Genomic DNA, 57,671 nt, shown 5'->3' on the forward strand with positions numbered 1-57,671 from the left:
TCGCGCCGCGATTAAATAGCCCCTAGTTTGAACAAATTTTAATCCGTAAAGTTCAACAGACCCTGGTGCTTTTGTATAAATTTGTGTTTATCTATTGGCTTTAGCACACGGGTTGTTTAGAATCGAGGAAAACAAACAGGTCAGACCTGTCAGCGGGAGAGCATAAATGTCTGAGCAAAATATACTAAAAACACCAAAAGGCGACCGTATTGCCATCGTTAGCGGCTTACGTACTCCTTTTGCAAAACAAGCAACAGCGTTTCACCATGTACCGGCCCTTGATATGGGTAAGTTGGTGGTTAACGAAATGCTTGAACGATTAAATTTCGACAAGTCAGAAATCGATCAACTTGTATTTGGTCAAGTAGTGCAAATGCCAGAAGCACCAAACATTGCGCGTGAAATAGTATTAGGTACGGGTATGCCTGTAGGTGTAGATGCGTATTCTGTATCGCGTGCGTGTGCTACCAGCTTTCAGGCTATTGCCAATGTAGCTGAGTCTATTATGGCAGGCTCTGTAAATGTAGGTATTGCTGGTGGTGCTGACTCATCTTCAGTGCTGCCTATTGGCGTAAGTAAAAAATTGGCAGGTAGCTTAGTTGATTTAAACAAAGCGCGTACCTTAGGCCAGCGCTTGAAAATATTCTCAAAACTGCGTTTAAAAGATTTATTACCAGTACCGCCAGCGGTTGCTGAGTACTCGACAGGCCTTTCTATGGGGCAAACAGCTGAGCAAATGGCTAAAACACACAACATTAGCCGTGAAGATCAAGATGCACTCGCGCATCGCTCGCATTCGCTTGCAACCCAAGCATGGGCAGATGGCAAGTTAAAAGATGAAGTTATGACGGCGCACTTGCCGCCATATAAAAGCTTTATTGAAGAAGATAATAACATCCGTAAAAATTCTACCGTTGAAGGCTACGCTAAGCTTAAACCAGTATTTGACCGCCAACATGGCTCGGTTACCGCAGCAAACGCAACACCATTAACCGATGGTGCAGCTGCCGTACTGATGATGAGCGAAAGCAAAGCAAAAGCACTAGGCTACGAAATTTTAGGTTATGTGCGCAGTTTTGCGTTCTCGGCAATTGGTGTAGAGCAAGATATGCTAATGGGCCCAGCGCATTCAACGCCTATCGCACTTGATAGGGCAGGTATTACGCTTGCTGATTTAGATTTAATTGAAATGCATGAAGCATTTGCAGCACAAGCGCTGGCTAACATGAAAATGTTTGCATCAGATAAGTTTGCGCAAGAAAAACTTGGTCGTAGCAAAGCAATTGGCGAAATTAACATGGATAAGTTTAACGTTAACGGCGGCTCACTGGCATATGGTCACCCATTTGCAGCAACCGGTGCTCGCTTAATTACGCAAAGCTTACACGAGCTTAAACGTCGTGGTGGCGGTTTAGCATTAACAACAGCGTGTGCTGCTGGTGGTTTAGGTGCAGCCTTTGTATTGGAGAGCGCGTAATGACAGATTCAGTATTTAATTTAACGGTAGATGAAAACAAAATTGCCGTAGTAACCATTGATGTGCCGGGTGAAAAAATGAACACTCTGCGCGACTCATTCGCTGATGACTTAAAAGCTTTACTTGAAGAAGCCAAGCAAGAGTCAGTAAAGGGTATGGTATTTATTAGTGGTAAAAGCGATAACTTTATCGCGGGCGCTGATGTAAAAATGCTTGATAGCGTGCAAAAACGTGAAGATGCTTTAGCAATCAGTGAGCTGTGTCATCAAGCCTTTTTTGATATGACAAAGCTACCTTACACAACGGTTAGCGCAATTCATGGTGCGGCGCTTGGTGGTGGTTTAGAGTTTGCTTTAGCGTGTGATTACCGCGTAGGCACGGATAGCGATATTACTAAAGTAGGCCTGCCAGAAGTACAACTTGGTTTATTACCAGGTGGTGGCGGTACGCAGCGTTTAACTAAAATTGTAGGCATTCAAAAAGCGCTAGAGTGGATGCTAACAGGTAAGCAGATTCGCCCTAAGCAAGCTAAAAAAGCGGGTGTATTAGATGATGTAGTACCACAAAGTGTATTGTTAAAAGTTGCTAAAGAATTTTCAGCTAAGAAAAAGCCAGCAGATAAAGAGCCTAAGCTTGATAAAGTAAGCAAATTGCTAGAGTCAAACCCGTTTGGTCGTAACTTTATCTTTAAAAAAGCCAAAGAAAACGTCCTTAAAAAAACTGGCGGACATTATCCTGCACCGCTTGCAATTATTAAGGCTGTGCGTGCAAGTGTAGAGCTTGATAAATTAAAAGCATACAAAACAGAAGCTGAAAGCTTTGCAACACTTGTAATGAGTGACGAATCTAAAGCGCTGCGTAGTATTTTCTTTGCAACCACTGAAATGAAAAAAGAGTGGCGCAACGATGATGCGCCGGCTATTAGTAAAACAGCTGTTTTAGGTGGTGGCTTAATGGGTGCTGGTATTGCGCATGTAAGCGCAGTAAAAGCCAAAGTACCTGTGCGTATTAAAGATGTAGCAGAGCAGGGCATTAGTAATGCCATGAACTACACCTACAAAATTTTAGATAAGCGCCTTAAGCGCCGTATTATGTCTAAAGCTGATATGCAGTTAACCATGAACCGTATTACCGGTACTACTGACTACAGCGGCTTTAAACACATTGATTTAGTAGTGGAAGCTGTATTTGAAGACCTAGCCTTAAAGCAAGGTATGGTTGCTGATATAGAGCAGCAATGTCAAAGCAATACTATTTTTGCTAGTAACACGTCATCACTGCCTATCTCACAAATTGCAGCGCAGGCGCAGCGTCCAGAAAACGTGATTGGTCTGCATTACTTCTCGCCAGTTGAAAAAATGCCACTAGTGGAAATTATTCCACATGAAGGCACGTCACAAGAGACCATAGCACGTGTAGTTAACTTTGCTCGTAAGCAAGGTAAAACGCCCATTGTGGTAAAAGACATGGCTGGTTTTTACGTAAACCGTATTTTAGCGCCTTATGTAAATGAAGCGGCTAATTTAATGCTTGCCGGTGAGCCAATTGAAAAAATAGATGCAGCACTTGTAGAGTTTGGCTTCCCAGTGGGGCCGCTTGCTTTACTTGACGAAGTAGGGATCGATATAGGCTCTAAAATTGCCCCAATTCTTGAAAAAGAATTAGGCGAGCGATTTAAAGCGCCAGATGCATTTTCTCGTATGATTGATTCAAAACGCCTAGGCCGTAAAACGGGTCGTGGTTTTTATGAGTACGATAAAAAGAGCAAAAAAGTTGACGAGTCAGTGTATGAGCTATTAGGTGTGACACCTGCTCCGCGTTTAAATAAAAGCGAGATTGCTAAGCGTTGTGTATCACAAATGCTTAACGAAGCAGTACGTTGTTTAGACGATGGCATTATTGCCAGCCCACGTGATGGCGATATTGGCGCTATATTTGGCATTGGCTTCCCACCGTTTTTAGGTGGACCGTTTAGCTACATGGATAAATTGGGCGCAAGTAAGGTTAGCTCTGAAATGTCTACTTTGGCTAATAGCAATGCGAACTTTGCTCCGTGCGATACGTTAGTAAGTATGGCTGAATCAGACGCTAAGTTTTATCAAACGCAGCCTGTTACAACTGAGCTAAGCCCAGCACCTGTTGCTGAACAAGCAATAGAAGCAGAGCCTGCTGATGAGCAACCTCAAGAAGAGAGCGTTGACTCTCCAAAGCAAGACTCGTAAAACAGCTTGATTAAAAAAACCGCATTATATGCGGTTTTTTTATACCTGCTATTTGTAAATATAGAATACTAGGGCGCAATGATAAGCAATTGTTCTTTAGGGCTAACCTCAGTGCATACTGTGTTAAAAACGTGCATTTATAAACTTAGATTGCCAGTCTTTATTTAGTTATCGACAGGTTTTTACCCTCAAATAAGGCTTATAATTAAGTGGCTTGCTATAAAGTGTGTTAGCTTAATTTGCAGCTAAGCAGATAAGAGGTAAACCATTATGCAGTTGTTTACAGCGCGACTAGCAATGCGCCCACTTCAAAGCAGTGATTGGCCATTATTTTTGCAGTTACATCAAAATTCAACCGTGATCCGTTATTGCTACGATATGCCCAGTGAAGCGTTTGTACGCAGTCGATTTGAACAACGTTTAAAAAGCTGGGATAGCACTTCTACTCATCCGCTTTGCCTTGTCGTATTTGATAAGCGTTCAAATGAGCCCATGGGTGTTACGGGGTTTACGTACGAGCTTGAGCAAGCTGAGCTAGGCTATTTGTTTTTACCCGCGTATTTTAATCAAGGCTTTGCCAGTGAGTCACTGCGTGCCGTGATTGAGTGGGCATGGCAACAATGGGGTGTTACACAGTTTAAAGCCGTGGTTACAAAGGGGAATATAGGCTCTGAAAAAGTATTACAAAAGTGTGGATTAACGTTAACGGGCATTAATACGCAAGCGCATACTATTAATAATACACGTTATGATGATTTGATATACACATTAAAGTTGTAGCAAATAGGGCTAGCAAGCTAGCCCGTGATGGTGGTTTCTATAGATGTGCTTCAATTGCTTTACGGTCTTTTTCTGGCATATTCTCAACAACTAATTTGAACGAATTATCGATCATTCTTTCAATTTCGCCTTGTGGAATAGAGCCATCTAATATCACCGTATTCCAAAGCCGCTTGTTCATATGATAACCAGGGATCACCGCAGGAAAAATATCACGCAATTTAAGTGCTTCATCGGGATCGCACTTTAAATTAAGCCACCAAATAGGATCTCCATCATCATTAACGTCTCCATCATTACCTAAGGCAAGGGTGGCAAACATTTTATGATTTACTTTATAAACATCAACCTCTTGAGCAAATGGTTTTGTCACTTGCACCAAGGGCTTCTTTACTAAATACTCATGTACTGTGTTTTGGTCCATGATCCAATCCTTGAAGTCATACTCGGTAGAGATACCATAGCAGTTTTTTTTGCTTTTGATTATAGGTATTTAGTTTTAAATTAAAATTTTGCAAGTCTACATCAAATGAAGCCCCAAATTAACGTATTTTTAATTGAACAATACCCAGTTCGTGGTATGTTTCTGGCAATCAAAAAAATAATAGGAAAACCCCCATGCCAAAGGCGAGTGACGTTAAAAAAGGAACCGCGATTGAGTTTAATAATCGTGTGTTGGTAGTTAAAGATATTGTACGTTCAGTACCACAAGGTCGTGCAGGCGGTAGTTTGTACCGTATGCGTTTATACGATGTAGTAACAGGTGCAAAAGTAGACGAAACCTTCAAAGACAGCGACATGCTAACCCTAGCAGATTTAACTCGCCGCGAAGCAATGCTTTCATACATTGATGGCGATGAATACGTGTTTATGGATAATGAAGACTACACGCCATATAACTTAAATAAAGAGGCAATAGCAGAAGAAATTCAATTCGTTAACGAAGAAACGCAAGGCGTACATGTTATTGTGATTGATGGCTCGCCTGTAGGTTTAGATTTGCCATCGAGCGTAGAGTTGGTTGTTGAAGAGACTGACCCTTCAATCAAAGGTGCTTCTGCGAGTGCGCGCTCTAAGCCTGCACGTCTGAGCACGGGTTTAACCATTTCGGTGCCTGAGCATATCTCTACGGGCGACCGTATCCGTATTAATACGGCTGAGCACAAATTTATGGGCCGCGCTGAAAAGTAGCCCAAGCTATATGATAAAGCTGGCGTTATGCCGGCTTTTTTATGCCAAAATTTTATAAACTAAGTAATCACAATCTATATCAATACTTAATTTATATAAGCTGATAGCCAGACCCGCTACTAATTCGTCTGATTAAACGGGCCTATTTGCCCTAAAATACGTAGCTTTGCTTTTTAGTTTAATGGAGAAGATGTTTGCTTTTCCGTACACAGGTGCTTGCATACACAATGTAGAAGCCAATTTGTGTATTTGCCCCATGGCATTATCTTATTTGCGCTAAGTGTTTATTAGCACTAATAAGGCTTGGCGTAGAGTTACTTTGTTGCTGTTTCAAAAACGCGGTAAATTCATCTTTTGAAAGCGGTTTAGAATAGAAATAGCCTTGCACCGTTTCACAATTTAGCGTTTTAAGTATGTCAATTTGGCTTGCTTGCTCCACACCTTCAGCAACCACATGTAAATCGAGGTTTTGTGCAATCGTCACAATAGAGTCAACCATATTACGGCCTCGTTCGGTGGTCATGTCATCAATAAATGCTTTGTCTACTTTTAAGGTATTGAGCGGAAATTGTTTTAAGTACGCTAAAGATGAATAACCTGTGCCAAAATCGTCCATGGCTAAATGAATACCACGGGCACTTAGCGAGCGCATAATTGCAATGGCTTCTTGTGGGTCGTCCATTACGGTGCCTTCGGTAATTTCCAGCTCTAAAAAGTAAGAGGGAAGTTCGTTTTTTTGTAAGATCACGTCAATACGGGTTGTTAAATCTGGCAAGCTAAACTGCTTAGCCGACAAGTTAACTGCAACGCGGCCGCTAAATAGCCCATCGTCTAGCCACTGCTTTACATCGCGACACGCTTTGTTTAAAACCACCTCACCAATTTCTATAATTTGCCCGGTTTCCTCTGCAATAGGAATAAAAACGCCGGGGCTAATAACGCCTTTTTTGGGCGTTATAAAGCGCACTAATGCTTCCATTCCGGTCAGTTTACCTGTGCGAATATTCATTTTTGGTTGGTAATACACTTCAAAATGGTTTTCTTTTAGACCAAAGCGCATTAGGTTTTCTATTTGTAAGCGTTTAACCGCTTGGCGGTTCATGGTGTCGTTAAAAAACAGATAACTATTACCCTTCTTTTTAGCGTGATACATAGCGGTATCAGCGTTTTTTAACAGTAGTTCTGGCGTACTGCCATCTTCAGGGAATAACACTATGCCTACGCTTGAGGTAATCGCAAGCTCATGGCCTGCCATTTTAAATGGGGTCGCAATTGCAGCTAAAAATTGCTTTGCCATGCGAGTAATAACATGAATATCATTAGTATCAGCCATAACTAAGGCAAATTCATCCCCCCCTAGGCGGTAAAAAACATCATTCTCGCGGGTTAATTTATTTAATCGCATAGCCAGTTTTGCTAATAGGCTGTCGCCTAGCTGGTGGCCTAATGAATCATTTATCTTTTTAAAGTTATCTAAATCAAATACCAAAAGGGCGTGATGGGTGTTTTGTTTTACTAGCTTTTGTAGGTCGGTAAAAAATAAATTTCTGTTAGGCAAACTGGTCGTGCGGTCTCTATTTGATAAATTATGCAGTTGCGATTGTGCATTTTTACGTTCGGTTAAATCTGAATAAACCACGACATAGTTTGTTATTTGGTGTTGAGCGTTTTTTATCTCATCAATAGAAATTTCTATAGGTAGTAAAACTCGCTCACTATTGCGCAGTTTTACCTCTTGTTGAATTCGTTCACGCTCTCGTACTATATTTTTAATGTTTTCTACATAGCTTTTATCGTAACCAGGTAAGTTAAAAGGCTTTTTAAGGTACTGCTCTCTAACGCCACCAAACAGGGTTAAAAAGCTGGGGTTTATATCAACTAAGTTAAAGTTTTTATCATAGATAGCGAGTGCATCAGTAAGGGATTCAACACACTTAGCAAATAAATTGAGACGCTCTTGTGTTGATTTTAACACTGAAATATCGCGCACTGTGCCAGTCATCCTCAGTGGGGCTAAGTTAGCATCTTTTTCTATTATTTTTCCGCGGTCTAATACCCAGTGCCAGTGGCCAAAGGTGTCTTTAATGCGGTAAGTGGCTTCAAAAAAAGCAGACTTTTGAGCAAAGTGTTTTTTTAGTAAATGCTCTACTGAAGCAATGTCGTGTGGGTGAATTAAGCTTTTGTTTGGCGGAAAGCCCATTAACGTTGTTGAGTCCATCATGTATTTGTCGTTAATGCGAATAACTTCGCCTGTTTTTATATTCCAATCCCAAAGTGTATCACCACTGCCTTCAACGGTGCTTTTTAAGCGTTTTTCCGAGAGGCTATGCTGCAGTCGAGAGCGCTTTAATTTATAAATTACCAATAATAGATACGGCAAAGCCAGCGCGAGGAGGGCGCTGGAAACAGTTAAAACAGTGTGGGTATCTATATTAAAGGCATGTTCAAAGGCAACCGCTGCGGGTGATAGGCTTAGCAGCAACCAGCAAAAACTACATTTTATTATTGTTATTTTTATCATTTGTTTTATTACTACTAATTAACAAACAATAATTTAAATCATGCCTCCTTTAGAGTCAAAGAGATTGCGAGCAAAGCGGCATTTTTTGCGATTTATTTACTTTTGCGCTACTTAATAACTCATACCTTGGTCTATCGTCTGCAAAAGTAGCCATTGTATAGGCCTTTATTTGCTCAAGGGTAAGCGTATGGAGAGCCTCTAGCAGGCGTTTTTGCATATGAAAGTTATGATCTTTATTACCTATTGCAAGCCAAAAGCGCTGTGAACGTAACCGTAGGTTTTTATCCTTTTCAGCTATGTGAGTTGCTAACCCTTGTTTATGCTGCTGCCATGCTGTTTCATCTAGGGCGTCTAGGTTGGCAATAAATTGGCTTACAAAATGATTATGTCTGTGCAGCAGGGTTTGAGCTTCAAATTTTGGTGATTGTATATAAAAAGCGATACCGGCTCGGGTGTTAAAAGGGGCGTAACCTGTGCCAACTAAGTATCCTAGTTGCTGGGTTGTTCGCAGTTCATTAAAGTAATCTTGGTTTATTAGATGATTAAGCGCCATTAATTTTACTTTTTCATTTACATCAGAGGTTTGCGCCTGATAATAAATAACCATAGCGTGGTCGCTACAAGGCAGTTCAAGCTGACAGCGGGTTACTTGATCTATTTCATGCAGCGGGCGTGTTAAATCTTCAATAGCAGCGGCACTTTTTAGATGTTCAGCCACTTTTTTATGGAACACTTTTGCATCTGTATGCTGCCAATTACCATGTAAAAAGGACTCAACATGTAAAGCTTTAAAAAAGTCGACTCGAAATTCGTTAAATTGCTGAAAACACGTATTTTTAAGTGCTGTAGCTAATTCGTTAGGCTGCGGATTCCATGGCATTATTTTAGCCCCTAACACGCTAAATAGCTCACTTACGGGCTTATTTTGGTTACTGTTTCGCCAGTGTCTTACCAGTTGCTTTTTGTATTCAGCAAAGCGACGGGCGCAAATATCAACATTAAACAGTGCATCAAGTAATTGCTCCACTAACTCTAACTGACTCGTGGATAGCCCCGCGGTGTGAAGCGTAAGCCCGCCTTGATGTGAGGTTAAATGATAACTAAGCCCAGCTAGTTCTGCAGGGTAAAATTGCTCACCGACACTGTCCATAAATAAGTCGCTAAAAAGGCGAGTTAAGGCCATGTGTTTTACATCTTTTACTGCAAAGTGCGAGTCCATTGCTAAATAAAAATGACCTTTGGCTACTCTAAAGGTGTTGTCTTGTTTAAACCAAAAATCAAAACCAGGCTCTTTAACTAACAATACAGGCTTTGTTTGTGGTTTTTCGACTTCATATAACACCACTTCTTTTGTTAAATAAGGATTTGCTGTAGGCAGCAGCATGGTGTTTAAGGGTTTATTTATATGTGAAAGCGACTCCAGCCAATGCGGCGAAATTGCCTCAACTTTGTAAGGGGTGTTGTACCACGCGGTTGTGTGCTCTGCCTCAACGCCTGGGTGAATAAGTACCAAGCGCATATTCTGTGGGGTAAGCCATTGCATAGCCATTTCGTGAGCGGCTTTATTAAAACCCTCCATTAAGTAATCGCCTTGCACATAGTTAGCTTCGTCGTAGTGCTGCATATTAATACTCAGGTTACTTACCCAATCAATTAAGCGCGATTTTTCTTGGTTATCAAACGCAATTTGTAACAGGTTTTTTTTATCTTGATACAGGCGCGGTAGTTTGTCGGTGTTGTCGTTGATTAGGCAAATATACTCAAACACAATTTCTATTATGTCTTCAAAGTATTCAATGCCTTCATCGGTAAGGGCCATGCTAATGTTAAAATCTTTAAAGTTACTGCCATTTATACCGCCACCGGCAGAAAGGGCGTTAATCCACCCTTGTTCTTTTAAAATAGAGTACAGCGAGCCTGCGCCTTCGTAGCCTAGTAGGTGGGCTATAAAACTTACCGTTTTGTGTCGGTAAAAGTCATCAATATTTGGCATAGCAAAACTAACTATAAGCTTTTGCATGTGCTTATGTGGTTCTATATGCAGTATTTTGCCTATGTCTTGTGCGCGGTACAAAGGTTCATTGATAGCGGGCTTTACTTGGTCTTTATCCCCTTTGATAGGGCTAAAGTAATGTTGTACCCACTGTGCTAGTGTATCGAGCGGTTCATTCGCGCATATCACTAGTGTCATCCACTGTGCTTGATAGTGGTTAGTAAAAAAGTCTCTGAGCTCGTCACTTATACAGCGTTCTCTATCTGCAAGTGTTTGTAAATTGCCAACAGAAAACTTTGCAAAAGGGTGGGCTGGGTTTACGGTTTCTTTATGAGCCTGATAAATGCGCCGACCGTCGTCTTTTATTTTTAATTTAAACTCAGCGTCGATGGCATTACGCTCTTTTTCGGTTTCTGCTGGGTTTAATAATGGGGCTATAAAAAAACGGCTAAACTGTGCAAGTGCACCTTCAAGTGCTTGATTATTAATATCAAAGAAATAACAAGTGTGCTCAGTGCCGGTCCATGCGTTAGTATTGCCGCCAGCTTGTGAAACAAAATTATTAAAGCTTCCAGAATCAGGGTATTGGTCGGTACCTAAAAAAAGCATATGTTCTAAAAAGTGTGCTAGGCCTTGTCTATCAAGGGGATCATCAAAATGGCCAGCGTTTATGGCCATAGAAGCAGCGGCTTTAGTTGAATCTTTATCTTGCACTAATAATACTTTTAGCCCATTGTCGAGTGTAATGGCGCGGTATGCTCTGTTATCATTGCGGCTGATATTCAAATGATGCTCCTGAAACTAAACGTTTACTTGTTAACAACAGATGATAGCTTCAGGACAGCGAAAAATAGCGAAAAGATTTACCTGAATATCATGAGAGAATTATTCTTTGGAATAATAGTTAATATAGCGGACAAATGGGCAAACTGGCTACTGTTTTATATTCATTAATCGGTTGATTATTTATGAAAACAATCTTAATTATGCGCCACGGCGAAGCAACACCGATGCAAGCTAACGACGCAGCAAGAAATCTAACACCGAAAGGCCATGCAGAGGCAGAAAAAATGGGCTTATGGTTACACCAACATTTTTCTGTTGACGCTTTGTTGGTAAGTCCTTACTCGCGGGCGCAGCAAACAGCTAAAGAAGTCGAGAAAAACAATGTATTCAAATTTAGTGAAACGTGTAGCGATATTATTCCTGAGGGAAAGCCACAAATAGCAGCTGACTATTTAGAAACACTTATTGCTATGCACCCCCAGTGCAATACCTGGTTGGTGGTCGCCCATATGCCTATTGTCAGCTATATAGTTGATCAACTCACCCCGGGTAATATGCCTATTTTTAACACCGCGGCGGTTGCTGTAATTCAGTACGATGAAACCTCACAGCGCAGTGAATATATTAATATCAACGCGCCTGCCAATATATAGAAAAAAGAGATAACTATGAGTATAGAACGCCTTGAAACAGGTGCGCGCATGAGCCGTATAGTTAAGCATAATGGAACCGTTTATTTGTGCGGACAAGTATGCAGCAACGCAGAGCAAAACATAACAGAGCAAACGCAAACAATGCTCGATAAAGTAGAGGCCTTACTTGAGCAGGCGGGGAGTTCTAAAAAGCATATGCTCAGCGCAACTATTTACGTTAAAAGCATGGAATATTTTGCCGATATGAATGCGGTTTGGGATGCATGGGTACCAGAAGGTTATGCACCAGCACGTGCCTGTGTTGAAGCTAAAATGGCGCGCGATGCACTATTAGTAGAAATTTCGGTAGTGGCCGCACTTAAATAAGTGTTGTTATAAAAGCACAGCAAGCCAAAACGAAAAGCTTACTACACTAAGCACCGTTGAAAGCACCACTGCACCGGCGAGTGTAACTTGATGCGTATTTAATTGGCTTGCAATTAAATACGCATTAACGCCAACAGGCGAGGCACTTAGCAATACCAGTACGTTACGAATTTGCGTATCTAATGCAAACACCCACGTAGCTGCTACACACACAGCAGCAGGCAAAATCAGTATTTTTAATAGTGATGAAATAAGGGCCGGCTGCCAATTTGCTGCCACCTTATAAAACACCAAATTAGCGCCTAACACAAATAAAGCACATGCAATCGCAGGGCTTGCAAGTAGCTCTAAGGCATTGGCTAAATTAGCAAATAATGTAATTCCCGACACATTTAAAAGTAATCCACAGCCAATACTTAACACAATAGGGTTAAGGACCATGTTTTTAGCAAATTTTGCCCACGAGAAGTCAGCTGTGTTTCCTTTCGCGCCTATTAAATAAGTTAACGCAAAAAGCAGCGTGCTATGAAATGTGATGATCATAAAGGCGATAGCAATCATGTCTTTGCCAAGTGAAGCAATAACAATGGGTATACCCACTAACACCATATTTGAATAACTTCCAGCAAGACCAAACACACTATGCTGTTGATAATTTCCAGCATTGGCTTGTTTAGTTAAATAGTGCCTATCAATAAGTATGCCCAAAGCAAATACCGCTAATACAGGAATATAAAAGCTTAAAAATGCTTCGAGGCTAATACTTTGATGCAAATTTATTTGCGACATATTGAGCATTAAAAAGGCGGGTAAGCTCACATAAAAAGTAAATTTACTTAAGCCGGCAATATGCTGCTGATTAAAAAACTTAAAATAACAACAGGTGTAGCCTAGTGCGACAATAAAAATTAAGGGAAAAATAATCGAAAAAATTTGCACGTATTCTTCCTTTAATTAGCGTCTAAACTCATCACTTTGTGGTAAATCAATTAAAATCAGCACGGCACCGCGCCCGCCATATTCTAGCGGTGCTTGATGCATGGCAATTACATCAGGGTGCTGTACCAAATACTGCGGTACTTTGTGTTTTAAAACACGCTCACCAATGCCATGCACTATGCACGCGCAGTAATAATGCTGTTTTTTGCACTCGTGAATAAGCCCTGCGAGTTCATCTTTTGCACGTTCTTTATTAAGCCCATGCAGGTCGAGTGTTAAATCGGGCGCAAAGTCGCCGCGTCGCAACTGTTTTGCTAAAAAAGAGTCGTGGCCATTTTGCACGTAATTAATGGTGCTATTTGTGTCTATATCGGGGATATATTCGTCAGAGAAGAAAAATTCAGACTCAACCTGCTTTTTTTGCTGGGCAAATTGCTTCGCTTGTGACACTTTAGGTTTTGTATCAAACCTATGGGTATCTTGTTTAAGCACCTTAGCGCCTGTAATTGTTTGGCGAAAAAGGTCAATGTCGTCATTGCTTAGGGACGATTGTGATGAGATGTCTTTTTTCATAAATTTTACCTAAACAAAAAAACGTAAAAACGCAGCGCAAAAGGCGGTACAATATAAAGGTGAGGGGCAATTGTAATTTGCTCAGCACAGTTAGGCAATGCAATCGTTGCAAAGACTCAAAACAGTCAGTTAGCTAAAACAGGTAAAAAATATGAGTGATTTACAAATAGAAGAAGCAACACTTGATGAAGCTGTTGCAGAACTGTCAACGTTACATGACTGGTTACGCTGGACTACAAGCCAATTTGCAAGTAGTGGAATATTTTTTGGACATGGCACAGATAACGCGTGGGATGAAGCAGTTAGCTTATTACTTCCTGCATTAAGTTTACCTATTGATGCCCCCAAAGAGTTAATGCATGCGCGGTTAACAAGTACAGAAAAAAATCGCCTAGCAGGGTTAATCGCAGAGCGTATAAACGACTGCACGCCGGTGCCATATTTAACAAACACTGCTTGGTTTGCGGGCATGCCATTTTATGTCGATGAGCGTGTGCTTATTCCGCGCTCGCCGTTTGCAGAACTTATTGCTAATAAGTTTTCACCGTGGCTTGAGCAGCCGCAAAGCGTTAACCGTATTTTAGATTTATGCACAGGCTCTGCTTGTATTGCCATTGCGCTTGCTCAGGCGTTTGAAACGGCGCAAGTAGATGCGGTTGATATATCGTATGAAGCGCTTGAAGTAGCAGATATAAATATAAACGACTATGTGCTAAGCGACCGCGTACTGCCTATTCAGTCAGATGTATTTAGTGGTGTGCCAGGGCAAAAGTATGACCTAATAGTAGCCAACCCACCGTATGTTGATGCTGAAGACATGGCTGATCTACCACGTGAGTTTCATCATGAGCCTGAGCTTGGTTTAGCATCTGGCCATGATGGCTTAGACGTTACACGTACTATTTTAGAGCATGCAAGCAATCATCTAACTGATAACGGTTTGTTATTTGTAGAAGTTGGTAACTCTATGGTACATATGGATGCCTTGTATCCGGGCGCACCCTTTGAGTGGGTTGAGTTTGAGCAAGGTGGCTTAGGTGTATTTGTAATAAGCAAAGCGCAGCTTGATACGTATTTTGCTAAATAAATTTTAAGCCGAGCACATGCTCGGCAACTTTTGTAGTCATTAGGAATGAGGAAAGTTAATGGCAGGTAATAGCATAGGGCAGTTGTTTAAAGTGTCCACCTTTGGTGAGAGCCACGGCGTTGCTCTAGGCGGTGTTGTAGATGGTGCTCCCGCGGGCCTTGAGATCACAGAGGCCGACTTACAAATTGATTTAGACCGTCGTAAACCTGGGCAAAGCCGTTATACAACGCAGCGCCGAGAAGACGATCAAATAAAAATTCTTTCAGGCGTTTTTGAAGGCAAAACCACAGGCACCAGCATTGGTTTACTTATCGAAAATACCGATCAGCGCTCAAAAGACTACGGTAAAATTAAAGATGTGTTTCGCCCAGGTCATGGCGATTACACTTACTGGCACAAATACGGCCTGCGCGATTATCGCGGCGGTGGCCGCTCTTCTGCGCGTGAAACCGCAATTCGTGTAGCGGCAGGCGCCATTGCTAAAAAATACTTAAAGCAGTTTCATGGTATTGAAGTAAAAGCATGCCTAAGCCAACTAGGGCCAATAAAAGCCGAAAGCTACGACTGGGATGAAGTTGAAAACAACTTATTCTTTTTCCCTGATGCAAGTAAGCTAGAAGCGCTTGATGAGTACATGCGAGACCTTAAAAAGCAAGGTGACTCAGTGGGCGCTAAAGTAAAAGTTGTGGCTAGCAATGTACCAGTAGGATTAGGCGAGCCTGTATTTGATAGGCTAGATGCTGAGATTGCGCATTCACTTATGAGCATTAACGCCGTTAAGGGTGTAGAAATTGGTGATGGCTTTGATGTAGTTGAGCAAAAAGGCTCAGAGCATCGTGATGAGTTAACCCCAGAAGGCTTTACCTCAAACCACGCAGGTGGCGTACTTGCTGGTATTTCTACAGGGCAAGATATTATTGCCTCAATTGCGCTTAAGCCTACATCAAGTATCACTATTCCAGGTAAAAGCATTAATACTGAAAACGAAGCAGTAGAGATGATCACCAAAGGGCGTCACGATCCGTGTGTTGGTATTCGTGCAATTCCTATTGCTGAGGCAATGATGGCCATTACACTAATGGACCATTTGCTGCGCCAGCGCGGGCAAAACCCACATGTTAACCACGAACATGGACCAATTAACGGCTCTGTATAACCGTTAATACTTTAAATAAGCGCGGAGAACCGCGCTTTTTTGTGCCTGTAATTTGCTTTTAAGCCTTTCAGGGGTTGTTCAAGTTTACGCTATATACTGTTTTAAGGAGGACAGTAATCATGAACGATAACAAGCACGATAACACACACCTTGAAACCCAAGCTGCTATAGCAAGGCTAGAGCGTTTTAGTAAGCTAACAGACAGCAGCATTGGTATTCCTTTTACTAAATTTAATATTGGCTTAGAGGCTGTGATTGGCTTAATACCCGTTGTAGGGGATGCCGCAGGGCTTATTTTATCAAGCTATGTATTAGTAGAGGCGCAGCGTTTAGGTGTAAGTAAACGCATAAAAACAAAGATGATCATTAACATGCTGATTGATTTTGTAGGCGGTTTAGTTCCATTTTTTGGCGATATATTTGATGCTTTTTTCAAAGCCAACACCCGCAATACCCGTTTATTAAAAAAATATTTAAATGCGCAGCTAGCTAATTGATACTAATAGTCTTTTTACAGGCTTTTAATTTTTTTATTCAGAATAAAAAACAAAGTGTTGTTGGTTGTTTAATCACCTAGTAAGGTAGAGAAGCCTATTCACTTTGGTATATACAAAATGCAATTATTTATCGGTAATAAAAACTATTCTAGCTGGTCATTACGCGCATGGTTTTTAATGAGTAAATTTGATGTCCCGTTTGACGAAACCCAGCTTGTGCTCGACACCAGTGATTTTTACGACGAACTAAAACAACACTTTCACGTTCAAAAAGTGCCGGCGTTAATTGATGGTGATCTGCAGGTGTGGGACTCGCTCGCAATCTGTGAATATATTAACGATGCTTATTTATCTGGTGCCGCATGGCCAAAATATATTACCCAAAGAGCTAAAGCACGCGCGTTAAGCGCTGAAATGCATTCAGGCTTTATGGCACTTAGAAACGAAATGCCAATGAACATACGAGCAACCCGTAAAGTAGAGCTATCAAACGAAGCACTAAAAGACATCGCTCGCATAGATGAGATCTTTGCACTGCAACAAGATGTGTTTCCCAATGCATGGTTTTTTGGTGACTTTAGTATTGCCGATGCGATGTACGCGCCCATTGTATTGCGCTTAAAAACCTATCAAATTACGCTATCAGAACAGGCGCAGCAATATTGTGATTTTGTGATGCGTTGCCCTGTTTTGCAAAAGTGGATAACCCAAGCACTTAACGAAACCGATATAGTGCAGTGCGATGAAGCGGGAGTAGAGGTATAACTCGCCCATCACTTTTACTTTAAAGGTAAAAGCCCGTACAATTCGTCTCGTTTTTAGTGCGCTAATTTTGCGCTGTAACCGAGATGAATTAATCAGTTTTTATGCATCAAATTGCCGATCTTATATCTATTTTCGATAGTGTTTTTTTTCAAAGTCACAATACTCGCCTAGTAAAAGGCGATGATGAGCCTGTTTATCTACCTGCCAATAAAACCCATGGGTTTAATCAAATTGTATTTGCACACGGCTTTTACGCCAGCGCTCTGCATGAAATAGCACATTGGTTAGTGGCTGGGAATAAACGCAGAGAGCTTGAAGATTATGGGTATTGGTATTGTCCAGATGGGCGAGATAAACACCAGCAAGCTGAATTCGAAAATGTAGAAATAAAGCCACAAGCAATAGAGTGGCTACTTAGCACCGCTGCGGGCTTTGATTTTAATGTGTCGGTAGATAATTTGAACGGCGAGCAAACTTGTCGGTTTGACTTTCAGGCGCGAGTACACCAGCAAGTATTAATATTATTAGAGCAGGGAGTTAACGCACGCACCCATGCATTATTAAAAGCGTTAAGTGATTTTTATAAAACACCGTGGCCGTTAACCGCTCAGCAATTTAATTGGCATCACCCTCAGGAGTTACAAAATGCAGTTTAAGTTAGGCTTAATTATTAACCCTGTTGCAGGACTTGGTGGCAGCGTTGCTTTAAAAGGGAGCGATGGCGAAAACACGGCTGCAAAGGCAATTGAGCTGGGTGCGCAAGCCAAAGCTAACAGCCGCACACAGGCAGCCCTAGAAGTGCTTGTACCCTATCAAGAGCAGTTAACAATATATACTGTAAATGGCGATATGGGCGAAAAAACAGCACGCGCATTAGGCTTTAATGTTGAAGTAATTTATACCGCTAATACCGTAACAAGCGCCGACGATACAGAGGCCAGCGCTAAATTACTTAAAAATTTAGGTGTTGATTTAGTCCTGTTTGCTGGTGGCGATGGTACTGCGCGTAATATTTGTCATGCCATAGAAGATACTATACCAGTGCTGGGTATACCTGCTGGCTGTAAAATTCACTCTGGCGTCTATGCCATTACCCCTAAAGCAGCTGGACGAGTAGTAGAAATGCTAGTAAAAGGCGAGCTGGTTACACTTGCAGATGCCGATGTAATGGATATTGACGAAGAGGCGTTTAGGCAAGGCACCGTAAAAGCTAAGCGCTACGGTGAAATGCAAATACCAAGCGAAGTACGTTATGTACAAGCGGTTAAAAATGGCGGTAAAGAAACAGACGAGCTCGTGCTTGCCGATATTGCAGCGCATGTGGTGAGTGAAATGGATGAAGACACTTATTACATCATGGGAAGTGGCTCAACCGTTGAAGCCATAATGCAAGAAATGGGGCTTGAGAACACATTGTTAGGTGTTGATTTAATTAAAAATCAAACCCTCGTTGCGCAAGATTTAACGGCTAAGCAATTACTTGAGTACACGCAAGGGCATGCGACTCAATTGGTTATTACATTAATCGGCGGGCAAGGCCATATTTTTGGTCGCGGTAACCAGCAGCTAAGCCCTGAGCTTATCCGTGCCATCGGCAAAGACAATATCATAGTGGTGGCAACTAAAACCAAATTACACGCGTTGAACGGGCGTCCACTTATTTGTGACACCGGCGATAGCGCTTTAGATGATGAATTAACAGGTTACATTAAAGTAACCACCGGCTATAACGACCATATTATGTATGCTGTCGGTTATGAAAACCAGGAGAAGTAACACAATGAGTTTAGTGAATTATATTGATGCTGCGCAGCAATACTTTGATGATTTAGTAATTAAAGCAACAGATGATGAGCTGTTCGCTGGTGGTTACTTGCGCGGACATTACGACCTTGCAGTAGGCTATGCCCAAGTAGAAGAGCTGACAATTTCTATTGATGAGCTCAACGAAACTGTGGAGCAAAGCTTAGTAAAAGCATACCGCAATGGCGAGCTAAACGAAGAAGATAAAACCTTGGTTGTTAGGCTTTGGGAAGAAGTGAAAGCCCTCGCTTAACGGATGTTTAGTTCACAATTATAAAAACGCGGCAACGATAATGAAGCCGCGTTTTTTTATGCTCTATTTGTGCCCATAATAGATTTATTAGTTAATTTACTGTTACACATTAATAGTATATTGTTACTTAAACCTATTTTGGGAGCTTTAAATGAACAATAATAATCAAGCTGCGGTACCTACAGGGTTAATCGCACGTTTTTTAAATTTTGTGGAGCGGGTGGGTAACAAACTTCCCGATCCGGCGATTATTTTCTTATTCGCTATGTTACTTATTTGGTTGTGCTCGTGGTTACTGTCGGGGGTGAGCTTTGACGCGCTAGACCCACGGACAGGTCAAGCCATTGTTGTAAATAACCTATTAGAGGGTGACTCGCTCGCCTCGTTTTTATCTTCTATGGTAAAAACCTTTACGGGCTTTGCACCGCTAGGGGTGGTGCTGGTTGCCATGTTAGGTGTGGGAGTGGCTGAACACTCGGGCTATATCAATACGGGCCTTAAGCTAATGCTTAAAGTTACCCCAAGACAACTGTTAACCCCTTCAGTCATTTTGGTGGCTATTGTAAGCCATACAGCTACCGATGCTGGCTACGTATTGGTGATCCCATTAGCGGGTGTTATTTTCTTTGCCGCAGGGCGACACCCGTTAGCGGGTATTGCAGCGGCATTTGCCGGGGTGAGCGGCGGTTTTGGCGCTAACTTTATTCCATCAGGAATAGACCCATTACTGCAAAGCTTTACGCAAAGTGCGGCGCAAATTATTAACCCCGATATGTCGATAAACCCCCTTAATAATTGGGCGTTCACTTCTGCTTCGAGCTTATTTATTGTGTTATTAGGCTGGTATATCACTGACAAAATAATAGAGCCTCGGTTAAAAAACACACCACTTAATGAAGATACCCAAAACTTACCCGCGTTTGATGAAGCTAAAAGTGATGAAAAACGCGCTTTTTTTATAGCTAGTAGCGTAATGATTGCAGGGCTGGCTTTACTTGCATTTGTATCCGCTCCTGCCGATTCGGCAATGCGCAGTGCCGATGGCTCACTAACTAATTTTAGATCGCCCCTTATGCAATCTATCGTGCCGCTAATCTTTTTATTATTTTGGATACCTGGTGCCGTGTATGGTTTTACCGTTGGCACCTTTAAAACCTCAAAAGATATGATAGATGCGATGAGTACAGCAATGAGTGGTATGGCTTACTACATTGTTATGGCGTTCTTTTGTGCGTTGTTTATTGCTGCGTTTTCTAAGTCTAACTTAGGGGCGTTGATGGCCATTGAAGGGGCTCAGCTTTTAAAAGCAATGGAGTTGCCCAGCGCTGTAACTGTTGTGGGTATTATATTTTTAACCGGTTTTGTAAATTTGTTCGTTGGCTCCAGCTCAGCAAAGTGGGCGTTACTTGGGCCTATTTTTGTGCCAATGTTAATGCAACTAGGTATATCACCTGATTTAACCCAAGCGGCTTACAGAATCGGAGACTCTAGCTCAAACATTATTACCCCACTTATGCCGTACTTCCCATTGGTTGTGGTGTACTGCCAAAAGTACGTAAAAGATACGGGTATAGGTACGCTCATCGCACTTATGATCCCCTACTCAATCGCCTTTATGATTGGCTGGAGTATTTTCTTGCTAGGGTATTGGGCGCTCGGTATTCCGTTAGGGTTAGATGCGAGCTACGTTTACCCAACGTTACCATAATTAAACCTTGGTTTATTAACCTCACTCATTTGAGTGAGGTTTTTTATATAAAAATGCTGTAATGCATAAAAAGTTTTTATTACCTTTCTAATTCTCTCACTATATAGCCAAATAAACTCGCCTCACCAACAATATACACATAATCGTTTTTGCTGTTCATTATTGTAGACCTATCGTCGTACCATCTAAAATCATGAATTTCACTCGTTTTAGGGTCCTTAAAGTACAAACGAGTACAGCTATCTTCATAATCCGATCCACATTCTTGCACATCAGTGAGGATATATTCCTTATACCAATAATCGCCCTGCGTGTAGTAAGCCCATAACTTAATAGGAGCAGAGAATGCAAAATAAAGAGTTGCGTAGATTAAGATAGGAAATAATGGGTATGTAAGGATTATTGATAACTTCGTTTTTGTATCTGAAAAGCTATCTTTAAGATGCTCTCTGTATGTACTGCAGCGTCTATATTTTTTGATTACAAGTATATGGAGATAGATAAATAATGCCCCGCAAAAAATAGGAAGCGCTATATAAAAAATAGCCTCATAAATTTTATTTTCAATAAATGTTGGATCGGTAAAATCCATTAGTATAAGCGTGGCAATACTCAGAATTGGGAAGCCAATTATTGCTGCAAAGAGCAAGTTGTCATAATATTTTTTCAATTTTAATTCATCCGTGAATTATAGTTTTTTCTTAGTTTATATAATTTTGATTTTTTACTAAAGCAGTAGCTTTAAAACAAAAAAACCTTGGCACTTTCGTGGCAAGGTTTTTTATAACATAAGCTATAACGCTTAGTTAGATGTGAAGCTTACAGGACGACGTTCTTTACGAGGACCGCCACGCTTATCACCGCGTTGGTTGTCTTTGTTAAAGTTGCGCTTTCTGTCGCCACTTGGACGCTCAGCGCGTTCACCACGTGGCTCAGCTGGGCCTTGATCTTTTGTTAGTGTCATACCCATTGGGCGTTTACAAATAAACACTTTTTGGAAGTGATCAAGTACATCTTTAGGCATGTTTTGCGGCAATTGTACCGTACTGTGACTGTCGTGTAGACGAATGTCACCAATAAACTTGCTTGAGATGTCCGCTTCGTTAGCAATCGCGCCTACAATGTTTTTAACCTGTACACCGTGCTCACGACCCACTTCGATACGGTAAGTATCCATAGGGCCTACATCGCGGCTGTTACGCTCGCGAGGTTTACGCTCAGGGCGGTCACCACGGCGACCACGATCGCCACGCTCGTTACGTGAATTACGCTCGTTACGAGGTTGAACCTTCACTTCTTCAACTTTAATTGGTGACTGTTGCTGTGCTAAACACAGTAACGCACCTGCTAAGTCTTCTAAAGATAAGTCTAGTTTTTGCGCCATGCTAGCAGCTACTTCATTGAAGAACGTAATGTCTTTGTTTTCAAGAGCAAGCGTAAGCTTTTCTTTTAACGCATTAATACGCTTTTCTTCAACTACTTTAGCTGTAGGTAGTTCAACTTGTGCAATTTCAGATTTAGTATGGCGAATAATATTTTTAAGCAAGTAACGTTCGTTATGCTTAACAAATAAAATCGCTTTACCAGTACGTCCAGCACGACCTGTACGGCCAATACGGTGAACGTAAGCTTCTGAGTCTTGCGGAATATCGTAGTTGATAACTAAGCTTAAACGGTCAACATCAAGACCACGTGCTGCTACATCTGTTGCAATAACGATGTTGATCATTCCGCTTTTTAAACGGTCAACCGTGCGCTCACGTGCTTGCTGGTTCATGTCACCATTAAGTGGAGCTGCAGAGAAACCTTCGCGCTCTAATAACTCAGCAAGTTGCACTGTGTCGTTACGTGTACGTACAAAAACAATAGCGCCTTCGTATTGCTCTGCTTCTAAGAAACGAACAATGGCTTTGTTTTTATGTACGTGAGCATTCCAAAACACTTGCTCAACAGATGATGTCGTTGAGTTTCTAGCAGAAATATGAACCTGTTCAGGGTTATTCATATATTTACTGCTGATGTTTTGAATTTGCTTAGGCATGGTTGCTGAGAAAAGACATGTTTGCTTTTCACGTGGCGTTTTTTCCATGATGCTTTCTACATCATCGATAAAGCCCATACGTAACATTTCATCGGCTTCATCAAGTACTAGTGCTTGTAAAGCATCAAACTTGATAGTGCCACGGTTAATGTGATCGATTAATCGACCTGGAGTAGCAACAATAATTTGTGCGCCACGACGAAGTGCGCTTAATTGAATGCTGTAGCTTTGGCCACCGTATAGTGCTAATACTTCTACACCACGAGTACCTTTTGCATATTGTTCAAATGCCTCAGCAACTTGGATCGCAAGCTCACGGGTTGGTGTGAGTACAAGGATCTGTGGCTGTTTCACAGACGGGTCAATATTGTTTAGTAACGGCAGTGCAAATGCTGCTGTTTTACCTGTACCCGTTTGTGCTAGTCCCAGTACGTCCTTTCTTTCTAGCAATAACGGTATACATTGAGCTTGGATTTCAGATGGTGTCTTGTAACCCAACTCTTCAACTGCCTTTAAAATTGCAGGAGAAAGATTTAGAGATTCAAACGTGACTGGTTCTGACATTAATACGCCTCAACGAATTTAAAGAGGCGCGCATTGTATAGGAAATACGAGGCAATTGCTTGTATAAATTACAACTAATTTGTATGTGATTGATGTTGGTCGAAATTTAACCAGTTTAAGTTTTTGATTTTTTAAACTGGTTAACAAGCTATATACATAGGGTTATTTGTATAGCCCTAGGTTTTCTTTAGCGTAGGCTTCAAATTCAGTAAATCCACCAATGTGTGTTTGATCTACAAAAATTTGCGGCACAGTTGGACAGGGTTTACCTGCAGACTTTTCTAAATCAGCTTTGCTAATACCTTCTTTGATGATATCGATATAACGAAATTTAAAATCATCACGCTCATTAGATAGTTGCTCGGCTACGTCTTTAGCACGTACACAAAAAGGGCAGCCCTCGCGGCCAAAAATTACAGTAAGCATAATACTCTCCTCAATAAATTTAGGTTCATATTAAACGATTAATAAATAATTTAAAGCGCAAAAAATCGATTGTTAAGTTCTGTTTTTATGTAAAGTCGCTTAATTTTTCATTTGCCATGCATTTTGAATTGCAATTTGCAAAAACTCGATTGCCTTTAAGTTAAGTAGTTTTTAAACCTAATAAATTCATCGTATTAGTAATGGCATGCAGGTGGCATATAAATTGATATTTAAGTGCATAGCCAACCTGTTAGGAATGATGATGAGTAATAACAGCCATGTACTAGAAATTATCCAAGGGGTAATTGCACGCTTTTGCAAAACAAATAACACCAATGTGCCAATTACTCTCATCAACAAATTACAGTGTAATTATATTTGTTTACAGATTGCCCCTGAGCAGATGATTATACAATGTGAGGCGTTTATTTTGCCTTCGTTAAAAGCCGCTAAAAGCCATTTTGTGCTAACAGTAGAGGCCAATTTACAGGGTGTTAATTTAAATTACTGGGTAGACTCTAACCCTGAAATGCGCACCATTGACATTCATGGTTTGCTAGCAACCCGTGAGCCAATATTATCTGTTGGTACAGGTAAGGAGTGGGTCAATGCATCAAATAGTAACCCAGATTTACACCAAAGCATTCACTACTTAGTTAATTCAAGTGCACAAAACTTTGGTTTAAAACTCGCCGAGGGCAGCAACGATAATGTTTTGAATATCGAAGATGCACGTCACTTATCTGCAGAAGCGCTCGCTAACCACCTTTTAAATAATGACGATTCACAAAGCATAAAAGTTTGTGCATTTGATGCGCTCAGTGAGTTACAAGACCAACAGGTTATGTCACAGCCGGTATTAGCGTGGCCTTTTTTTGATACTGATTTAGTGCACGCGATAAATAACCTTAATACTCACAATAAATTATCTGTCCTGGTTGCTGATGATAGCTTACCAAGTCAAGTTGCTACCAAAGTTATGCTTGAAATGCTTGGGTGCGCCGTGACGTGCGCAGAAAATGGCTCAAGTGCCTTACTCATTGCCCAGCAAGAACCTTTCGATTTACTGCTGTTAGATGAGCGTATGCCGGGAATGTTTGGCAGTGATGTAGCCCAGCAACTCATTAAGCAAAATACCCCAAACGACAATACACCAAAAGTGATTTTAACGGGCATTACTGAAGAGCAGCAAATTGCGCAGCTTTTTGAAAAAGGGGCGACTCACTATCTTCAAAAACCAGTTACAAAAGCGGTATTAGAAGAGTTTATAAAGCCTTGGCAAGCTGCCTAAAACTCTATTTAGGATAACGCTATGAACGATTTATCAAAAACAGCTTTGCTACTTATTGGCTTTCAAAACGACTATTTTTCACCTGATGGCATTTTATATCAAGTTGTTGAAGAGTCATCGCGGGTAACCGGTGTGGTAAATAACACCTTAGCGCTGTTAGACAAATACATAGACAAATTCGCGTTAGTGCTTAGTACACCCATTCACTTTACACAAGATTACAGCGAGCTTAAAAACCCCATTGGTATTTTAAAAGTCATTGCCGAAGTTGGTGCTTTTAAAGCAAACTCGTACGGGGCGCAAGGCATTAAAGAGTTTGATAAATATGGCGAACGTATTGTGCAAATTCCAGGTAAACGAGGGCTCAATGCCTTTACTCATACAGAGCTTGCGAATGTACTCAATAAAAACGGAATAACCGATATTGTTTTGGCTGGCACGGTGACTTCTATTTGTATTGATTCGACTGCACGTTCAGCTGTGGAGCTAGGTTTTAACGTAACGGTGCTTAATGACTGCACATCAAGCAGAACGCCATTTGAGCAAACATTTTACTGTGAAGACGTTTTTCCACTCTATGCCAAGGTGTGTAGCCATGCCGAGTTAGTAAATGAATGAGGCGAAAATGGAAGAAAAAGACGAGCTACAAGTACAAGTCCACTATGCGTTAATTGAGCAACTTTCATCAAACACTCGCAGGCAAACTAAACTACTTGCTTTGCTCGATGAGTGTGTATTTGAATGCGATAAGCATTTAGTTTTTAGTTACGTCAACGAAGCGTGGCTCAATAAGCTAGGGTTTACACCGGCCATGCTTATAGGTAAAAAAATTACCTCTTTATTAGAAATTAAAGACAGATTAAAGCTGTCGGCATATATTGAGTCTATTTTTGACGAGTCATTTAGCGCTAGCATAGAGCTGCAGGTTAAAAACAATGATGGGCTAAGTAATTGGTTCGAAATGCGCTTAGCGTGTGACGATAACGGCGGTTTTATTGGCTCTTTACATGATATACAACGCCACAAAGATTACCAATACCTGCTCACCGAGCAACAAGTGTATGCCAAGCGACTCTCTTTAGTGGCAAGCCACACTAATAATTTAGTCATAATTACCGATCGTTTCGGTAAAATAGAGTGGGTTAATAAAAGCTTTGAAATACTGACCAGCTATAAATGTGAGGAAGTCATCGGGCTAAGCCCCGGTAAGCTATTGCAAGGACCAAAAACCAGCTCAGAATCACGCCAATTAATGGCTAAAGCGATAAAAAATGCCGAGCCATTTCAAATTGAAACGGTCAATTATGATAAGTATCAAAACGAATACTGGGTGGCTATTGATGCCACTCCGGTAAAAGACGACGATGGAAGAGTTAAACATTTTATAGCCATAGAAACGAACATTACCCAGCGTGTAAAAGCTGAACAAGCAATGGCCGAAATAGAATATAACTACCATTCTGTGGTCGATAATATCCCTGATATTGTATTGCGGTTAGACGCGCAAGGCTGTTTATTGTTTATGAATAAAGCGTGGCAAGATTTCTTTCAAACTGACATGAATAAACACCTTGGTTTGCCCATTGCTAATTTTATAATGTGTGAGGATGTTGAAAAGTTAAATACGGCTCTCGCCAGCTATACAGATGGCAGCCGAGAAGTAAAACGTTTGGATATTAGATTCACTAACGCACTAAACGAGCCAAACTGGGTTGAAATGACCCTTACACCAATTACTTCATTGAACGATACACACTTAACGTCTATAGCCGCTACCGTTGTGGATATTCAAGAGCGTGTGATAGCTGAACAAATACTCTTAGAAGCTAAGCATCAGGCAGAGTCGTTGGCGGAGTCTAAAAGTCGATTTATGGCAAATATTAGTCATGAAATACGTACACCTTTAAATGCGGTGATTGGGTGTGCTGATATTTTGCATGACACAGGGCTTACGACTGAGCAAAAACGTTACACTCAGATGATTAAAACAAGCTCAGATGCGTTATTAAGCATATTAGACGATGTATTGACATACTCGCGTTTTGAAGCACAAGCAATTTCAATTGATAATCAGCCATTTAGTCTCGACACTTGTTTAGAAGAAGCTATTGATATAGTGAGCGAAAGCGCTGTACAAAAAGGGCTTGAGCTCATTTTTGATCTGCACCCTGATGTTCCGGTTCAGGTGATTGGCGATCATGGTCGTATAAGACAAATAGCTATAAACTTACTCTCGAATGCTATTAAGTTCACCCAAAAAGGGGCACTCATCGTCACCGCTCAGTGTGCCGAATTTAATAACAATAAATTTACGTTGCAGCTTAGCTTCAAAGACACTGGTATAGGGATTGCTCAAAACAAACTCGACAGTATGTTTAAGCCCTTTATTCAATCTGATAATTCTATTACACGAGAATATGGCGGTAGTGGTTTAGGGTTAGCCATATGTAAGCAAATATGTGATGCTGCAGGGGGTGATATTACTGTCAACTCCCAGTTTGGTGTAGGGAGTGAGTTTATTGTTACTTACCCGTTACTCATAGACACAAGCGGGCAAGTGCAAAGGGAAGGGTTTTCTGCTAGAGCGAAAAAACCTAATGTTTGTGTGTTCAGTAAGAACTCCCCCCTAAACACAGCGATAGAGCATATGCTTACCCGCCATTCTATTGATTACTCACGTGTTCAAAGCCTATCGAAGTTAAGCTCTATTGCAACACCTGACGCTATTGTTACAACTAACAAGCGTGATTTAGAGGCAGCGCAACAATTTTTAAAAAATCACCCGCGTTTAAATGAGCCGTGCCTATTACTTATAGATTTATTAGGTAAGAGCCAAAAGGAAGAGGCACCAAGCGATGGCATGCTTAGATTAAATGGCCCTTTTAAACCTTCTCACCTCCCTAGAGCAATTGTTGCACTTGAGGAAGCGCTTTTTCACCTTAATATTATTTTTACTAATAAAAAAGAAATTTCGAAAAATACAAACACAATAAAGGCTCAACCATTTAAAGGTACACATGTACTTGTTGTTGAAGACAATAAAAATAATCAAATAGTCATTCAGCAATTTTTAGAGCAGCAAGGGTGTTTAGTAAAAATAGCTAGCAACGGACTAGAGGCAGTTGAAAAAGTTAAAACTCAAACAATAGATCTAATATTTATGGACATACAAATGCCAATTTTAGACGGTATTTCTGCGACTAAAAAAATCAGAGAATTATCTATCGTTACACCTATTATAGCGCTAACAGCGAATGCTATTCATGGCGATAAAGAGCGTTTTATTAAGGCAGGGATGAATGACTATTTAGCAAAACCAATAATTAGCTCAAAACTTAATCTGCTTTTGAATCAATACTTACCAAAACTTGATGACGTTAAACACTCTAAGCTAGAGCGTATTAATGAAATTTGGTCATTATTAAAGTAAAAAGTAACACCGTTGTATTACAGCTTAAATGAAAGCTAAATATGACCTAATAAGGCCTTACATCGATATTTAAAGTTAATGATTTTTTGAAGGTAGAAGACGTGTTTTAAAATGTACTATGAATTAATTTTTTTATTTTACTAAACCTTAAGCTGTTAACTAAACGACTAATTGGTACCTTAATACTAGTTTCTTTTGATTATAAAACTAATCCATACCTGCTCCTTTTGAATTATTTTTAAATTGGTTTGCATTTTGCAAATCAAAATGAAATTGAATTTCATAATGCAATTGGTTACTCAGCGAGTTTTTATCTTCTTCTATTAAACACATTATTTTAATTATTGATTTATAAAGACTTAAATTTTTTATCCTCATTTAATTTAATGTGGCATGGCTTTCGCTACATAGACATCAAGTAAAGCGAAATAATCGCAGTTACAAATTTATTATATCGTCATATGATTTTAAGGTGTCTATTATGCAAACTAATACTAAAGTTAAACAGCAACCAAAAAAAATGTCTTTTGTTCTTACTCCTGAGTTAATGGTGCTGTCTATTATTATTGTTGCAGCGGTTATTGTGGGTGCAACGGCACTGAGAGGCACAGTTACTATTGAGCCTGTTAACGAAGGCAATACTGAGATGTTTACGAATAAATTTAGTAATAGTGAATTAGACAATGCCACTATTGAAAGTGCTTCATTAAATTACGCCCAAAACATCAATGAGCAAGCTGAGCAATCAGGCTCGCAAGGTTTAAACAATTAAACAATACTTCCCCTTTAGTATTTTTTGGCTGACTCTAAGTAATTAGGTCAGCCTTTTTATTTCATGCTGATCTATAAACGCAAAACGCCATTTTTTTACGTGTTTTTCCTCAACTTGCGTGTCAGTGTGATTTGCAAAATGCAAATATCCCTCCAGATGATTTCAAGCTAAATAGATAAATTTAACTCATTGAAAGTATAGACTTTATTTATTCTTTTATACGTATTTTTGGTCTATATATTGCTAATGTATAACAAGTTTATGTTTTGCCTTTATTTGTGGAGAAATTTATGAATGCGTTTAAAAGCTTAGAGCCTACCAATACGGTCAACATTGCACGCTGGCACGAACTAGAGCAAATTATGACGCATGCTATGAAAAACCATTGCTTTAATATGGTTTATCAGCCTCTTGTGTCTTTAACTAGTGGTCAACTAGTTGGCTTTGAGTCTTTAGTACGTTGCGAATCTTCACGCTATGGTGCGGTTGGCCCCGACGAATTTATACCGCATGTGGAGCAATCAGGCATGATTTTAGATTTGGGGGATTGGATTTTTAAGCAAACACTGAGTGACTTAAGCGAAATGAGAAAGATAGGTATGGACGATATAACTATTTCACTAAACATTTCACCTATCCAAATTATTGAAGGGAATGTGTTCTCTAAAGTAATGACTTTACTCGATAAATATCAGATAGATCCAGCGGCCATAAAAGTAGAATTAACAGAAACAGCGTTAATCAAAAGTCCTCAGCGTATAGCCAAAACATTTGAGCATTTTCACAAAGAAGGGGTGAAAATTTGGCTAGACGATTTTGGTACGGGCTATGCTTCGCTGGGGCTTTTACGGCAGTTTAATATTGATGGGCTAAAAATAGACCGTAGTTTTATAAGCGGTATTACAACTAACAATGAGGATTTTACGTTGTGCAGCGCAATTATCGCTATGGCGCAAAGGTTAGGCCTTGAAACCATTGCTGAGGGGATTGAACAGCGCGAGCAATTACAAATATTAGAGCAGCTAGGGTGTGATGTAGCACAAGGTTACTTACTCGGAAGACCAAGTAGTTTAGCTAATAATACGGAGACTTGGGTAAAAATGTAACTTAACTGAATGTTTCAATTTGCAAAATGCGAAAAACGACTTACTCTAAAAGTATAAACCTAGTGAAGCATTACATTACAATAATAAATAAAGGCCTGATATGCCAATACCAGAAGAACATATAGACAACACCATTACTCAAGCACATGTGCTAGCGCAATTAGAGCAAGATGTTGGCTCACTCACTTTAGTAAGGCTGGTAAATTTATTTATTACTGAATTAGAGGAAATGCGACTTCGACTTAAACAAGCTATTGATGAGCAAGATGAAGATAATATTAAAGATATAATGCACGTACTTAAAAATTCTGCCGCGCTTTACGGTGCTTTAACTTTGGCAGCCCTAGCTAGCCAGTTACATGATTACCCACCGGTTACCATTGAAGAAAATATCCATGCTGCCCAAATCGTTCAACATAATCTAGAAAAAACCCATGCTGCATATCAAGTTATTGCACAAAATATTACTTAAAAGGTTCTGCTATGAACGATCCTCAAGAAAAAGCACTGATTTATATTGTTGAAGATAGTATTGCAAGTGGGGCTCTATACGCCAGCCAACTAGAGCAGGCTGGCCATGAATGCCGGCACTTTACCGATGGTTATTCAGCCTTGGTTGCTATAAAAGACACGATGCCCGACGTTATTGTGCAGGACGTTTGTTTACCCGATATTAGTGGTTTAGAGGTGCTGCAGTTTGTAAAAAAACAGGAAAAGCCAGCGAATGTCGTGATGATCACCTCAAATAGCTCTATTGATGTAGCTGTTGAGGCAATGCGCTTAGGAGGCTTTGATTTTTTAGAGAAACCGTTTTCAGGGCAGCGCTTAGTAAGCGCAGTTGATAGTGCGCTTTCACAGAAAACCACTCCTGCTGTTAAAGTTCAAAAACAAAAAGCACCAAGCACTTCAGCATTTATTGGTGAGTCACTCGCAATGCAAACAGTGTTTAGGCTTTTAGATAGTGCAGCACGAAGTAAAGCATGTGTTTTTATTACTGGTGAAAGTGGTACAGGGAAAGAGGTGTGCGCGCAAACGTTACACGACACGAGTCCAAGAAGTGAAGGGCCGTTTATAGCCATTAACTGTGCTGCTATTCCTGGAGAGCTATTTGAATCCGAGTTTTTTGGTCATGTAAAAGGGGCTTTTAGCGGCGCGTTAAGTGATAGAAAAGGCGCTGTAGAAGTGGCAAATGGTGGCACTTTATTTTTAGATGAGTTGTGTGAAATGGAGCTTAATTTGCAAGCTAAACTATTACGTTTTCTGCAAACAGGCGCGTTTAATCGAGTAGGCAGTAGCGAGGTTTTACACAGTAATGTTAGGCTAGTGTGTGCAACAAATAGAAGTCCCGTAGTTGAAGTTGCTGAAGGGCGTTTTAGGGAAGATTTATACTACAGACTTAATGTTATTCCTGTAAAATTACCACCGCTGCGTGAGCGAGCTGGCGATATTATGTTGCTTGCAAAGCATATTTTAAAACAAAAAAGTGAAAGTAACGCTAAGTTGTTCCATCGTTTTTCAAAAGAAGTTGAAAATCTTTTTTGCAACTACGATTGGCCCGGTAATATTCGTGAGCTGCAAAATGTTATAGAAAATATAGTTGTTATTAATGATGGTGAAATTGTTGAGCTAGATATGCTACCAAGCTCATTCGGTGTTAATTCTGCTATTCCAAGCAAAAATACTAGCCCATCCCAATCTTCAGAGCCATTACAAACTAACTCACTTATGGGCGTGCACGACATAGAGCCCCTTTGGCAGGTTGAAAAAAGAGCAATAGAGTCGGCAATAGCGGTATGCGATGATAACATTCCACTTGCTGCGGCCTATTTGGGTGTAAGCGCCTCGACTATTTACAGAAAAATAAAAGGTTGGAGTTAGCTTTACGTTTCTTACTTACACCTGCTTGGTGTTTATACTGTCCTAATGCTACTTAATAAAAGCGAGTCGCCTGTTATTTCGTTCTCAGTTACATTTTCATGGTTGAAATAAACAAAGATACCCTAAGCTCTATCACTACACCCTAAGTTTAATAGTAAAAGGAGATCACAATGAGTAACGTTAATTTACAGCCAGCAAGTGTAATGCAGCCTTTAGTGGTAAGCGATTTAGATAACAACGACGTGAATTTAGTTGACCGCGTAAGCGACAAACCTTGGAAAATGATAGTGGTGTACAGAGGCCAGCATTGCCCTAAATGTACCGAGCAGCTCAACGAGCTTGCAACAATGCATGACGATTTTGCCAGCGCAGGTGTAGAAGTTGTAGCAGTAAGTGGCGATAGCGAAGAGCAGCTTAAAAAGCATCTTGAAAAAATAGATGTAAATTACCCCCTTTATTACAATTTGACCATGGAGCAAATGACAGATTTAGGCTTATACATTAGTGAGCCGCGTAGTGATGCTGAAACAGATCACCCCTTTGCTGAGCCTTGCATTATTGTTTTAAACGAAGACAACCAAGTGCAAATGCTTGATAAATCAAATAGTCCATTTGTTCGCCCAAGCCTTAAGCAGTTGTTAGGCGGTATTAAATTTTCACGCGAAAACGACTACCCAATTCGCGGTACTTTTATTAAGTAACGTGTACTGAGTAATTTGTTGAATAGACGATGAGGGCACATTTTTGTGCCCTTTTTATTTTTTTCACTTTTTTAATAAAAATTACTTGAAAACTATTTTACTGCCCATAAATAGTTTAGTGAGGACGCCTGATGGGTCCCAAAAATACAGAAGTTATTGAAATTTATATTATTAATTTAATTATGTTGTACTTGTTCAAACGAAAAGTAACAACATTATATCGCTTAAATATGAGGATATTATTATGCGTACAGTAGATTTATCACCACTTTATCGTTCATTCATCGGCTTCGATCATTTAGCATCTTTAATGGATGCGGCAGCGCGTACAGACAAGCAGCCTAGCTTTCCCCCTTACAACATTGAAGCGCTCGATAAAGACAAATACAGAATCACTATGGCCGTTGCTGGCTTTAGTGAAAATGAACTGACCATTGAGTCAGAGAACAACACTTTAAAAGTTGCAGGCACTAAACCAAATAAAGATGAAAATGCAGAACGCAAGTTTATTCATCAAGGTATAGCAGAGCGTAACTTTGAGCGTAAGTTTCAACTAGGGGATCATGTAAAGGTACTTGGTGCCGATTTAGCTAACGGTCTGCTCAGCATAGACCTAGAGCGCGAAATTCCGGAAGCACTTAAACCTCGCAAAATTGAAATTGGCGCTAGCAACCTAATTGAAGGTAAGTAATCGCTAGTTTATATATTTTTTGATTGTAGCCGCCTAAGCTTAGGCGGCTTTTTTGTTTTCTATAACTCGTTTATGCGCGTTAAATAATAATTCGCTTGGTCTAAGGTCTGTTGTTGGAGCTCAGGCGCTTGTTTATCCCAGTTTCTATATACCATGCCGATGCGTGGATTTTTTTCAAGTAGTGCGCGGTGTTTGTCCATAAATTGCCAATATAAGCTATTGTAAGGGCACGCCTTATCACCTACTTTTTGTTTAACATCGTAGTGACAGTTTTTGCAGTAATCACTCATTTTATTAATGTAATTACCACTGGCTGCATAGGGTTTAGTGGCAATAATACCCTCATCTGCAAATTGGCTCATACCACGGGTGTTAGGCATTTCAACCCATTCAATGGCATCAATATAAACCCCCAAATACCACTGGTCGACCTCATTAGGGTCAACGCCCGTTAATAAGCAAAAATTACCAATGATCATTAACCGTTGAATATGGTGAGCGTAGGCGGTGTCTAAGCTCTGAGTTAAAGCATGACTTAAACAATTCATTTTTAAATCACCATCCCAAAAGTAATTCGGTAACGACTGCTTTGCCTGTAATTGATTTTTTTGTGCATAGTCGGGCATGTTTACCCAATATATACAGCGGACGTACTCACGCCAACCTAGGATCTGCCTAACAAAGCCCTCTACTTGAGAAATCGAAATTGTATCAGGGTGAGCATTATATTCGTCAATTACACGCTTTATAACGTACAGTGGGTGGATTAGTTTTGCATTCAAAGCAAACGATAAACGGCTATGGTACAAGCTTGCGTTATTGGCGACTTGATCGGTCATTGCATCTTGAAACTGGCCAAAGTTTTTTAATAGGTGAGTGCAAAAATACTCTAAACAGGTTTTTGCTTGGTTGCGAGTAAGCGGCCACGGGAGCTGCTTAGGGTTTATTTGACCAAAGTAATTTACGTTATGTTTTTTAAGTCTGCTAATGATATTGCTAACATCGTTATCAAATACTTTTGGCGGGGGAATAGCGTTTAAATCTGCTTTTTTAAATTTATTTCTGTTTTTACTATCAAAGTTCCATTGTCCTCCTTGTGGGCTACTCCCATCCATAAGAATATTGTATTGTTTGCGCATAGCACGGTAAAAGTGCTCCATAGTCACATGTTTGTTTTTTTCAAATTGTTCGTTAATACGTTCAAATGGCAGCAAAAAATGTTCAGTGTCATAGGCTTTAACGGTAAAAGGTGATTCTTTCTTAAACTTGCTCAGCTGTGCTTTGAGCCTGTATTCATCAGGGTATTGATAATGTATTTCACTGCATTGGTACTGTTTAGCTATTCGCGTAATCAAGTCGGGTAAGGTTTTGTCTTGGTGGGTATCATCAAGGGTAAGGTGAAGTGTGCTGTAATTAGCGCTTTGTAAAGCCGTAGCAAAACGCTCCATCGCATAAAAAAAAGCACATAACTTTTGCACATGGTGCTTAACATAGCAGGTTTCTTGATTTAACTCGGCGATTAAATAAAGCGTATCAGGGCTTTTTTCTTTAAACCACGAATGTGAAGCATTGAGTTGATCACCTAATATCAGGCGCAAAACCTTAAAACGAGACATAAACCACCTAAATATAGTTGTACGTAAAAATCGACAACACAGATCTAGAAAGTCTGCTCATAACCAAAAAATCAGTGAGTCTTTTAAACCTTATTTGCGCGAAGTTGAGATATTTTTTGTTCTAGCGAAATAACATTTGTTTTATTAAACAATGTTGTATTAGCAAAGCTTTCAAAATAACGAAGCGCTTTTTGCCAAGCAACTTGCGTTTGTGCTGTAAAAAAACGTCCTAGGTGCTCGCTTAGTGTGTCGTAAAAGGCGTCACAAAGTAGTGATATTTCCCTTGGCGTAACATTCCTCTTTTTTAAATATTGCAAGTGAAAGGCTAAAAAGGGGGCAACAGATGATGGGTTATTTAAATGCCTAACTATGCGTTCTAAAACGCAATACAGTATGTAACTTTTTTCGTTAAAGTAGGCCGCACTTGGGTATTGCATTGTAATGTTTGACTCTTCAAGCTTGGCATGAAAGCGTGCTGTAAACGCGTGAAAGTTTGGCTTAACTATATGCAAACTTTTAATTAACTGTGGCTGATAAGTATTCATTAGCAATCTCATTAAATTTTGTAATTTTTATTTTTATCCACATCGGAGAGCTTTTAGTATAGTGCGTCGCTCACATATCGCACGTAATCTAAACGTAAAAAGCATAAATTTGTATCATTTTTATGAATTTTAGACATTTTATTTATGAATATACGGCTTTTTACGTAGATGTTAGTGACGCTACAATTACCATTTTAATGTCTGCATAATCATAATACATACTAGCGAAGCTTAAAATGGGGGGTCACTGATTTTATCAAACTTATTAGTTATTATGGTTGCTAATTACCCCGTATATCCTTATAATAGCCGCCATTGTTTAGCGGTTGATTAACCACTAACAGCGATATTGAATTTTAGGTTTGATATCTATTGGCGCGGGATGGAGCAGCCTGGTAGCTCGTCGGGCTCATAACCCGAAGGTCGTCGGTTCAAATCCGGCTCCCGCAACCAATTTTTATAGTATAGGTATAACCTTACTAAATTCTGTATCGCGCATTCTAAGTAATGCGCGTTTTGCGTTTAAGCTAATGTAGTTTAATTAGGTCAGTAAAATGACCCGCAGCCAAGCTTGGCCAAAGGCCACACAGTTTTATGCTTTATTGGTGTGACGCCCCGCTTGGTTCGGGGCGTTGTTGTATCTGCACCATTGATTTTTTGTCTTGTCATTAAATCAAAACTTAAACTCAGTATTTTAGGGCTATAAGCCCTTTTTTTGTTTGTATGGAGGATTTTCGTGACAAAACTTGAGCAAGATTTATTAACCATGCTAACGCCTGCAGTAGAAATGTTAGGCTTTGAATTACATGGTCTTGAGTTTGTACAAGCAGGCCGCCATTCTACCTTAAGGGTTTACATTGACCATGAGGATGGGATATCTGTTGATAATTGTGCGGATGCGAGTCGCCAAATTAGTGCGATTTTAGACGTCGAAGACCCAATTACAAACGAATATGATTTGGAAGTATCGTCTCCTGGTGTTGATCGTCCATTATTCAAACAAGATCACTACGAGAAGGCGCAAGGAGAGGAAGTACGCGTGCGTACTAAGCTTCCACAAGATGGTCGCCGTAATTTTAAAGGCGACTTAGTAGCAGTTAGCAGTGATATGATCACACTTAAAAGCGATGGCGAAGAGCACTTAATCATGCTTAGCAATATCGAACGTGCGAACATCATCGCAAAGTTTTAATTCGAGTGCGAAGGAATAGGGCAAGCGAGGCATTACCCATGGCAAAAGAGATATTATTAGTTGCTGAAGCCGTTTCCAATGAGAAAGCGGTTCCAAAAGAAAAGATTTTTGAAGCGTTAGAGTTCGCTCTAGCAACAGCGACAAAGAAAAAACACGATGGCGAAATTGAAGTGCGCGTATCTATCGACCGCAAAACTGGCGATTACGATACATTCCGTCGTTGGAAGATTGCAGAAATTCAAGAAGATGGTTCATTAGAAAATCCTTACAGCGAAATCACATTAGAAGCAGCTCAAGTTGAAGAACCTGACTTGCAACTGGGTGATTATGTTGAAGAACAGATTGAATCTATCAAATTCGACCGCATAACTACACAAATGGCAAAGCAAGTTATCGTACAAAAAGTACGTGAAGCTGAGCGCGCTTTAGTTGTAGAAGCGTATAAAGATCAAGAAGGCGAGCTAGTAACAGGTGTCGTTAAAAAAGCAACACGTGATGCAATCGTACTTGATTTAGGTAACAACGCCGAAGCAGTTATTTACCGTGACGATATGCTGCCACGTGAAAACTTCCGTCCAGGAGATCGTATCCGTGGTCTTCTATACGAAGTTAAACCTGAAGCACGCGGCGCACAGTTATTCGTAACGCGTTCAAAACCAGAAATGCTGATGGAATTATTCCGCATTGAGGTGCCAGAGATTGGCGAAGAAATGATTGAGCTTCGTGCTGCAGCACGCGATCCGGGTTCACGCGCTAAAATTGCCGTTAAATCAAATGACAAGCGTATTGACCCAGTAGGTGCGTGTGTTGGCATGCGTGGTGCCCGTGTTCAAGCTGTATCATCAGAACTTGGTGGCGAGCGTGTTGATATCGTACTTTACGATGACAACCCGGCACAATTTGTAATTAATGCAATGGCACCAGCAGAAGTGGCTTCAATCGTAATGGATGAAGACACTCACTCAATGGATATCGCAGTAGAAGCCGATAACCTAGCACAAGCAATTGGTCGTAATGGTCAAAATGTTCGTTTAGCTAGCCAATTAACTGGTTGGGAACTAAACGTAATGACGGTTGATGACATGCGCGCTAAAAATGAAGCCGAGTCAGATAAGTTAATCAACTTATTTACTGAAAATTTAGATATTGATGATGAATTTGCATCATTACTTATTAACGAAGGTTTCTCAACACTTGAAGAAGTAGCCTATGTGCCTGCTTCAGAGTTTTTAGAAATCGACGGCTTAGATGAAGAAACAGTTGATGTGCTGCGTTCACGCGCTAAAGATGCATTAACAACTAAAGCACTTAAAACGGAAGAAAGCTTAGAAGGTGTAGAACCGGCTGAAGACTTACTTGCGCTTGAGGGTTTAGAACGCCATCTAGCATTTGTTATGGCAAGCAAAGGTGTAGTAACACTTGAAGACTTAGCTGAGCAAGGTATTGATGAATTAGTAGATATTACAGAGCTTTCACCTGAAAAAGCAGGTGAGCTAATTATGGCTGCACGTAATATTTGTTGGTTCGCAGACGAGTAATTTATTAACGGAGGTATTACACACTATGGCAGAAGTAAATGTTGAAAAACTAGCCGGCGATATAGGTACAACTGTTGATAAATTGCTTCAGCAATTTTCACAAGCGGGTATCACTAAAAAAGCGGGTGATAATGTAACTGAGGCTGAAAAAGCACAGCTACTAGATCACTTAAGCAAATCGCACGGTGGTACTGGTTCAGAAGGCCCAGCACGCATGACTTTACAGCGTAAGAGCAAAAGCACATTAAGTGTGACTGGTTCTACGGGTAAAGCAAAGGCTGTTCAAGTTGAAGTTCGCAAAACACGTACTTACGTGAAAAAAAGCGCAATTGAGCAAGAACAAGAGCAGCAGCGTCTAGCCGCTGAAGAAAAAGCGCGTATCGAAGAGCAGCAAAAAGCTGCACAAGAAGCCGCAGAATTAAAAGCGAAACAAGAGGCAGAACGTAAAGCAAAAGAAGAAGCTGATCGTAAAGCCAAAGAAGAAGCTAAGCGCAAAGCAGAAGCAGAGCGTAAGGCTAAACAACAGCAGATGACCCCAGAGCAAAGTGCTAAGTCTGAGAAAGATCGCATCGAAGCTGAGCGTCTGCAGAAAGAAGCAGAAGAGGCCGCATTGAAGAAAGCTGAAGAAGAAGCGAAACGTCAAGCAGAAGAGGCAAGAAAGCTAGCTGAAGAGAATGAAGCTCGCTGGAAGAAAGAGGAAGAAGAACGTAAGAAACGCGAAGAAACAGCGGATCACCATCTTACGACTTCTACTTACGCACGTGAGGCAGAAGATGTTGCCGATGCACGTGATGAGCAAGGCGCACGCCGTGCTAAGAAAAAGAAAAAAGCCCCAGCAAAAGATAAATTTGCAGGTGGTAAAGGCCGTAAAGGTAAGCTAAAAGCACCTACATCGCTACAACACGGTTTCCAAAAACCAACAGCAGATGTTAAAAACGAAGTGCGTATTAGCGAAACAATTACAGTTGCAGAGCTTGCATCACGCATGGCAGTTAAAGGCGCTGAAGTTGTTAAAACAATGATGAAAATGGGTGACATGGTTACCATTAACCAGGTAATTGACCAAGAAACAGCACAACTTGTTGCTGAAGAAATGGGCCACAAAGTTATCATTGTTAAAGAAAACGAATTAGAGCAAACAGTACTAAATGACCGCCATGAAGATGGTAAGTCTGAGCCGCGTGCACCAGTAGTAACTGTAATGGGTCACGTTGACCACGGTAAAACATCAACGCTTGATTACATTCGTTCTGCTAAAGTTGCATCAGGCGAAGCCGGTGGTATTACACAGCACATTGGTGCATACCACGTTGAAACTAACGGCAACATGATCACTTTCTTAGATACACCAGGTCACGCCGCGTTTACATCAATGCGTGCACGTGGTGCTAAAGCAACAGATATTGTAATCCTAGTGGTTGCAGCAGACGATGGTGTAATGCCACAGACTAAAGAAGCGGTACAGCATGCTCGCGCAGCTGGCGTTCCTTTAATCATCGCTGTAAACAAAATGGATAAAGAAGGCGCAGACCCAGATCGCGTTAAAAACGAACTAGCTCAGCTAGACGTTATTCCTGAAGATTGGGGCGGTGATACGCAGTACGTTCATATCTCAGCTAAAACAGGCTTAGGTATTGATGACTTACTAGAAGCTGTTCTTATGCAATCTGAGCTTTTAGAGCTTCGCGCTCCATCAGAAGGCATGGCAGCAGGTGTTGTAATTGAATCTCGTCTTGATAAAGGACGCGGCCCAGTTGCTTCTATCTTAGTTCAATCCGGTACCCTTAACCAAGGTGATATCGTACTGTGTGGCCTTGAATACGGCCGTGTTCGTGCAATGAAAGACGAAAACGGTAAAGACATTAAATCAGCGGGTCCTTCTATTCCTGTAGAGATTTTAGGTCTATCAGGTATTCCGGCAGCAGGTGATGAAGCGACTGTTGTTAAAGATGAGCGTAAAGCGCGTGAAGTTGCTTTATACCGTCAAGGTAAATTCCGCGACGTTAAACTTGCTCGTCAGCAAAAAGCGAAGCTTGAAAACATGTTTACTAACATGGCTGAAGGCGATGTATCTGAAGTTAACGTGGTACTTAAAGCAGACGTTCAAGGTTCAATCGAAGCGATTTCAGACTCACTAACTAAGCTTTCTACTGATGAAGTAAAAGTGAAGATTGTTGGTTCTGGCGTAGGTGGTATCACTGAAACTGATGCAACACTTGCTGCTGCATCTAACGCAATCGTAGTTGGCTTCAACGTGCGTGCTGACGCATCTGCACGTAAAGTGATTGATACTGAAAACTTAGACTTACGTTACTACAGTGTTATCTACAGCTTAATTGAAGAAGTTAAGCAAGCCATGTCGGGTATGCTTGCGCCTGAGTTTAAGCAAGAGATTATCGGTCTTGCTGAAGTGCGTGACGTATTTAAGTCTCCAAAAATTGGCGCAATTGCTGGTTGTATGGTGACTGAAGGTACTATTAAACGCAGCGCACCAATTCGTGTATTACGTGATAACGTGGTTATTTACGAAGGTGAGCTTGAGTCACTACGTCGCTTTAAAGATGACGTTCAAGAAGTACGTAACGGCATGGAATGTGGTATCGGTGTTAAGAACTACAATGACGTGCGCGTTGGTGACCAAATCGAAGTATTTGAGACAGTTGAAGTACAACGTACACTTTAATTGCTCGTAAGCTAAGATTGTAAATGGGGGCTTTGCCCCCATTTCTGTATCCATTATTTAATTAACTTATTATTTTAATTCAGTAAGTTATGATTTTAGGAAAACAATCATGAGAGAATTTTCTCGCACTGATCGTGTTGCTCAGCAAATTCAAAAAGAAATTGCTGTTATTTTACAACGCGAAATTAAAGATCCGCGCTTAGGCATGGTGACAGTGTCTGCGGTAGAAGTATCGCGCGATTTATCTTACGCAAAAGTTTTTATTACGGTGTTTAATACCGAAGATGAGAACAAAGCAAAAGAAAGCGCAAAAATACTTAACGAAGCAACGGGCTATATTCGCTCGTTACTGGGTAAGCGTATTCGTGCTCGTATAATGCCTGAGCTTAAGTTTGTAGTAGATAACTCACTAATGGAAGGGATGCGTATCTCTAACTTAGTGGACTCGGTTATACGCGAAGATAACGCTAAACATGTTGATGATGAAACTGATAGCGAAGAAGGCACTAAAGACTAATGGCTAGACGCAGTAAAGGCCGTCCGATTGATGGTATTTTGTTGTTAAACAAACCTCAAGGCATTTCGTCGAACAAAGCCCTACAGCAAGCTAAAGGTATTTATTTTGCTCAAAAAGCAGGTCATACCGGTGCGCTAGATCCACTGGCCACTGGCATGCTGCCTATTTGCTTTGGTGAAGCGACTAAATTTACCCAATTTTTGCTCGATACAGATAAAACCTATGTGGTAAGAGCAAAACTAGGGGAGCGAACAACTACCTCTGATTCAGATGGCGAAGTGGTGGAAACCCGTGATGTAAACGTTACCACGGAACAGTTAGCTGCAGAAATTAAAAAGTTTTTAGGCGAGTCAGATCAGTATCCATCAATGTACTCGGCACTTAAATATGAAGGTAAACCTTTATATAAATACGCGCGTGAGGGCATTGAAGTACCGCGAAAGTGTCGAAAAATAAACGTGTTTAGTTTATCGCTTGATGAGTTTGATGAAGCAAACAATGAAGTGCAAATGACTGCGCATGTATCTAAGGGTACATACATCCGTACCATTGTAGATGATTTAGGCGAAAACCTAGGCTGTGGCGCACATGTTATTATGTTGCATCGTTCGGCGGTTGGCCATTATCCTAAAGACAAAATGGTCTCGCTTGAGCACCTTGAAACTCTATTAGCGAAGGCTAAAGAAGAGGAGGTTGCCCCTTCTACATACCTTGATGAACTGCTATTGCCAATGGATAGTGCGCTGGTTGATTTACCCGTCGTAGAAATTAGTAAAGAGCAGGGTGTTGCGTTCAGCCATGGCCAAGCCGTAGTACTAGGCACAGATTTACCCGAAGGGGCCATTAAGGTCTTAGCTGATGGTGTGTTTATTGGGACCGGTGAGCGCAACCCTGATGGGCATTTAAAATCAAAGCGCGGCTTATCTAATCAGCAACCTGAGTAAACTTTCACTTGTAGTTATCCTCATAGTTGGTAGAATACGCCCGCTCAATCGTTTTGGCTGAATTAGTGATCGGCTAAAGCACCTATTAAATTTAACTTTTGGAGTTATTATGTCACTAAGCAATCAAGAAAAAATCGATATCATTGCTAAATTTGCACGTGCTGAAGGCGACACTGGTTCACCTGAAGTACAAGTAGCTTTACTTACTTTTGATATCAACAAGCTTCAAGGTCATTTTGCTGACCACAAGCATGACTTCCACTCACGTCGTGGTCTGCTTCGTAAAGTAAGTACTCGCCGTAAATTGCTTGATTACCTTAAAGGTAAAGATATCTCGCGTTATACTGCACTAATCCAAGAGCTTGGCCTACGTCGCTAAGAACTAGATTACGAGAAAAGGAGCTTTATAGCTCCTTTTTTTGTGCCTAAATTTTTAACCTACCAATACACCTTCTTAAAATATAAGTAAAAATCAATAAACGATTAGGCAAAAGCGATTGTGTTTTATCTTTGGGTAGGCTCGCAATTTTAGGTCGCTTTGGTATATACTATGCGCGTAGATAAATAGGTTATCTGCAGTCATTAAAAATTTTGCCAATTGTAGTACTTAATTGATTTCCAACTGAATACAATTATGTACTGTAATTGGCCCTTTTAATGACACTTATTATTGAAATATAAAAACATTTAAGGAATATTTTAAGTGCAAGCAATTATTAAAGAATTTCAACTAGGCCAACACACAGTTACCCTAGAAACAGGTGCAATCGCACGTCAAGCTGACGGTGCAGTATTAGCAAGTATTGGCGATACATCAGTATTAGTTACTGTAGTTGGTAAGCGTGAAGCTCAACCTGGTCAAGATTTTTTCCCATTAACAGTTAACTACCAAGAGCGTATGTACGCTGCCGGCCGTATCCCTGGCGGTTTCTTAAAGCGTGAAGGTCGTCCTAACGATGGCGAAACACTTATTGCACGTCTTATTGACCGTCCAATTCGTCCACTTTTCCCAAATGGTTTCGTAAACGAAGTACAAGTTATTGCAACCGTTGTATCTGTAAACCCTGAAATCCAACCAGATATGGTTGCGATGATTGGTACATCAGCAGCACTTGCTATCTCTGGTATCCCTTTTAACGGACCAATTGGTGCATCACGCGTTGGTTACATCAACGGTGAATACGTACTTAACCCGACATTAAAAGAGCTTGAAGAAAGCCAACTTGATTTAGTTGTTGCAGGTACTGATAACGCAGTACTAATGGTTGAGTCTGAAGCTGATGTACTTGCTGAAGATGTAATGCTAGGTGCGGTTGTATACGGCCATGAGCAATCTCAAGCTATCATCAATGCAATAAACGAATTTAAAGCAGAAGCAGGTAAACCTACATGGGATTGGACTGCACCTGAGAAAAACGTATCGCTTGAAGAAAAAGTAGCTGAACTTGCTTCTGAAAAAGTAGGTGAAGCTTACCGTATTACTGATAAAGTAGCGCGTAAAGAAGCATTAACTGCAGCAAAAGACGCAGTAATTGAAGCGCTTACAAGCGAGCTTGCTGAAGATGAAACGCTTGATAAGCAAGAAGTAGGTAAAGTATTCGGTTCACTTGAGAAGAAAATTGTACGTGGCCGCATCACTGCAGGTGAAAAACGTATCGATGGTCGTGAACCAGACATGATCCGTGCACTAGACGTAATGACGGGTGTATTACCACGTACTCACGGTTCTGCAATCTTTACTCGTGGTGAAACACAAGCGCTTGTTACTGCTACACTGGGTACAGAACGTGATTCGCAGTTAATCGATGATTTAACGGGTACTCATAAAAACCACTTTATGCTTAACTACAACTTCCCTCCATTCTGTGTAGGTGAAACTGGTTTTGTAGGCTCTCCTAAGCGTCGTGAAATTGGTCACGGTAACCTAGCTAAGCGTGGTATTCAAGCTGTAATGCCTACACTTACTGAGTTCCCTTACTCAATTCGTGTTGTATCTGAAATCACTGAATCTAACGGTTCGTCTTCAATGGCATCTGTTTGTGGTACGTCATTAGCACTTATGAACGCGGGTGTACCAATTAAAGCATCTGTAGCGGGTATCGCGATGGGTCTAGTGAAAGAAGATGAGAAGTTTGTTGTTCTTTCAGATATCTTAGGTGATGAAGATCACTTAGGTGACATGGACTTTAAAGTTGCAGGTACTACTAACGGTATCACTGCACTACAAATGGATATCAAGATTGAAGGCATCACACAAGAAATCATGCAAATTGCGCTTAAACAAGCTAAAGCGGCACGTTTACATATTTTAGGTGTAATGGATGAAGCGATTTCTGCTCCTTCTGAAGAATTATCAATGTTTGCTCCTCGCATCTACACTATGCAAATTCCTGCTAAGAAGATTGCTGAAGTAATTGGTAAAGGTGGCGCTACAATTCGTCAACTTACCGAAGAGACAGGCACAACAATTGAAATTGAAGATGACGGTACAATTAAGATTGCTGCAACAGACGGTGAAAGCGCGCAAAACGCAATTACACGTATTGAGCAATTAACAGCAGAACTAGAAGTAGGTACTATCTACACTGGTAAAGTGGTACGTATTGTTGACTTTGGTGCGTTTGTAAACATTCTTCCTGGTAAAGATGGCCTTGTGCACATTTCTCAAATCAGCACAGAGCGTGTTAACAACGTAACTGACCACTTAAGTGAAGGTCAAGAAGTTAAAGTTAAAGTATTAGAAGTAGACCGCCAAGGCCGTGTACGTCTAAGCATTAAAGAAGCAATGGAATCAGCAGCACCTGCAGCTGATGAGTCAAAAGACGCATAATTGCTAAACTTTAACCCGTTAATATACGCGGGATAATAAAAAAGGGGCTGTTTAGCCTCTTTTTTTATGCTTTAATGAAACCTTATTAGACAAGGTCTGTCTTATTTTTATTGCGATATATCTTGGTATTAAGGATTTTAATGATACTCAAACACTTAGCTTTGGCATCTTTTGCTATTTTGTCTTTAAGCGCTTGCCAAACCACGACTGAATCAAAACCTACGCCGATTGTTAATGTGCCTTTTACTGCACCCCTTGCATCCGACTTTAGAAGCGAAATTGCGATTGCACGTTACTCTGAGCTATTAAATAGAGCCGATTTAAGTACCGAGCAACAAGCTAAGCTTTATTATGACCGTGGGGTATTATTTGATAGCCTAGGAATGACCACGTTATCGCGCATTGATTTTAACCGCGCTATAAAACTAAAGCCTGATTTAGCTGAGGTGTATAACTTTTTAGGTATTCAGCATACTTTAATGCAGCAATACGAAAAAGCGTATGAGTTTTTTGACTCAGCCCTTGAGCTTAATGAAGAGCATGAATACGCTTATTTAAACCGTGGTATTGCACTGTATTATGGTGAAAGAGCAAACTTGGCACAAAGTGATTTTGATGAGTTTTTAGCGCGTTCACCAAACGATCCTTACCGAGTGTTATGGCTTTACCTTGCACAGTCGCAAGAGGATAAGCAACAAGCATTAGCCGCTCTTAAAACAAATGCCGCAGCACTTGATGAATCGCAGTGGGCGTATCAGTTAATTTCGCTTTATACTGGCGATATGAGTGAGCATACGTTTTTATCGGGTATTAGCGAAGGTGTTAAATCTGAGCAAGAATACGCACAGCGTTTGTGCGAGGCGTATTTTTATTTAGCCAAAATGCACCAAGCAGCAGGCGAGCAGTACTTAGCTGCGGATTACTTTAGATTGGCATTATCCACTAATGTGCATGAGTTTATTGAATATAAATATGCGCGTTTAGAGCTTGAGCTTATGGCTGGTGCAGACGCTAGTTAAATACCTGTGTTATTTAAGTGGTTTGCTATTTAGCCTGCTTATTGCGGGCTCTAGCAACCATTTAAGCAGTATTGGTTTTTGGCATGTACTAAATACGAAGGCTAATCCGCTGCAAAGCTATTGGCAATTTCCTCGCTACTTTTCAAATAATATCGCGCATCTTCCCAGATTAACCTTGGGCTTTTTAGCACGTGAAAACATCTCATCAGCCCAATACAATTATTCTTTAAAGCTGATAAAAACAAATAAAAACGAGCAAGCTAAGTTATTTTGGCTACAAAGTATAACTGACATTACCCACGCTCAGCGACAGGATTTAGCTAATCTTCTCTTGGCAGGATCGCGCTGGGACGATTTATTATTATTAAAGCAGCAAGAGTTATTGCCCAAAGGGAATGCGTATAACCACTTAGCACTTCATACTTCAAATCATTACAAACGTATCCCAAACGCTTTTTTAAAAGATCTTGGGTTCACGGCTTTAAATACCTTACCGGCTAGTAATAGCTCCTGTATCTACAATGTCGTTATGATAGGTGTTCATCGCGAAGGGCTTTATAAATTACAAAGCTTCACTAAACAGTTTAATAAAGTACCCGAACCGCGAAAAGGGGTGTTTTGTTTTAGCGAACCGGTTTACGCCGCTGGCGCATTGGAGTGTAAAAACACACTTTCTATGGCCAACTGTAAATGGAAAAATAAAGCTTTGAAAGCTAAGGTTGCAAAAGAGTTTGACTACAGTGTGATAATGAGTAAAAACGGTACGGCTAATGTTATGGGCAAACAAATGCAGCTAAGTACCAGCGCTAACTATCATGTTTTTTTACACGAGCTTATGCATTTTAGCGGTTTTGAAGATGAATATACGCTCCCGCAGAGCAAACAAAAGTGGCTTTGTTCAAAGCAAGGCTATGTTGCGCCTAATTTATATATTTCACAGGGCGAGCCGCCTCCCACAGGTTGGCACAAAAGTGAGAGCTGCCAGCAAGGGGGCGTAGCATATAAGCCTAGTAAGGATTGGTCTATTATGCAGTATCAACAACTAGGTTTATCAAAGAGGTACAGGGCGTTGTGGCAGAAACAAATACAACAACAAGAAACCTTAACCCTTGATTAAAATTAAATCGAATAGGCTTGCTATCTATAGACAAAATGGCTGTTTATAAGTATAACTGTACGTATTAATGTCGTTTAAAAACAGACAGTAAAAGCATCTTTTCGTGATGTATAAAACGTAAGGATAAACTTATGATTATAAAAGGCCCTACATTATGACTTTGCTCTGGATACCTTTGTTATCCTTAATTGGCAGTGTTATTTCTTCATGCACCGGCAAACTATCCCGTACGCAAGCTGCAGCTGTGACTGTGCTTGCGCCTTTAACAGCTTTAGGTATTACGCTATACCACACTCCCGCTATTTTAGCAGGTGAAACAATTCGTTATGCTGTAACGTGGATCCCCGCACTTGGGCTGGATTTATCATTTCGTCTTGATGGCTTGAGTCTACTGTTTATGTTTATGATTTTGGGCATAGGCATACTGGTCATTACCTACGCACGTTACTATCTGAGTAAAAACGACTCCTTAGCTAAGCTGTATAGTTACTTATTGTTGTTCATGACCGCCATGCTAGGCATTGTTATGTCTAACAATGTTATTCAACTTTGGCTGTTTTGGGAATTAACCAGCATTAGCTCATTTTTATTAATTAGCTATTGGTGGCATAAAACAGAAGCGCGAAAGGGCGCGCGTATGGCACTAGCTGTTACCGGTGCCGGTGGTTTAGCATTGCTGGCAGGTTTAATGTTAGTGGCCGATATTGTTGGTAGTTACGACCTGGATGTAATTTTAGCTAGCAAGGCAATTGTGCAATCTCATGACTTATACGAAACTGCACTTGTATTAGTTTTGCTAGGCGCATTTACTAAATCGGCACAGTTTCCATTTCATTTTTGGCTTCCTCACGCTATGGCAGCCCCAACCCCAGTAAGCGCGTATTTGCATTCTGCGACGATGGTAAAAGCAGGTATATTTTTATTAGCGCGTTTTCATCCTGTGCTTTCAGGCACAGACACATGGTTTTTACTGGTGGGTTTGACTGGTTTAGCAACGCTTTTGTTTGGTGCTTATATCGCGTTGTTCAAACACGATTTAAAGGGCCTGTTAGCATACTCAACTATTAGCCATTTAGGTTTAATTACGTTGTTACTGGGCCTTGATACTGAGCTCTCTACTGTAGCGGCGATATTCCATATTATTAATCACGCCACTTTTAAAGCCTCATTATTTATGGCAACGGGTATAATCGATCACGAAACGGGTACGCGTGATATGCGTAAGCTCAACGGTATGTGGCGGTATTTACCTTACACGGCGACACTCGCAATGGTCGCAGCAGCCTCAATGGCGGGTGTGCCATTGCTCAACGGTTTTTTATCTAAAGAAATGTTTTTTGCCGAAACCTTACATCAACAAGTGTTGGGCTCTATGTCGTGGTTAATCCCGGTTTTAGCGACCATTGCAGGGGCGCTCTCTGTGGCGTACTCCTCCCGCTTTATCCATGATGTATTTTTTAACGGCGACCCCATAGATTTACCACGCCAACCACATGAAGCTCCACGTTATATGCGATTGCCAATTGAAGTGCTGGTTGTGCTGTGTGTGCTTGTAGGTATGTTTCCACATTTCTCTGTTGATGGAATTTTACATGCCGCATCATTGGCTGTCCTTGGTCAACAAGTTCCAGAGTACGAACTGGCTATTTGGCATGGCTTTAACCTTCCTTTATTGATGAGTGCCATGGCTGTGGTGGGCGGTTTATTTATTTATATTAACCGCAAATACTTATTTCAATTTCAAGCCTCGTTACCACCCCTTAATGCTAAAAAAACGTTCGAGGTAATTGTCCTTAGGGCTATTACTTGGTCTCAAAACAGAGTAAGTAGCATCGAAAACGGCTCATTGCAGCGCTACGTTTTTGTAATGCTGGCGGTGGTGCTATTGTGTGCGGGGTGGCCATTGTTTGAAATGCAACAGTTAGCCGGCAGTATGGCGAGTATCCCTGTCGATGTGCACAATGCTATTGGCGCTGGGTTATTAATTATTGGCGCATTGGCTACGGTTATTTGGCATCGTTCTCGTGTAGTTGCTTTATTAATGATTTCTATTGTGGGGCTTATGGTGTCAGTTGCGTTCACTCGTTTTTCTGCCCCTGATTTAGCGCTTACGCAACTTACCGTTGAAGTAGCCACCGTAATTTTACTAATGCTAGCATTGTTTTTCCTACCTCAGCATACACCTAAAGAGTCTAGTTCACTTAGGGTATTACGAGATTTAGGCATTGCATCAACATTAGGTGTAGTTGTTGCAAGTATTTGCTACGCACTTCTTACACGACCGCTTGAATCAATATCTGATTTCTTTATCGCTAATGCTAAAACAGGCGGTGGCGGTACGAATGTAGTAAACGTTATTTTGGTCGATTTTAGGGGCTTTGATACCTTGGGTGAGATCACGGTGTTAGGTATTGCAGCATTAGGTATATTTAAAGTACTGTCGCGTATTCCTCTGTTTATGCCTGCAAGTGATGGTGAAGGGCGACCTTGGGCGCGTGAACGCCACCCTATACTACTTGCCAGTATTTCGCATAGTTTATTACCGCTTGCATTATTAGTATCGGCTTATATTTTCTTACGTGGCCATAACTTACCTGGCGGTGGCTTTATTGCAGGTTTAGTAACGTCGATTGCCTTTATATTGCAGTACATGGCTCATGGGTCAGCTTGGATAAGTGAGCGCTTTGCAGTTAACTATCGCAAAATCATCGCTTCGGGTATTGGTATTGCCTTGTTTACTGGTGTAGGCAGCTGGTTCTTCGATAGGCCATTTTTAACAACGTGGTTTGATTATTTTGATATTCCATTTATTGGCAAAACAGAGCTTGCAAGTGCGATTGTGTTTGATTTGGGCGTATACTTAACAGTAGTTGGAGCTACATTAATGATATTAGCAAGCCTTGGCAACATGACAGCAGATACCCAGAAAAAAGAGGTAAATATTTAATGGAGCTATTGTACGCATCTTGCGTTGGAGTGTTAGTGAGTTGTGGTGTTTACTTACTACTTAGGGCGCGTACGTTCCCAGTGGTGCTAGGACTTACTATGATTTCATATGCAGTGAATTTATTTTTATTTTCTGCAGGTCGTTTAACCATTAATAAAGCAGTCGTGCTTGGAACAGGTACTGATTATGCAGACCCATTGCCTCAAGCTTTAGTGCTAACCGCCATTGTGATCGGTTTTGCTATGACTGCATTTGTAGTTATTTTAGCAATACGTGGTAGAGCCGATTTGGGTAGCGATCATGTTGATGGGCAAATAATAAAAAGCACGGCCGATAGCAAGGAGCAAAAATGATTCAACATTTAAGCTCTTTGCCTATTCTGTTACCTATGCTGGCAGCAGTCATATTGCTTTTGCCGCCATGTGGTAAAAGCTTACGTATTCGTCGTATTGCCTCATCAATCATGGCGGTGGTCACGTTTATCGCCAGTGCAATGCTGCTAATCCATGTGTATAACAGTGGTATCAATGTATACGCAATTGGTAATTGGTCAGCGCCTTTTGGCATAGTACTTGTTGCCGATATGCTTTCTACTTTATTGGTTGCACTTACATCCTTTTTAGGAATGGGAGTCATTTTATATGGCTGTGCAGGTGATGATGCTAAAGGTAATTTCTTTCACCCTTTAGTGCACTTTTTAATATTAGGTGTAAATGGCGCATTTTTAACAGGCGATCTGTTTAATGTATTTGTATTTTTTGAAGTACTTCTTATTGCCTCATACTCATTACTTATGCACGCAGGTGATAAGCAAAATACGCGCGCCGCACTTCAATATGTAATATTAAACTTAGTTGGCTCGAGCGTATTTTTAATTGGGTTGGGTATTTTATACGGCGTACTGGGTACATTAAACATTGCCGATATGGCTCAAAAAGTATCGCTGCTAACAGGGGACGATGTTTACTTAGCCAAAGCGGGTGGCTTGCTATTGTTAGTTGTATTTGCTTTAAAAGGTGCGCTATTACCTTTGCATTTATGGTTACCTAATACCTATGCAAGTGCAAAACCTGTCGTTGCTGCGTTGTTTGCGATTATGACCAAAGTAGGCGTATACGCGATGTTGCGCGTTTATACCGTTATATTTGGTGAACAAGCCGGCGAGCTTGAGCATATGGCGCAAACTTGGTTATGGGGCTTAGCTATTGCCACCATAGTGGTCGGTGGAATTGGCGTAATGGCAGCACAAGATTTACGCAAGTTAACGGCAAACCTAGTAGTTGTATCAGTGGGCACATTAGTTGCTCTAATTGCCTTGCAAAACGTCACAGCAACAGCTGCACTGCTTTATTATTTAGTACATTCTACTTTAGTCAGTGCCGCACTGTTTTTATTAGCTGATTTAATTGCCACACAAAGAGGGAAAGTAGGGGATAGACTTGTTGCTGGCCGCGCTGTAAGCCAACCCTATTTGTTAGGGGCGTGCTTTGTAATTGCTGTATTAACCGTTGTAGGAATGCCACCGCTATCGGGGTTTGTTGGAAAAGTTTGGATCCTCAAAACAACCTTGAATAGCGAGCAAGCCTTACTATTTTGGCCTGTTTATTTAATTACTAGCTTTGTTTTATTAGTTGCACTTTCGCGTGCTGGCACCAGTTTGTTTTGGGAGCGAAAAGCAAAGAAGGGCGAGAGTACTGATGGCGTTAATGCCCACCCATTACAAATTTTAATAATTGTTGGGTTATTGGCATGTTCTCCATTGTTAGTTATTTTTGGTGGTCCTATCAGCGATTATATGCTCAGTGCTGCTACGCAACTGCATGACATTAATGGTGGTATTAATGCCGTAATGAGAGGAGGGAAGTAATGAGATTACAAGCCCGTTATCGTTGGTTGCCAACGCCGTTTCGTAGTTTCTTTTTATTTGTGATCTGGTTGCTACTCAATAATAGTGTATCGCCAGGGCACTTGGTATTAGCAACGTTTTTAGCGATATTTATACCCTTATTGAGTTTTTCATTACGTGATCCACAACCGCTAATACTAAAACCGGGGTTGGCTTTAAAACAACTACTTATTGTTCTTTACGATATAGTAGTCGCTAATTTACAGGTGGCCTTGTTAATAGTGGGTCCGGCTAAAAAATTACGCCCTGCTTTTGTAAAAGTCCCTATAGATTTGAGCCATGATATGCCAATTACGATTCTTGCCAGTTGTGTATCACTCACACCGGGTACAGTAAGTGCCGAAGTGTACCCTATCCCAGAATCGCTTAACGAAGGTGAAACGCCCACACAGCGTTATTTACTTATACATGTACTCGATTTAAAAGACGAAGAGGCACTTATTAAACAAATTAAACAACGCTACGAAGCTCCCCTAAAGGAGATTTTTCAATGCTAGATACTGTATTACTCATTGTTTTTTCTATGATTGGCTTATCGCTATTACTGAATTTATGGCGACTTATTATAGGCCCATCGGTGCCAGACCGTATTTTGGCGCTGGACACTATGTATATAAACGTCATTGCATTAATTATTTTATACAGTATTAGCATGGGCACAGGCCTGTATTTTGAAGCCGCATTGCTAATAGCTATGCTTGGTTTTATTAGTACAGTTGCTGTGTGTAAGTATTTACTGCGTGGCGACATAATTGAATAGGATTTTAAAATGATAAGCGAATGGGTTGTATCCATATTGTTATTGTTTGGTGGGCTGTTTATTTTAATTGGTTCATTAGGCTTGATTAAATTGCCTGACTTTTACATGCGATTGCATGGACCAACTAAAGCAACAACCTTAGGCATGGCAAGTATACTTATTGCAGCAATGGTGTTTTTTGCGAATTCAGGGCACGGCTTTAGTGTTAAAGAGATATTGATTACCGTGTTTTTATTGATTACCGCCCCGATTAGTGGGTATATGTTAATAAAGTCAGCAATTCATCATAAGCTTAAAGCTAAAGAAGGTACAAAAGGGCTCGATAACGTAGAAGAAGATTAGCCCTAGGACATTCATAAAAAGGCCAAATAAACATGTTTTATTTGGTCTTTTTAGTATGGGCATGCGCATTTACGAACTATTTTTTACTCATTAGCTTTAAGTGATTTGCTCTGAGGTTGGAAAAGCGCATTGATAACTAGGCAAAAACTCTCTATTTAGTTGTTCTAAATAAGATTTTTTAATCTAGGCAGCAACACGTTTCGCCCCGAAAATGATTAAGTATTATTGCGGATTGATATAAATCATGTGAGTATGGTCTTACTTTTTATGTTTAAGGATATGACAATGGCTAAGGCACTATTACTTTCGTTACTTATATTTTCTGGCAGCGTATTGGCTGACGAGGCCACTAAGCAGCAAAAAATAGATGAGCTGATAAACGTGATGAACATGGATGCTATGGTTGACTCAATGTACGGGCAAGTAGAAGGCATGATGAAAAATATGTCTGCACAAATGGGTGTTAAGCCCTCTGAGCAAGCTATTTTTGATAAATACTATGCAGATATGACCAATGTACTTAAAACTGAAATGAGCTGGAAAAAAATGCAGCCGATGATGGTTAACGTTTACGACAAACATTTTAACGAGCAAGAAATTGCCGACATGCTGGCGTTTTATAAAACTGAAACAGGGCAAAAAATTCTTCAAAAAATGCCTGTAGTAATGCAAGAGTCTATGCAAATGTCGCAAAGCTTAGTGCAAGGTGCAATGCCAAAAATTCAGCAAATAGCCGGTGAGTTAAGTGAAGAGCTAAAAGCCTCTCGCCAACAAGAAAATTAATCCCCCTTTCTCTTAAGCGCGCTCATTAGCGCGCTTTTATTTTATCAGCTCCAGTAATTTTTTAATTATATTTTAATGTGGCCCCTCTATTGACCTGTGTGTCACACATAGGTTTAAAATTGAGCTCTAAAATCTAAGGGGGCTAAATTATGTATGTTAAGCAATTAGCGACGTTAATGGGTGTAACGCCTGATACAGTTCGTCACTACACACGAATAGGCCTTTTAACGCCCATACGTAGCCAAAGTAACGGCTATCAACAATATACAAAAGCAGACCGCCAACGTTTACAGTTTATTATAAGCGCCCGAAAGCTCGGATTTTCCCTTAAAGATATACAGCATATCATTGGTGAGTCAGAACAAGGGCATTGCCCATGCCCACTTACGCGGCAAATTATTGCAAAACGTTTAGAAGAAACCGAAGCCTTGTTTCAAGAAACCCTTAAATTACGAGTGCGTATGCAAGCGGCGTTAAAGCAGTGGGAAACATCGGCAGACGGCGCTGTTGCAAGTGATGTGTGTAGCTTAATAGAAACGTTTGTTGACCCTCTTGCAGAGCAAGAAAAAAGCGGAGATGTGCAATGAGTAGCAATAAAACAACAGAGCAAAACTTTATTATTGAAGGGGCTAATTGTGGCAGTTGCGTAGCCAAAATAGAAAAAGCCCTTAATAGTGTGCAAGGCGTAAACAATGTAGAAATGAACTTTGCAGATCGCACGGTACGCGTAGAGGGCAGCGCGCAGCAAAGCACATTAATTAGCGCCGTTGAAAATATAGGTTATGGCGCAAAACCTATGGATAACACATCAGAGCAAGATGCGCTTGATGAAAAAGCCAAGTCAGACGAGGCACATTACAAAAAGCTAATGCGCAACATGATGCTGGCTTTAGGTGTGGGCGTGCCGCTTATGATTTATGGGCTTATTTTTGATATGAGCGTGACAACCACTAACCAGCGCATAGCTTGGGGTGTGGTCGGTATTATCACGTTTGTCGTTATGGCTGTAGCAGGTAAGCAGTTTTATAAAGACGCGTGGCAGTCATTTAAAAATCATGGTGCTAACATGGATACACTTATTGCCCTCGGAACGGGCACTGCGTGGTTATATTCAATGTGTGTTGTACTTGCGCCTAGCTTACTACCTGAGGTTGCAAGGCACGTTTATTTTGAAGCTTCTTCAATGATAATTGGGTTAATTAGTTTAGGCCTGGCTTTTGAAGTGAAAGCGCGTGGACGTACTTCGCAGGCTATTAAGCGTTTAATTGGCTTACAAGCAAAAACAGCCCGTGTAATACGCGACGGCAAAGAGCAAGATATAGACATTAGTGATGTGAAAAAGGGCGACCATGTACGGGTACGCCCAGGCGAAAAAATCCCGGTAGATGGTGATGTCCTCGAAGGTAGCAGCAGATTAGATGAATCTATGCTCACGGGTGAGCCTATGCCTGTGAGTAAACAAACCGGCGACAAAGTAGTTGCTGGCAGCATTAATAAAAGCGGCACATTATTATTTGAAGCCACACATATAGGCCAAGAAACAACCCTTGCCAATATTATTAATATGGTAAAACGTGCGCAAAACTCTAAGCCTTCAATAGGGCGATTAGCCGATGTTATTTCAGGCATATTTGTGCCCACAGTAATGATAATTGCGATATTAGCAGCCCTTGCATGGCTAAATTTTGGTCCAGCCCCTTCAATTGCTTATGCGGTGGTAGCGTTAACCACCGTGCTGATTATTGCATGCCCGTGTGCGCTGGGTTTAGCAACGCCTATGTCGGTAATGGTGGGAATAGGTAAAGCCGCCGTGTTTGGCATATTAATTCGCAATGGCGAGTCACTGCAAACTACCTCCAAAATTACTACCATGATTTTAGATAAAACCGGCACCATTACCCAAGGTGCACCCCAAGTAACAGATGTTGTAACGTTTAATAACGCAGATGAAAATAACGTAATGCAATTAGTTGCAAGCCTCGAAAGTAGCTCTGAGCACCCTCTGGCAGAGGCTATTATGCAGCACGCTAAAAAACAAAACGTCACCTTGAGTAAAGCGACTGACTTTGACGCCATTACTGGCAAAGGTGTAAGCGGTAAGGTGAATGAGCAGACTTTGTTATTTGGTAATAAAGCGCTTATGGATAAATACGAGATTGCTGTTGATGAGGCCGCTGAGCAAGCACACACCTTTGCAAAAGAAGCTAAAACGCCGATGTACTTTGCCTGTAATAACCAACTTATGGCCTTAATTGCGGTGGCGGACCCGCTAAAAGAAGACTCAGTACAGGCAATTAAGCGCCTGCAAAATGAAGGTATTCATCTAGTAATGCTCACTGGCGATAATAAAGCGACCGCACACGCTGTGGCTAAAAAAGTCGGTATTGATGATTTTATCGCAGAAGTGTTACCAGAGGATAAAGTAAATGAAGTCACTAAACGCCAGCAGCAAGGCGAAATTGTAGGTATGACGGGTGATGGGATCAATGATGCCCCCGCGCTTGCTAAGGCAGATGTCGGTTTTGCGATTGGTACAGGTACCGATGTAGCCATAGAAAGCGCCGATATTACCTTAATGCGTGGCTCGCTGCATGGCCTTGCTGATGCTATTGCCATTAGCAGCGCAACAATTAAAAACATTAAACAAAACTTGTTTGGTGCCTTTATTTATAACGTTGCGGGCATTCCTATTGCTGCCGGTGTGTTGTATCCCTTTATTGGTGTGCTACTAAATCCTGTAGTAGCGGGCGCAGCTATGGCGCTTTCATCACTGACTGTCGTCACCAATGCTAATCGCTTACGTTTTTATAAACCCAATAAGCGCTAAGGAGTCGATAATGTTAATCATAAATTTACTGGGTGCAGTATTAATTGTGGCCATTATTTATTGGTTTTGGCTTTATAAGCCAAAGCAAATACACAGTAATGACAATACGCAAACCATAGTGGTAGATAACGGCGTTTATCAACCAAGTCATATAAAGGTGGCGGCCAATAAAAAAGTAACACTTACATTTGATAGAAAAGACAGTGCACCGTGCGCCGAAACTATGGTGTTCCCGCAGCTTGATGTAAGTGAAAGCCTTGCAATGGGAGAGAATAGAATCACTTTGCCTGCACTTGAAGCAGGTGAGTACGACTTTCATTGCCAAATGAAAATGTATAAAGGTAAGTTAATCGCTGAGTAACCAGTGAGTTGATGAAGTAACATTAATACGGTCTAACTTTATGTTGAGCTAAACAACGGGTTATGTCGTATTAG

At 40.8% G+C, this 57,671-nt stretch carries 52 protein-coding genes and 1 tRNA gene; 43 read left to right on the forward strand and 10 right to left on the reverse strand.

Annotated features, from left to right (window positions below):
• The first annotated feature begins 166 nt into the window (after window positions 1–166).
• The 3 genes from fadI (at window position 167) to CWC17_RS00490 (ending at window position 4,479) form a co-directional block, all read left to right on the forward strand.
• On the forward strand, window positions 167–1,477 hold the full coding sequence (gene fadI, locus CWC17_RS00480; protein WP_055014021.1) for an acetyl-CoA C-acyltransferase FadI: 1,311 nt from the start codon (window positions 167–169) through the stop codon (window positions 1,475–1,477).
• Window positions 1,477–3,699, forward strand: coding sequence for a fatty acid oxidation complex subunit alpha FadJ (gene fadJ / locus CWC17_RS00485; RefSeq protein ID WP_138611803.1), 2,223 nt, complete (start codon window positions 1,477–1,479; stop codon window positions 3,697–3,699). The genes fadI and fadJ overlap by 1 nt, the downstream gene beginning before the upstream one ends.
• 270 nt (window positions 3,700–3,969) lie before the next feature.
• On the forward strand, window positions 3,970–4,479 hold the full coding sequence (locus CWC17_RS00490) for a GNAT family N-acetyltransferase (RefSeq protein WP_138611804.1): 510 nt from the start codon (window positions 3,970–3,972) through the stop codon (window positions 4,477–4,479).
• Between the two features lie 37 nt (window positions 4,480–4,516).
• Here CWC17_RS00490 and CWC17_RS00495 read toward each other — a convergent pair whose 3' ends face one another.
• Window positions 4,517–4,903: an MmcQ/YjbR family DNA-binding protein gene (locus tag CWC17_RS00495; RefSeq protein WP_004587303.1), complete on the reverse strand. Its 387-nt coding sequence runs from the start codon at window positions 4,901–4,903 to the stop codon at window positions 4,517–4,519.
• Between the two features lie 194 nt (window positions 4,904–5,097).
• Here CWC17_RS00495 and efpL point away from each other — a divergent pair, with 194 nt between their 5' ends.
• Window positions 5,098–5,670 carry an elongation factor P-like protein EfpL gene (efpL, locus tag CWC17_RS00500; protein WP_055014018.1) on the forward strand — a complete coding sequence of 191 codons (573 nt, stop codon included), beginning with the start codon at window positions 5,098–5,100 and terminating at the stop codon, window positions 5,668–5,670.
• A gap of 262 nt (window positions 5,671–5,932) precedes the next feature.
• Here the strand turns inward: efpL and CWC17_RS00505 are convergent, their stop codons facing one another.
• Window positions 5,933–8,191, reverse strand: coding sequence for a sensor domain-containing protein (locus CWC17_RS00505; protein ID WP_138541725.1), 2,259 nt, complete (start codon window positions 8,189–8,191; stop codon window positions 5,933–5,935).
• Window positions 8,192–8,246: 55 nt separating this feature from the next.
• A complete protein-coding gene (locus CWC17_RS00510) occupies window positions 8,247–10,970 on the reverse strand; it encodes an insulinase family protein (protein ID WP_138611805.1) in 2,724 nt (907 codons plus the stop codon).
• A gap of 182 nt (window positions 10,971–11,152) precedes the next feature.
• On the opposite strand from CWC17_RS00510, the gene sixA reads away from it, so the two are divergent.
• Window positions 11,153–11,623, forward strand: a complete 471-nt coding sequence (gene sixA / locus CWC17_RS00515; protein ID WP_055014015.1) for a phosphohistidine phosphatase SixA — start codon at window positions 11,153–11,155, stop codon at window positions 11,621–11,623.
• 15 nt (window positions 11,624–11,638) lie between these two features.
• A complete protein-coding gene (locus CWC17_RS00520) occupies window positions 11,639–11,989 on the forward strand; it encodes a RidA family protein (RefSeq protein ID WP_138541723.1) in 351 nt (116 codons plus the stop codon).
• 6 nt (window positions 11,990–11,995) lie between these two features.
• Here CWC17_RS00520 and CWC17_RS00525 read toward each other — a convergent pair whose 3' ends face one another.
• Window positions 11,996–12,928 carry an AEC family transporter gene (locus CWC17_RS00525; protein WP_138541722.1) on the reverse strand — a complete coding sequence of 311 codons (933 nt, stop codon included), beginning with the start codon at window positions 12,926–12,928 and terminating at the stop codon, window positions 11,996–11,998.
• Window positions 12,929–12,943: 15 nt separating this feature from the next.
• Window positions 12,944–13,501 carry an endonuclease SmrB gene (gene smrB, locus CWC17_RS00530; protein ID WP_138541721.1) on the reverse strand — a complete coding sequence of 186 codons (558 nt, stop codon included), beginning with the start codon at window positions 13,499–13,501 and terminating at the stop codon, window positions 12,944–12,946.
• A gap of 151 nt (window positions 13,502–13,652) precedes the next feature.
• On the opposite strand from smrB, the gene prmB reads away from it, so the two are divergent.
• The 8 genes from prmB (at window position 13,653) to CWC17_RS00570 (ending at window position 20,770) form a co-directional block, all read left to right on the forward strand.
• Window positions 13,653–14,588, forward strand: coding sequence for a 50S ribosomal protein L3 N(5)-glutamine methyltransferase (gene prmB, locus CWC17_RS00535; protein WP_138611806.1), 936 nt, complete (start codon window positions 13,653–13,655; stop codon window positions 14,586–14,588).
• A gap of 58 nt (window positions 14,589–14,646) precedes the next feature.
• A complete protein-coding gene (gene aroC, locus CWC17_RS00540) occupies window positions 14,647–15,744 on the forward strand; it encodes a chorismate synthase (protein ID WP_064386798.1) in 1,098 nt (365 codons plus the stop codon).
• 119 nt (window positions 15,745–15,863) lie between these two features.
• Window positions 15,864–16,241: a DUF4112 domain-containing protein gene (locus CWC17_RS00545; RefSeq protein ID WP_138611807.1), complete on the forward strand. Its 378-nt coding sequence runs from the start codon at window positions 15,864–15,866 to the stop codon at window positions 16,239–16,241.
• Between the two features lie 117 nt (window positions 16,242–16,358).
• On the forward strand, window positions 16,359–17,006 hold the full coding sequence (locus CWC17_RS00550; RefSeq protein ID WP_138611808.1) for a glutathione S-transferase family protein: 648 nt from the start codon (window positions 16,359–16,361) through the stop codon (window positions 17,004–17,006).
• 101 nt (window positions 17,007–17,107) lie between these two features.
• The gene (locus CWC17_RS00555; protein ID WP_138611809.1) at window positions 17,108–17,662 is read left to right on the forward strand and encodes an elongation factor P hydroxylase; all 555 of its coding nucleotides are present in this window, start codon (window positions 17,108–17,110) and stop codon (window positions 17,660–17,662) included.
• Window positions 17,652–18,782, forward strand: a complete 1,131-nt coding sequence (locus CWC17_RS00560) for an ATP-NAD kinase family protein (protein WP_055017195.1) — start codon at window positions 17,652–17,654, stop codon at window positions 18,780–18,782. Before CWC17_RS00555 ends, CWC17_RS00560 begins: the two co-directional genes overlap by 11 nt.
• 4 nt (window positions 18,783–18,786) lie before the next feature.
• Entirely contained in the window at window positions 18,787–19,062 is a 276-nt protein-coding gene (locus CWC17_RS00565) for a YfcL family protein (protein ID WP_055014003.1), read from the forward strand.
• 151 nt (window positions 19,063–19,213) lie between these two features.
• Window positions 19,214–20,770 carry an AbgT family transporter gene (locus CWC17_RS00570; RefSeq protein WP_138541715.1) on the forward strand — a complete coding sequence of 519 codons (1,557 nt, stop codon included), beginning with the start codon at window positions 19,214–19,216 and terminating at the stop codon, window positions 20,768–20,770.
• A gap of 79 nt (window positions 20,771–20,849) precedes the next feature.
• Here CWC17_RS00570 and CWC17_RS00575 read toward each other — a convergent pair whose 3' ends face one another.
• The 3 genes from CWC17_RS00575 to CWC17_RS00585 all read right to left on the reverse strand — a co-directional run bounded on the left by CWC17_RS00575 (window position 20,850) and on the right by CWC17_RS00585 (window position 23,801).
• Window positions 20,850–21,440 carry a hypothetical protein gene (locus tag CWC17_RS00575; RefSeq protein WP_138611810.1) on the reverse strand — a complete coding sequence of 197 codons (591 nt, stop codon included), beginning with the start codon at window positions 21,438–21,440 and terminating at the stop codon, window positions 20,850–20,852.
• 132 nt (window positions 21,441–21,572) lie between these two features.
• Window positions 21,573–23,375, reverse strand: coding sequence for a DEAD/DEAH box helicase (locus tag CWC17_RS00580; RefSeq protein ID WP_138611811.1), 1,803 nt, complete (start codon window positions 23,373–23,375; stop codon window positions 21,573–21,575).
• 162 nt (window positions 23,376–23,537) lie between these two features.
• Complete coding sequence (locus CWC17_RS00585; RefSeq protein WP_004587283.1) at window positions 23,538–23,801, reverse strand: GrxA family glutaredoxin; 264 nt, start codon at window positions 23,799–23,801, stop codon at window positions 23,538–23,540.
• 262 nt (window positions 23,802–24,063) lie between these two features.
• On the opposite strand from CWC17_RS00585, the gene CWC17_RS00590 reads away from it, so the two are divergent.
• The 9 genes from CWC17_RS00590 to CWC17_RS00630 all read left to right on the forward strand — a co-directional run bounded on the left by CWC17_RS00590 (window position 24,064) and on the right by CWC17_RS00630 (window position 33,670).
• A complete protein-coding gene (locus tag CWC17_RS00590) occupies window positions 24,064–25,092 on the forward strand; it encodes a response regulator (RefSeq protein WP_138611812.1) in 1,029 nt (342 codons plus the stop codon).
• Between the two features lie 21 nt (window positions 25,093–25,113).
• Window positions 25,114–25,710, forward strand: a complete 597-nt coding sequence (locus CWC17_RS00595; protein ID WP_138611813.1) for a cysteine hydrolase family protein — start codon at window positions 25,114–25,116, stop codon at window positions 25,708–25,710.
• A gap of 7 nt (window positions 25,711–25,717) precedes the next feature.
• A complete protein-coding gene (locus tag CWC17_RS00600) occupies window positions 25,718–28,522 on the forward strand; it encodes a PAS domain-containing hybrid sensor histidine kinase/response regulator (protein WP_171042058.1) in 2,805 nt (934 codons plus the stop codon).
• 481 nt (window positions 28,523–29,003) lie between these two features.
• Window positions 29,004–29,294, forward strand: a complete 291-nt coding sequence (locus tag CWC17_RS00605) for a hypothetical protein (RefSeq protein WP_055013997.1) — start codon at window positions 29,004–29,006, stop codon at window positions 29,292–29,294.
• Between the two features lie 290 nt (window positions 29,295–29,584).
• Window positions 29,585–30,400 carry a putative bifunctional diguanylate cyclase/phosphodiesterase gene (locus tag CWC17_RS00610; RefSeq protein ID WP_249929243.1) on the forward strand — a complete coding sequence of 272 codons (816 nt, stop codon included), beginning with the start codon at window positions 29,585–29,587 and terminating at the stop codon, window positions 30,398–30,400.
• A gap of 100 nt (window positions 30,401–30,500) precedes the next feature.
• Window positions 30,501–30,872, forward strand: a complete 372-nt coding sequence (locus CWC17_RS00615) for an Hpt domain-containing protein (RefSeq protein WP_055013996.1) — start codon at window positions 30,501–30,503, stop codon at window positions 30,870–30,872.
• Window positions 30,873–30,883: 11 nt separating this feature from the next.
• Window positions 30,884–32,278 (forward strand): sigma-54-dependent transcriptional regulator, encoded by a 1,395-nt coding sequence (locus CWC17_RS00620; protein WP_055013995.1) that lies wholly within the window; start codon window positions 30,884–30,886, stop codon window positions 32,276–32,278.
• A gap of 170 nt (window positions 32,279–32,448) precedes the next feature.
• Entirely contained in the window at window positions 32,449–32,979 is a 531-nt protein-coding gene (locus CWC17_RS00625; RefSeq protein WP_138541710.1) for a peroxiredoxin-like family protein, read from the forward strand.
• A 244-nt stretch (window positions 32,980–33,223) separates the two neighbouring features.
• The gene (locus CWC17_RS00630; protein WP_055013993.1) at window positions 33,224–33,670 is read left to right on the forward strand and encodes an Hsp20 family protein; all 447 of its coding nucleotides are present in this window, start codon (window positions 33,224–33,226) and stop codon (window positions 33,668–33,670) included.
• 59 nt (window positions 33,671–33,729) lie between these two features.
• Here the strand turns inward: CWC17_RS00630 and CWC17_RS00635 are convergent, their stop codons facing one another.
• Window positions 33,730–35,286: a cryptochrome/photolyase family protein gene (locus CWC17_RS00635; RefSeq protein ID WP_138611815.1), complete on the reverse strand. Its 1,557-nt coding sequence runs from the start codon at window positions 35,284–35,286 to the stop codon at window positions 33,730–33,732.
• Window positions 35,287–35,369: 83 nt separating this feature from the next.
• Window positions 35,370–35,831 (reverse strand): globin, encoded by a 462-nt coding sequence (locus CWC17_RS00640; protein ID WP_055013991.1) that lies wholly within the window; start codon window positions 35,829–35,831, stop codon window positions 35,370–35,372.
• A gap of 376 nt (window positions 35,832–36,207) precedes the next feature.
• On the opposite strand from CWC17_RS00640, the gene CWC17_RS00645 reads away from it, so the two are divergent.
• The 20 genes from CWC17_RS00645 (at window position 36,208) to CWC17_RS00740 (ending at window position 57,597) form a co-directional block, all read left to right on the forward strand.
• Window positions 36,208–36,284: transfer RNA gene (locus CWC17_RS00645), tRNA-Met, on the forward strand.
• Window positions 36,285–36,567: 283 nt separating this feature from the next.
• On the forward strand, window positions 36,568–37,023 hold the full coding sequence (gene rimP / locus CWC17_RS00650) for a ribosome maturation factor RimP (RefSeq protein ID WP_004585883.1): 456 nt from the start codon (window positions 36,568–36,570) through the stop codon (window positions 37,021–37,023).
• 38 nt (window positions 37,024–37,061) lie between these two features.
• Window positions 37,062–38,561: a transcription termination factor NusA gene (gene nusA / locus CWC17_RS00655; RefSeq protein WP_055013990.1), complete on the forward strand. Its 1,500-nt coding sequence runs from the start codon at window positions 37,062–37,064 to the stop codon at window positions 38,559–38,561.
• Between the two features lie 25 nt (window positions 38,562–38,586).
• The gene (gene infB / locus CWC17_RS00660) at window positions 38,587–41,244 is read left to right on the forward strand and encodes a translation initiation factor IF-2 (RefSeq protein WP_055013989.1); all 2,658 of its coding nucleotides are present in this window, start codon (window positions 38,587–38,589) and stop codon (window positions 41,242–41,244) included.
• 109 nt (window positions 41,245–41,353) lie between these two features.
• Window positions 41,354–41,761, forward strand: a complete 408-nt coding sequence (rbfA, locus tag CWC17_RS00665; protein ID WP_004585886.1) for a 30S ribosome-binding factor RbfA — start codon at window positions 41,354–41,356, stop codon at window positions 41,759–41,761.
• A complete protein-coding gene (truB, locus tag CWC17_RS00670; RefSeq protein ID WP_138611816.1) occupies window positions 41,761–42,705 on the forward strand; it encodes a tRNA pseudouridine(55) synthase TruB in 945 nt (314 codons plus the stop codon). The genes rbfA and truB overlap by 1 nt, the downstream gene beginning before the upstream one ends.
• A 109-nt stretch (window positions 42,706–42,814) precedes the next feature.
• On the forward strand, window positions 42,815–43,084 hold the full coding sequence (gene rpsO / locus CWC17_RS00675; protein WP_004585888.1) for a 30S ribosomal protein S15: 270 nt from the start codon (window positions 42,815–42,817) through the stop codon (window positions 43,082–43,084).
• A gap of 324 nt (window positions 43,085–43,408) precedes the next feature.
• On the forward strand, window positions 43,409–45,535 hold the full coding sequence (pnp, locus tag CWC17_RS00680) for a polyribonucleotide nucleotidyltransferase (protein ID WP_055017204.1): 2,127 nt from the start codon (window positions 43,409–43,411) through the stop codon (window positions 45,533–45,535).
• 140 nt (window positions 45,536–45,675) lie between these two features.
• Window positions 45,676–46,554 carry a lipoprotein NlpI gene (nlpI, locus tag CWC17_RS00685; protein WP_055013986.1) on the forward strand — a complete coding sequence of 293 codons (879 nt, stop codon included), beginning with the start codon at window positions 45,676–45,678 and terminating at the stop codon, window positions 46,552–46,554.
• Complete coding sequence (locus CWC17_RS00690) at window positions 46,538–47,671, forward strand: hypothetical protein (protein ID WP_138611817.1); 1,134 nt, start codon at window positions 46,538–46,540, stop codon at window positions 47,669–47,671. The genes nlpI and CWC17_RS00690 overlap by 17 nt, the downstream gene beginning before the upstream one ends.
• Window positions 47,672–47,825: 154 nt before the next feature.
• Entirely contained in the window at window positions 47,826–50,618 is a 2,793-nt protein-coding gene (locus tag CWC17_RS00695; protein ID WP_138541704.1) for a monovalent cation/H+ antiporter subunit A, read from the forward strand.
• Window positions 50,618–50,971: a Na+/H+ antiporter subunit C gene (locus CWC17_RS00700; protein WP_055013983.1), complete on the forward strand. Its 354-nt coding sequence runs from the start codon at window positions 50,618–50,620 to the stop codon at window positions 50,969–50,971. Before CWC17_RS00695 ends, CWC17_RS00700 begins: the two co-directional genes overlap by 1 nt.
• Window positions 50,968–52,485 carry a monovalent cation/H+ antiporter subunit D gene (locus CWC17_RS00705; RefSeq protein ID WP_138541703.1) on the forward strand — a complete coding sequence of 506 codons (1,518 nt, stop codon included), beginning with the start codon at window positions 50,968–50,970 and terminating at the stop codon, window positions 52,483–52,485. The genes CWC17_RS00700 and CWC17_RS00705 overlap by 4 nt, the downstream gene beginning before the upstream one ends.
• Window positions 52,485–53,021, forward strand: a complete 537-nt coding sequence (locus CWC17_RS00710; RefSeq protein WP_055013981.1) for a Na+/H+ antiporter subunit E — start codon at window positions 52,485–52,487, stop codon at window positions 53,019–53,021. Before CWC17_RS00705 ends, CWC17_RS00710 begins: the two co-directional genes overlap by 1 nt.
• Window positions 53,015–53,284 carry a K+/H+ antiporter subunit F gene (locus tag CWC17_RS00715; protein ID WP_013464545.1) on the forward strand — a complete coding sequence of 90 codons (270 nt, stop codon included), beginning with the start codon at window positions 53,015–53,017 and terminating at the stop codon, window positions 53,282–53,284. The genes CWC17_RS00710 and CWC17_RS00715 overlap by 7 nt, the downstream gene beginning before the upstream one ends.
• A gap of 9 nt (window positions 53,285–53,293) precedes the next feature.
• Window positions 53,294–53,626 (forward strand): Na+/H+ antiporter subunit G, encoded by a 333-nt coding sequence (locus CWC17_RS00720; protein WP_138541702.1) that lies wholly within the window; start codon window positions 53,294–53,296, stop codon window positions 53,624–53,626.
• 285 nt (window positions 53,627–53,911) lie between these two features.
• Window positions 53,912–54,409, forward strand: coding sequence for a DUF2059 domain-containing protein (locus CWC17_RS00725; RefSeq protein WP_138611818.1), 498 nt, complete (start codon window positions 53,912–53,914; stop codon window positions 54,407–54,409).
• Between the two features lie 149 nt (window positions 54,410–54,558).
• Complete coding sequence (locus CWC17_RS00730) at window positions 54,559–54,996, forward strand: MerR family transcriptional regulator (protein WP_138611819.1); 438 nt, start codon at window positions 54,559–54,561, stop codon at window positions 54,994–54,996.
• The gene (locus CWC17_RS00735) at window positions 54,993–57,236 is read left to right on the forward strand and encodes a heavy metal translocating P-type ATPase (RefSeq protein WP_138611820.1); all 2,244 of its coding nucleotides are present in this window, start codon (window positions 54,993–54,995) and stop codon (window positions 57,234–57,236) included. Before CWC17_RS00730 ends, CWC17_RS00735 begins: the two co-directional genes overlap by 4 nt.
• A gap of 10 nt (window positions 57,237–57,246) precedes the next feature.
• Window positions 57,247–57,597 (forward strand): cupredoxin domain-containing protein, encoded by a 351-nt coding sequence (locus CWC17_RS00740; RefSeq protein WP_138611821.1) that lies wholly within the window; start codon window positions 57,247–57,249, stop codon window positions 57,595–57,597.
• Window positions 57,598–57,671: the final 74 nt, after the last annotated feature.

This window comes from Pseudoalteromonas sp. S3785 (genome assembly GCF_005887365.1).
Classification (GTDB): Bacteria; Pseudomonadota; Gammaproteobacteria; order Enterobacterales; family Alteromonadaceae; genus Pseudoalteromonas.

Bases quoted from the DNA above. Each gene is read 5' to 3' on its own strand.
- CWC17_RS00715 (WP_013464545.1), top strand. From the start codon at position 53,015: ATGCTAGATACTGTATTACTCATTGTTTTTTCTATGATTGGCTTATCG.
- CWC17_RS00630 (WP_055013993.1), top strand. From the start codon at position 33,224: ATGCGTACAGTAGATTTATCACCACTTTATCGTTCATTCATCGGCTTC.
- CWC17_RS00570 (WP_138541715.1), top strand. From the start codon at position 19,214: ATGAACAATAATAATCAAGCTGCGGTACCTACAGGGTTAATCGCACGT.
- CWC17_RS00550 (WP_138611808.1), top strand. From the start codon at position 16,359: ATGCAATTATTTATCGGTAATAAAAACTATTCTAGCTGGTCATTACGC.
- CWC17_RS00695 (WP_138541704.1), top strand. From the start codon at position 47,826: ATGACTTTGCTCTGGATACCTTTGTTATCCTTAATTGGCAGTGTTATT.
- CWC17_RS00505 (WP_138541725.1), bottom strand. From the start codon at position 8,191: ATGATAAAAATAACAATAATAAAATGTAGTTTTTGCTGGTTGCTGCTA.
- CWC17_RS00590 (WP_138611812.1), top strand. From the start codon at position 24,064: ATGAGTAATAACAGCCATGTACTAGAAATTATCCAAGGGGTAATTGCA.
- aroC (WP_064386798.1), top strand. From the start codon at position 14,647: ATGGCAGGTAATAGCATAGGGCAGTTGTTTAAAGTGTCCACCTTTGGT.
- CWC17_RS00595 (WP_138611813.1), top strand. From the start codon at position 25,114: ATGAACGATTTATCAAAAACAGCTTTGCTACTTATTGGCTTTCAAAAC.
- CWC17_RS00580 (WP_138611811.1), bottom strand. From the start codon at position 23,375: ATGTCAGAACCAGTCACGTTTGAATCTCTAAATCTTTCTCCTGCAATT.
- CWC17_RS00635 (WP_138611815.1), bottom strand. From the start codon at position 35,286: ATGTCTCGTTTTAAGGTTTTGCGCCTGATATTAGGTGATCAACTCAAT.
- CWC17_RS00720 (WP_138541702.1), top strand. From the start codon at position 53,294: ATGATAAGCGAATGGGTTGTATCCATATTGTTATTGTTTGGTGGGCTG.
- smrB (WP_138541721.1), bottom strand. From the start codon at position 13,501: ATGAAAAAAGACATCTCATCACAATCGTCCCTAAGCAATGACGACATT.
- fadJ (WP_138611803.1), top strand. From the start codon at position 1,477: ATGACAGATTCAGTATTTAATTTAACGGTAGATGAAAACAAAATTGCC.
- efpL (WP_055014018.1), top strand. From the start codon at position 5,098: ATGCCAAAGGCGAGTGACGTTAAAAAAGGAACCGCGATTGAGTTTAAT.
- CWC17_RS00705 (WP_138541703.1), top strand. From the start codon at position 50,968: ATGATTCAACATTTAAGCTCTTTGCCTATTCTGTTACCTATGCTGGCA.
- CWC17_RS00735 (WP_138611820.1), top strand. From the start codon at position 54,993: ATGAGTAGCAATAAAACAACAGAGCAAAACTTTATTATTGAAGGGGCT.
- CWC17_RS00625 (WP_138541710.1), top strand. From the start codon at position 32,449: ATGAGTAACGTTAATTTACAGCCAGCAAGTGTAATGCAGCCTTTAGTG.
- CWC17_RS00565 (WP_055014003.1), top strand. From the start codon at position 18,787: ATGAGTTTAGTGAATTATATTGATGCTGCGCAGCAATACTTTGATGAT.
- CWC17_RS00610 (WP_249929243.1), top strand. From the start codon at position 29,585: ATGAATGCGTTTAAAAGCTTAGAGCCTACCAATACGGTCAACATTGCA.
- CWC17_RS00555 (WP_138611809.1), top strand. From the start codon at position 17,108: ATGCATCAAATTGCCGATCTTATATCTATTTTCGATAGTGTTTTTTTT.
- nusA (WP_055013990.1), top strand. From the start codon at position 37,062: ATGGCAAAAGAGATATTATTAGTTGCTGAAGCCGTTTCCAATGAGAAA.
- rpsO (WP_004585888.1), top strand. From the start codon at position 42,815: ATGTCACTAAGCAATCAAGAAAAAATCGATATCATTGCTAAATTTGCA.
- sixA (WP_055014015.1), top strand. From the start codon at position 11,153: ATGAAAACAATCTTAATTATGCGCCACGGCGAAGCAACACCGATGCAA.
- CWC17_RS00560 (WP_055017195.1), top strand. From the start codon at position 17,652: ATGCAGTTTAAGTTAGGCTTAATTATTAACCCTGTTGCAGGACTTGGT.
- CWC17_RS00740 (WP_138611821.1), top strand. From the start codon at position 57,247: ATGTTAATCATAAATTTACTGGGTGCAGTATTAATTGTGGCCATTATT.
- CWC17_RS00545 (WP_138611807.1), top strand. From the start codon at position 15,864: ATGAACGATAACAAGCACGATAACACACACCTTGAAACCCAAGCTGCT.
- CWC17_RS00605 (WP_055013997.1), top strand. From the start codon at position 29,004: ATGCAAACTAATACTAAAGTTAAACAGCAACCAAAAAAAATGTCTTTT.
- rbfA (WP_004585886.1), top strand. From the start codon at position 41,354: ATGAGAGAATTTTCTCGCACTGATCGTGTTGCTCAGCAAATTCAAAAA.
- CWC17_RS00700 (WP_055013983.1), top strand. From the start codon at position 50,618: ATGGAGCTATTGTACGCATCTTGCGTTGGAGTGTTAGTGAGTTGTGGT.
- CWC17_RS00585 (WP_004587283.1), bottom strand. From the start codon at position 23,801: ATGCTTACTGTAATTTTTGGCCGCGAGGGCTGCCCTTTTTGTGTACGT.
- CWC17_RS00640 (WP_055013991.1), bottom strand. From the start codon at position 35,831: ATGAATACTTATCAGCCACAGTTAATTAAAAGTTTGCATATAGTTAAG.
- CWC17_RS00615 (WP_055013996.1), top strand. From the start codon at position 30,501: ATGCCAATACCAGAAGAACATATAGACAACACCATTACTCAAGCACAT.
- truB (WP_138611816.1), top strand. From the start codon at position 41,761: ATGGCTAGACGCAGTAAAGGCCGTCCGATTGATGGTATTTTGTTGTTA.
- CWC17_RS00620 (WP_055013995.1), top strand. From the start codon at position 30,884: ATGAACGATCCTCAAGAAAAAGCACTGATTTATATTGTTGAAGATAGT.
- CWC17_RS00600 (WP_171042058.1), top strand. From the start codon at position 25,718: ATGGAAGAAAAAGACGAGCTACAAGTACAAGTCCACTATGCGTTAATT.
- CWC17_RS00495 (WP_004587303.1), bottom strand. From the start codon at position 4,903: ATGGACCAAAACACAGTACATGAGTATTTAGTAAAGAAGCCCTTGGTG.
- fadI (WP_055014021.1), top strand. From the start codon at position 167: ATGTCTGAGCAAAATATACTAAAAACACCAAAAGGCGACCGTATTGCC.
- CWC17_RS00710 (WP_055013981.1), top strand. From the start codon at position 52,485: ATGAGATTACAAGCCCGTTATCGTTGGTTGCCAACGCCGTTTCGTAGT.
- CWC17_RS00730 (WP_138611819.1), top strand. From the start codon at position 54,559: ATGTATGTTAAGCAATTAGCGACGTTAATGGGTGTAACGCCTGATACA.
- CWC17_RS00725 (WP_138611818.1), top strand. From the start codon at position 53,912: ATGGCTAAGGCACTATTACTTTCGTTACTTATATTTTCTGGCAGCGTA.
- CWC17_RS00490 (WP_138611804.1), top strand. From the start codon at position 3,970: ATGCAGTTGTTTACAGCGCGACTAGCAATGCGCCCACTTCAAAGCAGT.
- CWC17_RS00520 (WP_138541723.1), top strand. From the start codon at position 11,639: ATGAGTATAGAACGCCTTGAAACAGGTGCGCGCATGAGCCGTATAGTT.
- infB (WP_055013989.1), top strand. From the start codon at position 38,587: ATGGCAGAAGTAAATGTTGAAAAACTAGCCGGCGATATAGGTACAACT.
- prmB (WP_138611806.1), top strand. From the start codon at position 13,653: ATGAGTGATTTACAAATAGAAGAAGCAACACTTGATGAAGCTGTTGCA.
- nlpI (WP_055013986.1), top strand. From the start codon at position 45,676: ATGATACTCAAACACTTAGCTTTGGCATCTTTTGCTATTTTGTCTTTA.